Genomic DNA, 53,524 nt, shown 5'->3' on the forward strand with positions numbered 1-53,524 from the left:
ACCCTGTCCTGGCATCGGCCGCCTTCACGCTGATGCTCTCCATCGCCTTGGTGATTGCCGGCGTGTTGCGCATCTGGATCGGGCGGAGGATGAAGCCTGCCAAGGGTTGGGCCTTCATCCTCTTGAGCGGCATCGTCACCATGCTCGCCGGCTTCATCATTGCGCTCGGTTGGCCGATCAACAGCCTGTGGATCCTGGGCTTGTTTCTTGCCATCGATCTCCTGTTTCAGGGCTGGACGCTGATCGCCTTCGGTCTCGCCCTTCGCCGCTGAACTAGAAGAAATCGCCCATTCGTTCCCCGTTTTGACAAGGTCCTGGCGCAGGTCTACCAATGAGCAACGGTCGGCGTAAACCCGGCCTCTTCGACGAACCGCCATGACGGCGGCCGGTCGCATGCGTGATGCGTATGAACTCTCTGGTGCGTTCCGACCAGCCACGAACGGAAAGGCAATGTCATGCCCATGGTCACGGTTTCCATCTCTCCCATGCAGGTCGCCAGCATCCGCGCTGCCATCGACAGCGGCAAATATGCATCGAGCAGCGAGGTCGTGCGCGACGCTCTGCGCATGTGGGATGCCGCTCGCAAGGGATCGCACGGCTACCAGGCGAGGCCACTGACGTCACGGCTGGCCCCTGGCGAAAACCGGGAAGGCCCTCCGGTCGCAGACATGCTCGCGGAACACGAAGCGGAGAAGCGTACACGCAATTGAAGCCTCCGCGTTAACGCCAAAAAGCTAATCTATCCCGCAGGTTGGTAGCGATCCGGCAATCCGCTGCAAGGTCAGTTATTGTCATCAAAACTTCACAACCCGGAAAGCTTTTGTTGAGAGTTGGCGACCATCTTCACGCCAGCGAATGGGGCCACAGTGGAGACGAGCATGTCGGGTAGTCCGATAAAGAAGATGGCGGTAGGACGCCATGCCTTCGATGCTTCTCGCTGGACGCTGATCGAGACCGCCTTCCAGCCTATCATCGATATCAACACCGGAAACGTCTTCGGCTACGAAGCGCTGATGCGGGGCCACGACAAGGTGGGCTTCTCCGATCCGCTGGCAGCCCTCGATGAAGCCGAGAGCACGGGGCAGTTGTTCGGGCTCGAGCAGATGATGGAGCGCCTGGCGCTCGGCGCCTTCGCTGCCCTGCCAAACCGCGCCCAGGCGACTTTGTTCCTCAATCTCGACGCGCGCCTCATTCCGGATGGGCTGTTGCTGGTCGAAGGTCTGCTGGAGTTGCTGAAAGCGCGCGGTGTCCTGCCGTCTTCGGTCTGCTTCGAATTCTCCGAGCGCTTCGACAACAGCGCCTATCCGCAACTTGCGGCGCTGATCTCGTACATGCGCAAATGCGGTTTTAAACTGGCGATCGACGATTTTGGCGTCGGCCACTCCGAGATGCGGCTGCTTTGCGATCACGTCGTCGATTACGTCAAGATCGACCGGCATTTCATCAGCGACGCCGACAGGACGCTCCGCAAGCGGCACTTCGTAAAGAGCGTCGTCACCATGGCACACATGCTTGGTGCCCGTGTGATTGCCGAAGGCATCGAGACTGAGGAGGAGCTTGCGGCCTGCCGCGATCTCGGCGTCGACATGGCGCAGGGTTGGCTGATTGCCCGGCCGATGGCCGATGTCAGCCGCTGGCAGCCACGCCTCGAAAACTTTCCCGACAGTCGCCTGTCGCCCGCCGCGCCGCAATCGCTGGACGACATCCTTATCCGCAAGCAGATCGAAGTCCTGCCGACGGTTTACGAAAACGATCCGATCGACACCGTATTCGAACTCTTCCGGCGCAACCCCCGCCAGGCCTACTTCCCGGTGTTGAACGCCAACAACGAACCGCGCGGCGTCATTCACGAATACAGCCTGAAGTCCTATATCTACCAGCCTTTCGGCCGCGATCTCCTGAAGAACAAGGCCTATGAGCGGACCATTTCCCATTTCATGGAACCGACGCCCGTTGTCAGCATCACCTCGACGGTGGATGACCTCATGGGGATCTTTGCCGATGTCGCCGACGCCAGCTGCCTCGTCGTCGTCGAGGACATGCGCTATGCCGGCGTCGTCTCGGCTGCCTCGCTCGTCAAGGCGATGACCGAAAAGCAGTTGAAGACCGCGCAGGACCAGAACCCGCTGACCGGCCTGCCGGGCAACCATGCGATCCGCGCTTTCATGAACACGGCAGCCGCCAGCAAGGGCGATGACGTCCGCTATTTCTGCTATTGCGATTTCGACGCCTTCAAACCCTTCAACGATGCCTATGGCTTCCACATCGGCGACCACGCCATCTCGCTCTTCGCGGCGCTGATGCGCCGGCATTTCCTACTCGGCAATCACTTCCTCGGCCATGTCGGCGGCGACGACTTCTTCGTCGGCGTCATCGGCGGGACGCGGGACGAGCTGACCGAGACGCTCGATCGCCTGCGTGCCGATTTCAGCGATGATGTCGCCGCCCTCTATCCCTCCGACGACCGCGCGCGCGGCTATATCACCGGCCACGACCGCAGCGGCGTCAAAACCATCTTCCCGCTGATGCGCTGCTCGATCGGTGTGGTCGAGCTGCCCGCCGGCACCGTCGTCGACGAGATGGGCAGCGTCAGCACGCGGATCGCCGGGCTGAAGACGAAGGCCAAGGAAAGTCGCGTCGGACTGGTTTTCGAACAACTTTCCGAGACCATTTGACGCCCCCAGCCGTCATGCCTTTTCTTTGCCGCGTCGCTGACCTATGTGGGTCTCTCCTGATCTGGTGGAGAGCGAAATGACCTTGCCAACCGATATGCGCTGCGTGGATCTGCCCTCCTTCGGCGGCCCCGAAGTGATGACCATCGCCCGCAAGCCGCTCCCGGTCCTCAAGCCCGGCGAAGTTCTGGTGCGGGTCGAGGCCGTGGGCGTCAATCGCCCCGATGTCGCCCAGCGCCAGGGCAATTACCCGGCACCCAAGGACGCGAGCCCGATCCTGGGACTGGAAGTGGCGGGCGAGGTTGTCGACGTCGCTCCTGGCGTCACCGACTTTGCGATCGGCAACAAGATCTGCGGTCTGGCGAATGGCGGTGCCTATGCCGAATACTGCGCCATTCCCGCGTCCCAGGCGCTGCGCTTCCCGAACGGCTATGATGCCGTGCGCGCCGCAGCCCTGCCGGAAAACTATTTCACCGTCTGGGCCAACCTGTTCCAGATGGCCGGCCTGACGGAAGGCGAGAGCGTCCTCATCCACGGCGGCTCGAGCGGCATCGGCACCACGGCGATCCAGCTGGCGCGCGCCTTCGGCGCCGAGGTCTTCACCACGGCCGGCTCGAAGGACAAATGCGACGCTTGCGTCAAGCTCGGGGCCAAGCGGGCGATCAATTATCGCGACGAGGATTTCGTCGAGGTCATCAAGGCGGAGACCGAGGCCGGTGTCGACATCATCCTAGACATGGTCGGTGCGGCCTATTTTGAGAAAAATCTTTCGGCTCTCGCCAAGGATGGCTGCCTGTCGATCATCGCCTTCCTCAGCGGTTCGGTCGCCGAAAAGGTCAATCTGGCGCCGATCATGGTCAAGCGACTGACGGTGACCGGCTCGACGATGCGGCCGCGCACGGCGGAAGAAAAGCGCGCCATCCGCGACGATCTGCTGTCGCAGGTCTGGCCGCTGCTGGACAAGGGCACCATCGCCCCGCTGATCCATCACACCTTCGCCTTCGAGGACGTGGTCGAGGCGCACAGGATGATGGAAAGCAGCAGCCATATCGGCAAGATCATGCTGCGCATGGCCTGAGTTCAGCCGCTGCCTCCCTTAAGACGGGCAGCCGGACCAGCGCGCAATGGCTGTTGGCAAGGGTGATCTGACGCGCTATCACCGCGTCACACCTTCTGAAACTGGATCCCATCATGACCAATCCCGTCACCGTCGAAGTCACCCGTGGTTTGCTCGTCGAGAGCCGGCATCGCGGTTCCATCGTTGTCGTCGATGGCGATGGCGGCCTGGTCTATTCCATGGGCGATATCGACGCCGGCGTGTTTCCGCGCTCGGCCTGCAAGGCGATGCAGGCGCTGCCGCTGGTCGAAAGCGGCGCCGCGGATGCCTATGGTTTTGGCGATAAGGAACTGGCGCTGGCCTGCTCGTCGCACAATGGCGAGGACGAGCACGCGGCCCTGGCTGCCTCCATGCTTGAGCGCGCCGGGCGTAGCGTCGAGACGCTGGAATGCGGCGCCCATTGGTCGTCGCACCAGAAGACGCTGATCCATCAGGCGCGCACGATGGAGAACCCGACGGCGCTGCACAACAATTGCTCCGGCAAGCATGCCGGCTTCGTCTGTGCCTGCTGCCACCAGGATGTCGATCCCAAGGGCTATGTCGGCTACGATCATCCCCTGCAGCAGCAGATCCGCGAGACCATGCAGGATCTCACCGGCGCGCCGCTCGGCCACGATAATTGCGGCACCGATGGCTGCTCGATTCCGACCTATGCCGTGCCGTTGCGCGGCCTTGCCCACGGCTTTGCCAAGATGGCGACCGGCCAGGGGCTTGGTCCCCTGCGTGCCAAGGCGTCGCGCCGGCTGTTCGATGCCTGCATGGCCGAACCCTTCTATGTCGCCGGCACCGGCCGTGCCTGCACCGAACTGATGCGCATCGCGCCAGGCCGGATCTTCTGCAAGACCGGCGCCGAAGGCGTCTTCTGCGCCGCGATCCCCGAGCAGGGCATCGCCATGGCGGTCAAATGCGATGACGGCACCGGCCGCGCTGCCGAAGCGATGATCGCCGCTGTTCTCGCCCGCTTCTTCGAGAAGGACAGCGAGATCCATGCCGCACTCGGCGCCATGGCCGTCAAGTCAATGCACAACTGGAACGGCATCCACGTCGGCGACATCAGGGCCACCTTGGCCTGAGAACCGGATATGTGCCGGAATATGCAAAGAAATATCTAAAGTAACAAATTTATGAACGCGACCCGGACCACGCTCCCTTCAACGTGATTACCGCCAGATTGACTGTGACAATTGTTCGTAAGCTAATTGTCACGGGGGTGTCGCAAACGGAAATGGAGCACTCAATGTACAAGATAGCGGCTATAGTAGCATTCTCCACCTGCCTCGCAACGTCGGCTTTTGCGGCCGGCGGTATCAACGAGCCGATCGGTGGTCAGAGCGAAAACCCGGAAACCCAGCATAATGACGTAACCGCAGTGCCCCGGCATGCAGATGCGCCGACTTATGCCAGGCTACACCATCGTCACAGCCAGACTGTCGACAAGCAGTAAGTCTGCCTATTGATCGTAACACTGCAAGCCAATCACCGGATTGGCTTGCAAATCTTTGAGCGCTTCGCCGTCTCGCTCAGGCCCGGGCGGGATTTGACCGCTACGGCTTCCCACCATCTCCACAACGGCTTCTGTCAGCACGCTAAAGCTGGACGCGTGGTTACGTCGTGCTTGCCCCATTCGAAGCTATGAGCGCATCAAGCTGCATGGATGGCGAGGCCAGCGTCGCGATAGGGCAGAAGGCGCTCTTCGGCGACATCCCCCGGCACCACCATCCCCGAAATCGACGTTAGCGGCAGGATCTGGCAGGGCGACGCCGCATCCAGTTTTTCTGCCGTAGCCAGCACATAGGTTTCGGTCGAGCACTGGCTGATATGGCGCTTGATGGCCGCTTCCTCGAGATCGCCGGTCGAAAGCCCACGCGCCGGATGGACGGCGGTAACGCCTAGGAAGAAGATGTCCGGGCGGATCATCGAGATCGCCGCCATCGCCACGGCACCGGTCGCCACCATCGAATGCTTGTAGAGCCTGCCGCCGATCAGGATGATGTCGGCGGATGGATGGTGCTCGAGTTCGCCGGCGATCGTCGGGCTGTGGGTGACGACGGTAAAGGCGAAATCCCTCGGCAGATGCCGGGCAATCTCCGCATTCGTCGTGCCGCCATCGAGAAACACGGTCTGGCCGCTGCGCACCATACCGGCGGCGTAAGCGCCGAGCCGCCGCTTCACCTCTGAAGACAGGCTCCGGCGCGCCGAGAAATCCGGCAGCTCCGGCGACAGTGGCATCGCCCCGCCATGGACCCGCTTCAGCAGGCCCTCGGCCGCCATCTCCCGCAGGTCGCGCCTGACGGTGTCTTCCGAGACGGCCATCTGCTCGGCCATCCGCTTGGCAATCACCTGTCCCTCGCGGCGCAACACTTCCTGGATCGTCGCTTTGCGTTGGCTGGTCAGCATGATAGCTCCTGCATGAAAATACGTGATAATACGCAATATACGACAAATGACTCGACATGCCAGTCAAAATGAAGATATTCGTGCAAATTGTCGCATCAGGCGACAGGAGAAACACAGATGTTGATATTGATTGCCGGCCCCTATCGCTCGGGCACCAACGACGACCCGGTGAAGATGGCGGAAAACCTGAAGCGGCTGGAGGCGCCGTCCCATCGCCTGTTCGAAGCGGGACATGTCCCGATGATCGGCGAGTGGGTGGCGCTGCCGATCTGGCATGCAGCCGGCGGAAAGACTGTCGGCGACGATCTCTACGAGGCTATCTTCCACCCGGTGGCCGGCCGCCTGCTGCAGCTGTGCGAGGGCGTTCTCCGCCTGCCTGGCGCCTCGAAAGGAGCCGACAACGACGTCCGGATAGCCAGGGAGCGCGGCATACCCGTCTGGACCCAGCTGGAAGATGTCCCCGGTTGCAGCTGAGACGATAAGAGGGCACGACGCCCTCTTATTCCTGTCTTTTCTATCCGATGGGCTTTGTTGGGGTGGAAAACGCGTTTATTCTGACCTTCTAAGGGAGCAGAATCAGAATGACGACTTTCTATTACTCGCCGGGCTCCTGCTCGCTTGCCAGCTTGATCGCCTTGGAGGAGGCCGGCCTCGACTATAAGCCGCGCCGGGTCGATTTCTCCAGGGGCGAGCAGCGCTCGCCGGAATATCTGAAGATCAACCCCAAGGGGCGTGTGCCGGCTCTGGTCACTGAGCGTGGCACGATCACCGAGACGCCGGCGATCCTCGCCTACATCGCCCAGATCACCCGCCGCGTGCGGCTGGCGCCACTGGAGGACTCCTTTGCTTTCGCAGGCATGCAGGCCTTCAATGCCTATCTCGCTTCGACGGTGCACGTGAACCACGCCCATGGGCGCCGGGGCAGCCGCTGGACGGACGATGCTTCCGCCATAGAGGCGATGAAGGCCAAGGTGCCTCAGACCATGGCCGACAGCTTCGTGCTCATCGAGGATCAGCTACAGGTCGGCCCTTGGGTCATGGGCAGCGAATACTCCGTTGCCGATGGCTACCTGTTCACCCTTGCCGGCTGGCTGCCGGGCGACGGCGTCGAGATGGACCGCTTCCCGAAGGTGAAGGCGCATTTCGAGCGGATGCAGGCACGGGCGGCGGTGCAGAGGGCGCTCGCGGTCGAAAAGGCCTAAGGCTCAGCCCGGCTCGCCGCTCCGCGTCGCCATCATCGCAACATGGGCCGGGCGGGCCTGGCAGCGCTCTATCCAGGCTTTGAGCGCCGGCCGCCTGTCGAACAGCTCGGCCTCGCTCTGCGCATAGCGGAGCACCTCGGCGCTATTGAGGTCGGCGACCGTGAAGCGATCGCCGACAAGGTAGTCATGGCTGGCGAGATGCTTTTCCAGCACGTCCAGCGGACGCTTCAGCGAGCGGCAGGCAACAGTGATCGTTGCCTTGCCGCCTTCGCTGTTTTCTTCCCCGCGGTCATAGGTCTGTACCAGGCGGATCGAATGCGGCTCCAGTTCCGTGGCGGCGAAAATCGTCCACATCGACAGGAGGCCGTCCTCCTCGGCAGTCTGGGCGGCGAGCGGCCCGCCATGCTTGCGGGCGAGATAAAGGTTGATTGCGAGCGACTCGTGCATGACAAAGTCGCCGTCGGTGATGCTGGGGATCAGCCCCATCGGATTGATGGCGAGGAAGGCGGGCGACATCGTGTTGATCGGCGCATCGGGCGCCATCGGGTTGTCCAATTGACGGGCCTGGATGACCGGCACCGATCTGAACGGGATGCCCAACTCGTTTGCCATCCAGTAGGTGCGAGAGGCGCGCGAGCGATAGACGCCGTAGATCGTCAGCATGGCCATTTCCTGTTGCTTCCTGTCCCGACAAACTATCCGGCGCAATCCCGCGAGGGAAGCGTCACCTGCTGATATCAGCGATGAAAGCTTTTGATGGATCGGCGTCAGGAAAGCCGGTTGCGGTCGATCGTCAGATGGGGATAGGCGGTGCTGCCGCCGACCAAATCCCCCGAGGCTGCCTTGTCCCAGAGGAAGGCGACCACGGCGCCCTTGCTCGTCCCCTCGAACAGATTGTCCGAAATGACAGCAGAACCGGCGCCGTCGGCAACGGAGACGGCGCAGCCAACGGGTGCCTGGCGGACGATGTTGCCCGACGCGACGAGGTTGCGCATATAGGGGCCCCAGCCGAGCTTGATGCCCCAGAGCGGCGCATTCTCGATCACATTGCCTGATATCAGCGTATCGGCTTCGGCCGAGATGCCGATCCCGAAGCCGCCGTCCTGGGCATAGGGGGCGGTCAGCGACAGGTTGCGCACGACGTTGCCGGTGACGCTCGCCAACCGCCCGCCCTTGTCGAAATTGGCAATCGCGATGCCGTTCGATGCGCCATCGACAAGATTGCCGGACACAACAGCGCCCTCGAATTCGAATTCGCAAAAGATCGCCGTCTCGCCGGAGCGCAGGCACTGGTTGCCGCTGACCTGCACGTTGGAGGCGGAATTGGCGCGAACGGCTGTGAAGGCGCAATCGACGATGTGGTTATTGGTCACCATCACATTGCCGGCGCGAAAAACGTTGATGCCATTGCCGTTCTCGCCGGTGCCGCCGTTGCGTGCGGCGATCCGGGCGATACGGTTGCCTGATATCACGCTGCCGTCCTCGCCCTTCTGCCAGCGGTGGACGAGAACGCCGCCATTGCCGCAATCCTCGACGCGGTTGCCGGTCACCGTCAGCGCATTGGATTGGACGGCATAAAGCCCGGCATCGGCAGCACCGGAGATCCGGTTGCCGTCGATCCGGCCGCCACAGCGCTCCAGATGCAGCCCGTTCTTGGCACTGCCGGCAATCTCGCAATGGCTGAGCTCAACCTCCTCGACGCCGGTAAAATGCAGCAGGCCGCCGGCATCGTCGGCCAGCCAGCGATTGGCGCCGTCGATGACGATATCGGAGATTTCGATACGCTTGGCGTTCTCGGCCTTCATGAACGCGCCGTCGCCGCCATAGACAAGACGCGTAGCCCCGGCGACGCCCATCAGCCGGGTGTTGTCGGGTAGCGTCAGGTTGGAGACGGTATAGTTGCCCGCCGGCAGCATGAGCGGCGACCTGTTGCGCGCCGCCGCATCGATCATTGCCTGCAGCTTGCGGCTCGACCCGTCGGTGGCGGCAGGCGCCCGGTAAGCAACCGCATCGATGGCGCCGCGCATATCAGACGTTGCGATCCTCGCAAGCGGCGACGCCCAGCCGCGCGGCGCCACCACGACACTCGCGAAGCCCGTGCCGGCCCCGGCAATCAACTTACGGCGGGAGATCATGCTCTGCCACGTGGAGATAGGTAATTCAGGTTACGACCTCCCTCGACATGGCAAGCCTGCCCTACGGAATGCAGTCTCGGCCTATTGCTCACGACGGAACCACTCCTTCTCCTGTGTTGCCCGGATCATGTCCAGATCGAAGTCGGCGACAGCGATTTCGGGAAGCTCTCCCGCCATGGAAAGAACGCGCCCGAGCGGACTGACGGCAAACGACCGCCCGTCGTCCTTTGGCGCGGGATAGTTCGCCACGGCTATGCCGACCACCGCTTGGAACGCCATGGCTCGCACGCCAGCGACGCGCACGTCGCCGACCTCGGGATCATCCACCAGCGGGCTGCTGTTCGGGACCAGAATGATTTCGGCCCCCAGCCGGACAAGGTCCGATGCGACGTCGGGAAATTCGCGGTCCATGCAGATCATGATGCCGACGTTGACCGCTCCAGCAGCCGTCAGGAGTGACACGACCTCGGAATGATCGCCCGCAGCACAGACTTCCTCCGGAATGTCGAAATGGCAGATATGCCGCTTTCTCTGGCGAAGCACGATCTCGCCGCTCCGGTCTATCAGGACGGCAGAGTTGAAGGGCCGGGTTTCCCCGGTCTCGAGAAAGGTTGCCACCACCGCAATGCCTTCGCTGCGCGCCGCCTTTTGGAACCGCGTCAGGTATTCGCTGTCGAGAGCGATGGATGCATCGATCCAGGCGGTCCGGGACGCTTCGTCGGCGGGATCGAAACGACTGTAGCCATTGGAGAACATCTCGGGAAACACGATCAGATCGGCATCGCGCTTGGCCGCGGACGCGATGACCGCACCGACATCCGCATCCGGCATGACCTGTGCCATGGCGATCCGTACAGAGTTTTTTTCCAATACCCTCTCCGTCAAAAAGTGAGTTCGTCGATAGGTCTCGCTGGTTCACCACGAATGAACAAGCATGAACTATGCCACGTAACCTGTATCGTTTCGGGACATAGGCAGGCGTCGAACGAGAAAGGCGCCTCGCAGCCCGGTCAGGGGCGGAAACCGGACCTGCCAACAACTCCGTGCTCGGGCCTGTCCCGAGCATCCAACCCCGCCGATTGGATCGGCCCGGCAGATCCTCGGCACAAGGCCGAGGATCACGACCCGCACCCGCTTGCTGGGTGGAAGGAGAATGCCCGGCCCGGTGCCTCCGCCGTGACGATGGTCCCGTGGCCCACGGTAATTTCTCAACAAGACGCCTCCGCCCTCTGGCCGTCCGGCAAACGGTTGCTATCTTGTCGCCTATGAAGCCAGACGCGTTGCTCTACCCCGCCCCGGAAGGGCTTTTCTGCCCGATCGGCGGGTTCTATGTCGACCCGGTGCGTCCGGTCGACAGGGCGTTGATTACCCATGGCCATTCGGATCATGCGCGGCCTGGGCACGGCCATGTGCTCGCCACCCGCCAGACGCTGGACATCATGCGCATCCGCTATGGCGAAGCCTTTGCCGGCAGCGAACAGGCGGCGGAATTCGGCGAGGAGATCGTCGTCAACGGCATCACCGTCAGCTTCCATCCGGCCGGCCATGTGCTGGGGTCTGCCCAGATCGCCATCGAAAAGGACGGTCTCAGGATCGTCGTGTCGGGTGACTACAAGCGCCGTCCGGATCCGACTTGTGCCGCCTATGTCCCGGTGCCCTGCGATGTGTTCATCACCGAGGCGACCTTCGCGCTGCCGGTGTTCCACCATCCCGACCCGATGGCCGAGACGCGGCGCCTGCTCGCCTCGCTGAAACAGTTTCCCGATCGTACCCACATGGTCGGCGCCTATGCGCTGGGCAAGGCGCAGCGCGTCATCCGCCTGCTGCGCGATGCCGGCTATGACGCGCCGATCTACATCCACGGCGCCCTGACGCGGCTCTGCGACTATTACGAAAGCCAAGGGATCGCGCTCGGCGACCTCCGGCCGGCGACCATCGAGAGCCGGGCCGATCAGACCACCTTCCACGGCGCCGTCGTCGTCGGTCCGCCCTCGGCCTTCGCCGATCGCTGGGCGCGCCGCTTCCACGACCCGGTCTCCGCCTTCGCCTCCGGCTGGATGATGGTGCGCCAGCGCGCCAAGCAGCGCGGCGTCGAGCTGCCGCTGGTGATTTCGGACCATTGCGACTGGCCGGAGCTGCTGGAAACCATTTCCGAGCTGCAGCCAAGGGAAGTCTGGGTGACCCATGGCCGCGAGGAGGCGCTGGTGCGCTGGTGCGAGCTGCAGGGCATCAAGGCAAGGCCGCTGCATCTGGTCGGCTATGAGGACGAGGGGGATTGATGGTGGATCGCGATCACCCGTTGGGCACGGGAGGCTACAGCACGCGCCCGATCTCCCCCCTTGTGGGGGAGATGTCAGCGAAGCTGACAGAGGGGGGTAGCTCACCGCAAATCCTGAACCTGCCGCATACCCCCCTCTGCCCTGTCGGGCATCTCCCCCACAAGGGGGGAGATCGTTGGAGCGGCTCTTCCTGCCACACCGGCAATGTCTCGCCTACTTGCGGGAGCCACCCATGAAAGCCTTCGCCGATCTCCTCGACCGCCTGGTGCTGACCCCCAGCCGCAACGGCAAGCTGAAGCTGCTGACCGATTATTTCCGCGATACGCCGGATCCCGACCGCGGCTACGGCCTCGCGGCGATTGCCGGCACGCTGGAGGTGCGCAACGTCAAGCCGGCCATGCTGCGCGAGCTGGTGCTGGAGCGCATGGACGCCGTGCTGTTTCGCTATTCCTACGACTATGTCGGCGATCTCGCCGAAACCATCTCGCTGGTCTGGGACAACGACGCCGACATCGACCGCGCGCCGTCGGTGCAGCCCGGTCTGGGCGAGGTCATCGCCGACATGAATGCGCTCGGTCGCACCGAGGTGCGCGGCTTCGTGCGCGACATGCTCGATCGCCTCGACCCGTCAGGCCGCTTCGCCTTCCTGAAGCTTGCCACCGGCGCCATGCGCATCGGCGTTTCGGCCCGGCTGGCCAAGCAGGCGCTGGCGGAACTCTCTGGCAAGGACGTCACCGAAATCGAGACCCTGTGGCACGGGCTGGAGCCGCCCTACGTCACGCTGTTCCAGTGGCTCGAGGGCAGGGGCGAGCGGCCGCTGCTGGCAACGCCCGCCATCTTCCACTCCGTCATGCTGGCAAACCCGGTCGAACCCGGCAACCTCGACGGCCTCGACCCCCGGGATTTTGCTGCCGAATGGAAATGGGACGGCATCCGCGTACAGCTGTCGCGATCAGGCTCCACCTCGAAACTCTATTCCCGCTCCGGCGACGACATTTCAGGCGCTTTCCCCGATATCGTCGAGGCCATCTCCTTCGAGGGCGTGGTCGACGGCGAATTGCTGATCGGCGGCACCGCCCGCTCGAACAATCCGACGCGGACCTTTTCCGACCTGCAGCAGCGGCTGAACCGCAAGACGGTCAACGCCCAGATGCTGGCCGATTATCCGGCCTTCATCCGGACCTATGACCTCTTGTTCGACGGCGAGGAGGATGTCCGCGCCCGGGGCTTCATCGAGCGCCGCAATCGCCTCGCCGAGATCATCGACACCGCCCCGCACGACCGCTTCGACCTGTCGGCGCTGGTCGATTTCACCGATTGGGACGAACTCGACCGGCTACGCATCGAGCCGCCCGATCCGGTCATCGAGGGTGTGATGATCAAGCGCCGCGACAGCCCCTATACGGCCGGCCGCGCCAAGGGCCCCTGGTTCAAGTGGAAGCGCAATCCGTTCAATATCGATGCGGTGCTGATGTATGCCCAACGCGGCCATGGCAAGCGCTCCAGCTACTATTCCGATTTCACCTTCGGCGTCTGGTCGACGACTTCCGAGGGCGAGCAACTGGTGCCGGTCGGCAAGGCCTATTTCGGTTTCACCGATGCCGAGCTGGAGGTGCTCGACAAGTTCGTGCGCAACAACACGGTCGAGCGCTTCGGGCCTGTGCGCTCTGTACGGGCGGAGAGGGATTTCGGCTTTGTGGTCGAGGTTGCCTTCGAGGGCATCAACCGGTCCAGCCGCCACAAATCGGGCGTCGCCATGCGCTTTCCGCGGATCGCCCGCCTGCGCCAGGAAAAGCCGCCTTTCGAGGCCGATCGGTTGGAAACCCTGGTGGCGATGATTGACGCCAAAGCCCCACCGGCCGAGTATTAGCGTCAATGCCAATCCTCACCGCAACGTGAGTTGGCTGCGACTACCAACCTGTGCAGACTTAAGCTGGCGGGGGAACCAAGACGGAGCATGACGTGACTGACGTATCTGAGTTTTCCCCCGGTCGCCGCAGCATTTTGACCGGTTTTGCCGCCAGCCTGCTGATGCCGATGACCGCCCACGCCGCTTCGATAGCGTCCCGTGCCACGACGATGACGACGGCAGCGTCGGTGCCTGTGACGACGGAAGCCAGTGCTCCTGCACCTGCCACCTCCGACGTGCCAGCCAACGAGCCGCCGTTGCTCGCCGGTGACTACCAGCGCGAGCGCAAGAAGTTCCGTACCAAGCTGCTCAACAAGGGGCCGGCACCGGACAAATACGAGCCGCTGGTGGCGCCACCGACCGCCGACCAGATCTTCTATCGCAGCGGCTATGGCGGCGAACTCGAGCTGGTGGCCTGGGTGTCGCGTTACGAGCGCACGCGCAAGCCGCGTCCGGCCGTGCTGTTCCTGCATGGCGGCAACGCCATCGGCCAGGGCCACTGGCAGCTGATGCAGCCCTACATCGACGCGGGCTATGTGGTGATGATCCCGACGATGCGCGGCGAGAACGGCCAGAAGGGCAATTTCTCCGGCTTCTACGACGAGGTCGATGACGTGCTTGCCGCCTCCGACCGACTGCGCCACATGCCGGGCGTCGATCCGCACCGGATGTACCTCGCCGGCCACAGCATCGGTGGCACGCTGGCCATGCTGGCGGCGATGTCGACCCACCGGTTTCGCGCCGCAGCGCCGATCTCGGGCAACCCGGATTCCTTCGCCTTCTTCAACCGCTATCCGCAGGACATCCGCTTCGACGACAAGAACCCGCGCGAGTTCCAGATGCGCTCGCCGGTCTGCTATGCCCATAGCTTCAAGTGCCCGATGAAGCTCATGCACGGCTCGGAAGAGGTGCACTTCGTCACCCGCCTCGGATTGCTGGCCAAGCGGGCCCGCGCCGGCCATGTCAATATCGATGTCGACATGTTCCCCGGCGGCCATTTCTCCGCCCTGCCGGCCGAGATCGACCGCAGCATCCAGTTCTTCAAGGGCATCGCCGCCTAGGCGCGGCGCCTCGGCCAGCCGAGGTGCCTGTGCTGTCGTGACGGAGCGCCGTCGCGCCTTCATCGGAAATCCGGGACACCAGCTTCGCGCCAGCCGTGGCTGACAGGGTGCGGCCTAACTCTCCTTGCGCGGTACCCTGTCATGGCTGATCCCTTTTTTCTCTCCCGTCTGATGCTGGTTTCGACGGTGTCATGCCTCGCCCTGTCGAGCTGCAGCATCATTCCCGACACCGGCGCTACCGATCCGGATCGTTTCGCGCAGGAAACCGCGCCGGTTTTCTATCGACCCGAAGGCATCGATCCGGAAAAGGTCAAGCGACTGCCGGTGCAGCCGGTGCCGCAGGTCCGCGATCTCTACCAGACTCAGTTCCATCAGACCTATGGCCTGCCGGTCTCCAGCCCTGTGCACCAGGCCATGTACGCGCAGCAGCACGAGGACGACTTCACCCTGCCGGCGGTGCCCTATACGCGCATCGACCCGCGCTTCCTGCGTCAGGAGGTCAGCTATCAGTCTCCCGAGCGGCCGGGCACCATCGTCGTCGATACCAGGAACTACTTCCTCTATCTGATCGAGCCCAACGGCAAGGCGATGCGCTATGGCGTCGGCCTCGGCCGCGAAGGCTATGCCTGGTCCGGACGAGGTTCCGTTCAGTGGAAGCAGAAATGGCCGCGCTGGACGCCGCCGGCCGAGATGGTGGCGCGCGAGCCCGACATGCGGCCGATCTCGGCCGAGCGTGGCGGCATGAATCCGGGGCCGACCAACCCGCTGGGTGCACGGGCGCTCTACATCTACAACAACGGCAAGGATACGCTCTACCGCGTACACGGGACGCCGGACTGGCAGTCGATCGGCAAGGCTACGTCCTCCGGCTGCGTTCGCATGCTCAACCAGGATGTCATCGACCTCTACAACCGCGTCCCCGCTCACTCGCAAATTGTCGTGATGTAGTCGCCTCAGGGCGTAATTTTAGCCTCTGTTGCATAAGCGTTATAGCGGCGAGAAGAAGGCATGTTTAAGGACCTGTTAAGCCTGAATGGTCTTCAATCGGCGAACTGATTCGGCATCTTGTCGTTTTCGCCGCCCGACGCCCCGCACCATGGAATGACGCTTTCAAATGAACCTGCCTTCTTCCCTATCACGCCGCAAATTTTTGACCTTCGCGGGTATCGGCGCCGCATCCACACTGGCCGGCTGCGCCTCTTCGGCCGGTCCCGGTGGCCAGATGATCGAATACCGCAATCCGATGCCGATGATCAACGGCTGGCTCGGCGGTGGCGGCTATCGCGGCGAACAGCCCGATCCGGCGATCATCTATGCCGCCATGGAAGACAATGGCTATCTGCTGCCGGCCATTCCCTACCAGCAGATCGACTCCAAATTCTGGCGCCAGCGCGTCGTCAATGACACCGGCCAGCCGGCCGGCATGGTCGTCGTCGATACCCGCACGCGCTTCCTCTACATCACCGAAAATGGCGGCACCGCCATGCGCTACGGCATCGGCGTCGGCCGCGAGGGCTTTGCCTGGCAGGGCACCGGCGTCATCCAGTGGCGCCAGAAGTGGCCGCGTTGGAACCCACCGGACGAAATGGTTGCCCGTCAGCCGGAGCTGGTCAAGTATTCGATCAAGAACGGCGGCATGGGTCCGGGCCTGAAAAACCCGCTCGGCGCCCGCGCGCTCTACATCTTCCAGGGCAAGCAGGACACCTTCTACCGCCTGCACGGCAATCCGGACTGGCATTCGATCGGCAAGGCCGTGTCATCAGGCTGCATCCGCATGCTGAACCAGGACGTCATCGACGTCTACGACCGCGTGCCGGAAAAGGCACCGATCATGGTCATCCAGTAATAGGTTTTGACAAGGCGGGTCAGTCTGACTTGGTCAGATTGGCCCGCAATTTCTGCAGGCGGTCGCGCAGATCGCCCATTTCGTCGATGCCGCAGCCGAGCGCCTGACCGATGGCCTGCATGATGCCGTCGACCTCGCTTTTCATGGCCTCGCCCTTTTCGCTCAGCGACACGATCACCTGGCGTTCGTCCTTCGGATCGCGGGTCCGCACAATTAGCCCATTGTGCTCCAGCCGCTTCAATAGCGGCGACAACGTGCCGGAATCCAGATCCAGTTGCTCGCCGATGGTTTTCACCGGCAACCGGGTCTTTTCCCACAAAACCAGCATCACCAGATATTGCGGATAGGTCAGCCCGACGCGATCGAGAATGGGCTTGTAGGCCCGCGTGAAGGCATGGGCTGTCGCATAGACGGCAAAGCAGAGCTGTCGTTCCAGCCGCTTTTCCTCTTCCGGTATTGCCGCTTCCTTCGCCTGCTTCGTCATCGTGTCCTGCCGTTCCGTTCTCGCACAATCGCCGTAGCACATTCTTTTTCAAATTCGTCCGCAAATATATATTGCGCACAATTAGATTTTGCGATATCTAAAATCATCCAACCGAAAAGGAAACGCAAAATGCCTATTCTTTACACCACCAAAGCCTCTGCAACCGGCGGCCGCGCAGGCCATGCCGTCTCCGAAAACGGCGTTCTCGACGTCACGCTGACCGTTCCGAAGGAACTGGGCGGCGACGGCGCAACCGGCACCAATCCTGAGCAGCTGTTTGCAGCCGGTTATTCGGCCTGCTTCCTCGGCGCCCTGAAGTTTGTGGGCGGCCAGCACAAGGTCAAGATCCCGGAAGACACCAAGGTCACCGCGACTGTCGGCATCGGCCCGCGCGAAGACGGCGGCGGCTTCGGCATCGAGGTGTCGCTCTCGGTCAGCATTCCGGGCGTTGAAAAGGCCGAGGCTGAAAAGCTGGTGGCTGCCGCCCACATCGTCTGCCCCTACAGCCACGCCATGCGCACCACGACGGAAGTGCCTGTCACCGTCGCCTAAGGTCGGCATTCATTCCAGAAGAAGCCCTTTCCCATCGGGAGAGGGCTTTTTTCGTTTTGGATCCAGGGCGATAGCGGTTTCTGCGCCCGCTATAATGGTGCCGGTTGAGTTTGATCCACTTTCGGTTATGATCGAGACGGTTCTGAGATTGATGACACGCCGGGGAGGGCGCCGTACATGAATCAGATCGTATCCCGCGACATCTGGCTTGAGGCCAGCCGCGCATTGCTTGCCAGGGAAAAAGAAGCCACCCGCCTGCGCGACAGGCTCAACGCCGAACGACGGGCGCTGCCCTGGGTGAAGGTCGATGCCGCCTACGACTTCGACACGCCCACCGGACGCAAGAGCCTCGGCGACCTGTTCGATGGACGCAGTCAGCTGATCGTCTACCATTTCATGCTCGGGCCAGATTGGGATGCCGGCTGTCCGGGCTGCTCGTTCCTCGCCGACCATCTCGACGGTACGCTCACCCATCTCAATCATCACGATGTGACGCTGGTGGCGGTATCGCGGGCGCCGCTCGAAAAGATCGAAGCCTATCGCCAGCGCATGGGCTGGTATTTCCCCTGGGTCTCGTCGTCGGGCAGCGACTTCAAATTCGATTTCCACGTCTCGTTCCGCGACAGCGACCTTTCGGGGGACAAGATCGACTACAATTTCACCGCCATCGACGCCGCAAACGGAAACGACGAACTGCCAGGGCTGAGCGCCTTCTTCCGCGACGAGGGCGGCACCGTCTACCACACCTATTCCAGCTACGCCCGGGGCCCTGAAGATCTCATCGGCACGCTGATGATCCTCGATCGCGCGCCCAAAGGGCGAAACGAAACATCGACCATGGATTTTGTCCGACGGCACGACGAGTACGAGCAGACGCCGGCGGCGGGTAGCTGCTGCCACGGCTAGACGCTTGAAGCGGACAGCGCTGCATCGATCGCGGGTGCATGCCTGCGGGCTGAATGCCGGTCCTGCAGCAAGACTTTGTACCGACGACCTGGATCAAGGATTGTAATGCCGGCTGCAGCTCGTCTGGGCCGAACGCCCGGTGGGACCCGACAAGCGGGCCGCCTTTCATCCGGGTCACGTGCTTCACACATTTTCATGTTGTACAGATGGAGGATACGACATTGTCTTCAATCGAAATGGATCAGACCACGCTCCGGCCGGAAACGCGCCATGGCGAAAAGAAGCAGTTCCCGCCCATGCAGGGCAGGTTCATCTGGTACGAACTGATGACGACCGACACCGATGCCGCCACGGACTTCTACCGTGGCGGCATCGGCTGGGAGACCCAGGATTCCGGCGTCGTCGGCATGAACTACACCATGTTCACGGTCGCCGGTCGCCCGGTGAGCGGCACCATGGAACTGCCGCAGACGGCCCGCAGCATGGGCATGCCGCCGCAATGGCTCGGCTATATCGCCGTCGACGACGTCGACACCCTGGCGGCTGACATCGTCATCGCCGGCGGTGTCGTCCACCGCGCAGCTGCGGATATTCCGGGCATCGGCCGCTTTGCCATCGTCGGCGATCCCGACGGCGCCACCTTTGCCCTGTTCCAGGCGGACGGCGGCGATCCACCACCGGAAGCGCCGATGGGAACACCCGGCCATATCGGCTGGCGCGAGCTCTACGCCGAGAATGCGGAGGGGGCGTTTGCCTTCTACCGACAAGCGTTCGGCTGGCAGCTTCATCGCGAGATGGACATGAAGGATGGGGGCGTCTACCGGATTTTCGGGCTGGACGGTCAAGACCTCGGCGGCATCATGACCCGGCCCCCGTCGATGCGGTATCCGCTGTGGACCTTCTATTTCAACGTCGATGCCATCGATGCCGCAAGTGAGCGGGTGAGGGCGGCCGGCGGTCAGGTGGTGTTCGGGCCGATGGAAGTGCCCGGCAATATCTGGATCGTCCAGTGCGTCGATCCGCAGGGGGCACTGTTCGCGCTGACGGCGGCAAGGCGATGATTGCCGCCGTCGCGCAGGGACATTCCTTAGACTAGACCAGCTGGCCGAGGTCGGCGGCGTTGAAGTTCTTCAGGGCGGCCGTGTCGCCGGCATGGACCTTGGCGGCCCAGGCGGGGTCGCTGATCAGTGCCCGGCCGACGGCGATGAGGTCGAACTCCTCGCGCTCCATCCGCAGCACGAGATTGGCAAGGCTGGTCGGCGCTGAGCTTTCGCCGCCGAACGCCGCGATGAAGTCGCCTGATAGCCCGACGGAGCCGACGCTGATGGTAGCGGCGCCGGTGAGCTTCTTTGCCCAGCCGGCGAAGTTCAGCCCATTGTCGCCATCGATCTCGGCAAATTCCGGCTCCCAGAAGCGGCGCTGCGAGCAATGCAGCACATCGACGCCGGCCTCGACCAGCGGCACCAGCCAGGCGGCCATTTCATCAGGCGTTTCGGCCAGGCGCGCCTTGTAGTCCTGCTGCTTCCACTGGCTGAGACGCAGGATGATCGGATAGTCCGGCCCGACGGCAGCGCGGATCGCCTTGACCACCTCGACCGGGAAGCGCGAGCGCTCCTGGATCGTCTGGCCGCCGAAGCGGTCGTCTCGGGCATTGGTTAGGCCCCAGAAGAACTGGTCGAGAAGATATCCGTGGGCGCCATGGATCTCCAGCGTGTCGAAGCCCAGGCGCTGGCTGTCGGCCGCGGCCTTTGCGTAGGCGGCGATGGTGTCGGCAATAGTCTCGTCGCTCATCGCCTCGCCGCGCGGGGCGTTCGGCGCCTCCAGGCCCGAGGGGCTCTCGATCGGCGATGGCGGCACCCAGTCGGTCTGGAAACTCTTGACGGCGCCCACGTGCCAGATCTGCGGCCCCATCTTGCCGCCGGCCTTGTGGACGGCCTCGATCACATTGCTCCAGCCGGACAGCGGCGCGTCGCCGTGAAAGAACGGGACGTTCGGATCGTTCTTGGCGGCCGGGCGGTCGATTGCCGTGCCTTCCGAGAGGATCAGCCCGACCTCGTTTTCGGCGCGGCGGCGGTAATAGGCGGTGACGTTGTCGCCCGGCACCCCTTCAGGCGAAAACGAGCGCGTCATCGGCGCCATCACGATGCGGTTTTTCAGATCCAGCGACTTGATGCGGAAGGGTTGGAAGAGGGAGGATACGTCTGTCGAACTCATGGGAGGCTCCGGGTTGATGATATCGCGGATTAGTATATTCTGGATACCTAGTGTCAATAAGGCACTTTCCGGTCACTAGGTTGCCAAGGGGAAACCACCATGTCCGAGCTGCAAGCGCTTCTGCAACGGGTTGCAGAGCCAGGAGAGGCGACGCGCAAGCAGAAGGTCCTGAGCGTGGCCGATTGTCCGCATCGGCTGCTGCTGGAGCAGGTTGCCGACAAATGGTCGGTGCTGCTGATGGCGGCCCTTTGCGATGGGCCGATGCGCTTCAACGAGATCAGGCGCAGCCTCGAGGGCATCACCCAGAAATCCCTGACCCAGAGTCTGCGACGACTGGAACGCAACGGCATCGTCGCCCGGCGCGTCATCGATACGTCGCCGGTCGCCGTCGAATACAGCATCACGCCGCTTGGCCAGTCGCTGAAACAGCCGTTCCAGGCGCTCTACGGCTGGACGGTCGATTACCTGCCCGAGGTCGAGGAGGCCCGCGCCCGGTTCGATGCGAAGAAGGACGGGTGAGGGAGCCCCGCGTCCCGCTATGCGGGGGGCTCTGTTGCGATTGATCGCGCGACTGCTATAAGCGGCAATCTTTTCATCAGGAGTAGATTTCGATGGCAGCCGACGACGACGAATACGTGTATGACGAAGCAACCGGCGATTGGCGCCCGGCCTCGGAGATCAAGGCTGCCGGTGCCGCCGGTGCCGTCGAGGTACGCGACGCCTCCGGTACGGTGCTGAAGGACGGCGATTCCGTGACGCTGATCAAGGACCTCAAGGTCAAGGGCGCCGGCCAGACCCTGAAGCAGGGCACAGTCATCAAGTCGATCCGCCTGACCGACGATCCCGAAGAAATCGATTGCCGCCACGATGCGATCAAGGGCCTCGTGCTGCGCACCGAGTTCGTCCGCAAGCGCTAAACCGCCCGGCTGTCCGCCGCGCTTTCCATGCCGCTGCCGCTGCGGTAGCATGGACTGACGGCGGATGAGCATGATGGCCTGATGTTTATAAACAGTGACGCCCTGGGTGTCTTCTTTGCAATTATCCTGACTGCGACCTTTTTGCTTTTGGTCTTGATGATTACGCATCTGGCGTGGTTGTTCCAAGTACATCAGTCGCCTTACCTGTTCGGGCGCAGTGCATTCGAGCGTTGGCTGCTGCTGATTGTCGCTGCCTGTCTGCCGCTGGTCAGCTTTTACACCGTCAAGGCAATCGGCTGGTGGAAGCGCCGGGACCTATTCGGTCTCAAGTCGCTTCTCATCGTTACGATCGCCATGCTTGTCCTTGTCGTGGCCTCTGGGGTTCGGACGCAATTGCTGCGGCTTCCGCAAGATCGCGACTGGAGCGGGGCGGCCTCTTCGCTCGCGTCGGGCTTCCTGATATTGATGATACCGCAACTCGTGCTGTTCATGTTCGTCGACGTGTTCGGCTTCGGACGGCGCAGCGTCTTCGCCGCTCTGTCGATACTCCCCATTTTGATCCTGTTGCTGGTCCTTATAGCCTGAGCCCGTGCAAGCGCGAACGCCGCAGAGCGGCCGCGCTTTGATCGCGCTCAGAAGTCAGGACCCATTCCGGCTGCGCGGGCCCTGCGATGTCTATCGCTTCAGGCTCCCCAAAATTCCGCGCACCAGCGCCCGGCCGACCTGGGTCGCGACTGTCCGCGCCACGCTTTTGAGCGCCGCCTCCATCACCGTTTCGCGCTGATACCCGGTCCGTCCCGTCGGCTTTTCCTTGGGCGCATCCTTGTCGCCGCCAAAGCCCGGCAGGGTCCAGCGGCCGGAGGCATTGTCGTTGTCGGCGGGCTGGGCCTGCGGATGCTGCTTGGCGGCGTCGCTATCGGCGGCCTTGCTCGCCCGGGCGATCAGGATCTCGTAGGCCGATTCCCGATCGATATCCTGGTCGTACTGGCCGGCAACGGGGCTGTTGGCCATGATCTTCTGGCGCTCAGTATCGGTGATCGGCCCGACGCGACCGGAGGGTGGGCGGATCAGTGTGCGCTCGACGATCGACGGTGCGCCCTTGGCCTCCAGCGTCGAGACCAGCGCCTCGCCGGTGCCAAGCGTGGTGATGACGGTGGCGCAATCGAAATCCGGGTTCGGCCTGAATGTCTCGGCAGCGCTCTGCACCGCCTTCTGCTCGCGTGGTGTATAGGCGCGCAGCGCGTGCTGGACGCGGTTGCCGAGCTGGGCGAGCACGGTATCCGGCACATCGAGCGGGTTCTGGGTGACGAAATAGACGCCGACGCCCTTGGAGCGGATCAGCCGCACCACCTGCTCGACGCGCTGGGTCAGCACTTTCGGCGCATCGTCGAAGAGCAGGTGGGCTTCGTCGAAAAAGAACACCAGCTTCGGCTTCTCCGGGTCACCGATTTCAGGCAGTTCCTCGAACAGCTCCGACAGCAGCCACAGCAGGAAGGTCGCGTAGAGCCGCGGGTTCATCATCAGCTTGTCGGCTGCAAGCACCGAAATCTGGCCATAGCCATTCTGGCTGGTGCGCATGATATCGCTGATCTTCAGCGCCGGCTCGCCGAAGAACTGCTCGGCCCCCTGCTGCTCCAGCACCAGCAAGCCACGCTGGATCGACCCGACCGATGACTTCGAGATCAGACCATACTTGTTCGACAGTTCCGACGCATTCTCCCCCATGTAGTTGAGCAGCGCCTGGAAATCCTTGAGGTCGAGCAGCGGCAATCCGCCCTGGTCGGCGATCTTGAAGGCGATGTTGATCACGCCTTCCTGCGCCTCCGAGGCATCCATCAGCCGCGACAGCAGCAGCGGTCCCATTTCGGCGATTGTGGTGCGGACCCGGTGGCCCTTTTCGCCGTAGAGGTCCCAGAAGATGACGGGGAATTGCTCGAATTCGTAAGGGGAAAGGCCGATCTCCTCGGCCCGCTTCAGGAGAAAGTCCTTCGGCTCGCCGCGCGCCGCGATCCCCGACAGGTCGCCCTTGATGTCGGCGCAGAAGACAGGCACGCCGGCCCGCGAAAAACCTTCTGCCATGACCTGCAGCGACACGGTCTTGCCTGTGCCCGTGGCGCCTGTCACCAGACCGTGCCGGTTGCCGAATTTCAGCTCCAGATATTCCTTGGCGTTGATGCTGTCGTCCGGCTTGCGGCTGGCTCCGAGAAAGATCCGTCCAATGTCCTCAGGCATGCGTCATCTCCCTACGCGGAACGGCGGCCTTGGCGGCCCGCAATTATCGACATTCTGTCCACTTATATGGACGCGTTTCAACCGGAACAACCGTTTGCAGCAACGCCCACGCATTATCCGGGAAAACGACCCTTGCCGTTCCGATCGCCTTGAGTTGCCGATACAAGTCCAATAGCCTGTGAAGATCGAAAATGAGACGGCCAGGAGAGCCCCATGAACGAAGTCGTAGACCAGATCGCTGCCAAGGTCGGCATAGCGCCCGACGTCGCCGAACGTGCCGTTGGCATGATGCTGGGGTTCCTTCAGCGCGAAGCGCCTGACGGTCCAGTGTCGAAGATGATTACCTCCATTCCCGGCGCCTCGGACCTGGTGGCCCAGTTCAATGGCGCCGAAACCGGCGGCGGCGGGCTGCTCGGCGGCCTGATGAGCGCTGTCGGTGCCGGCGGCGGCATCATGGCGCTCGGGCAACAATTGATGAGCGAGGGCCTCGGCATGAGCGAGATCTCGTCGCTCGCCAAGGAAACCATCGCGGTGGCGCGCCAGCATGCCGGTGACGAGGTTGTCGACGAAGTGGTCGGCTCGATCCCCGGGCTCGGCCAGTTCATCTAGTCGACCGGCATCCCGGCATTTGAAATGGAGACGGCCCGGGCATTGCACCGGGCCCAGACTACTGACCAAGGTATTATCTAACAACTCCGCAGGTGACTCTGGAAATTGAGCGGTTGCCAAACTCCCCTCATCCTCGCCCTTGTGGCGGGGATCCAGTCAGCTCAAGTCCTTGAGCTGAAAGAGTCTTTTGGCCCGACAGACGTCGTGCCGCTGGATCCCCGCCACAAGGGCGAGGATGAGGGAGAGTGGGGTGTCGCTCTCGTCAAACAAGCTTCTTCAGGGTTTGCGGCAGTCTGAGCCGGGGCATTGCCCCGGGCTGTCGCCTACCGTCGGTCAAGCCATTCGCGCAGGGCCGCGTTGATCCGCGACTGCCAGCCGGGACCATCGCTGCGGAAACGCTCGATGATGTCGGCGTCCAGCCGGATCGTCGTCGATGTCTTCGGCGCGTCGATCAGCGGCCGACCGCGCCTGACGGGCACGCTCCTGAACTTCTCTATCCACTCAGGCGTGGACAGGTCAGGGGCATCGTCAGGGTCCTGCCATTCTTGCTCTATAGATTTTTCGCTCTCGGTCATTGGCCTTCCTCATGCTGATGATCCGCTCATGACCGTCGCGTGGCGTCCACACGACGATCACCATTCTCCCGTCGAGCCAGCCAACCGTGATGAACCGTTGTTCGCCGTAGTCGGCACGATCATCCTCCCTTGTCAGCGTTTCGCCGTCAAAAACTTCGCCGCATCGGGCGAAATCGACGCCGCGATCCGCAAGCGCCCTGTCTCTCTTCGCCGGGTCGAAGATGATCGCCATTTATTGTTACTACAAAAAATAAAAGTTACAATATCCAATTATGGCAACCTTAGCGAGTATCTCAAGGGAAGTCCACGCCCGGAATCTCGGAGAGTTCCGCTGGATTGGACTCGCGGAGACCCGTCCGGCTAGAGCGGCTTGACGGCGATCATGAACAGCCGGGGGAAGCGCAGCAGAACCTTTCCGTCGGCAAGCGGCGGATAGGCATTGGCGATGCGGGCGAGGTAATCGGCAAGGAAGGCGTCGCGGTTGGTGTCACCGGCCGCGTCCAGATAGGGGCGCAGGCCCGTGCCCTTCACCCATTCGACGATGGCCTCGGCATTGGCCATCGGGTGATTGTAGATGCTGTGCCAGATATCGATCCGCGCCGCCTTGGCGATCAGGCGGTCGTAGTAGATGGAGGGATCGGCGAGCGGCTTGCGGCGGACGCTCTTTGCCTCGAATGCCGCGCGCCAAGGGCCGGCCATGGCCGTCTCTTCCATCAACAGGTGGGTCGGTTCGTTGAGATTGTCCGGCATCTGCACGGCCAGCACGCCGCCGGGAGACAGCCGGTCCATCAGCCGCTCGAGGATGTCGAGATGGTTCGGAAGCCACTGGAAGACGGCATTGGCAAAGAGCAGGTCGGCCAGCTCGCTCGGCTGCCAGCTGGCAATATCCGCCTGGACGAATGAGGTCCCCGGCATGCGCCGCCGCGCGCTTTCCAGCATGTCGGGATCGCTGTCGAGGCCGGAAACCCCTGCCGCCCCATAGCGCTCGGCGATGAGTTCGGTAGAATTGCCAGGACCGCAGCCAAGATCGACGGCGCGCGAGATCGCTTGCAACGGCACCTGGGCGAGCAGGTCGCGCGCCGGGCGCGTCCGCTCATCCTCGAATTTCACATACTGTGTAGCCGACCATGCCATGCGACGTCTCCCTGTGATGCCGCATCCATCGGCGCCTTCCGGGACACCGGCATGACGTCACGCCGGCACGCGGCTTCGTCTGATCCTGATCTTGGCGATATTGCGACCCTCGAGCTTCACGATTTCGAAATCGAGGTCGTCCGCCAGCAGGGTTTCCCCCTCCTGCGGCAGATGGCCGAGGCGCCAGAGAATGAAGCCGGCCAGTGTCGAATAGCGGTCGTTCTCGTCGACCAGGTCGGCATCGACAAGCTTCGACGCCTGGCGGATATCGATCCAGCCGTCGACGGTCAGCGATCCGTCGTCACCCCGCTCGATTGTCAGCTTTTCGTCGTCCTCGTCGGGAAATTCACCGGCGATGGCCTCGAGCAGGTCGGTGGTCGTCACCATGCCTTCGATCTCGCCGTACTCGTCGAGAATGACGGCGATCGCCTGGTTCGACTGGCGCAGCTGCTCCATCAGCTTCAGCGCGGTAATGCTCTCGTGCACGACAAGCGGCTGGCGGATGGACCGCGCGAGATCGATGACGCCGTCCTTCAGGATATCGCGCAACAGATCGCGGGCACTGGCGATGCCGATGAAGTTGTCGAGGCTGCCACGCGCGACCGGGAAGCGCGAATGGCCGACGTCGAGGATCAGTTGCTGCAGTTCAGCTGGCGGCTTGTCGAGGTCGAGCCAGTCGATGTCGATGCGCGGCGTCATGATCGAGCGGGCGGAGCGGTCGGCGAGCGTCAGCACGCCCTGGATCATGTCCTTCTCCTCGCTCGAGAATACCTCTGCCTCGGCCGACTGCTCGGCGATCAGGTCGGTGGTTTGGCCGAGCGTGCCCTGCGAGCGCTTGCCGCCGAGGAGACCAAGCACCGCGTCGGCGGTGCGTTCGCGGATGTTGCTCGGCGTGATCAACCGCTCCTTGCTGTGGCGCGCCAGCTGGTTCAGGGCCTCGATGACGACGGAGAAGCCGATCGCCGCATAGAGATAGCCCTTCGGGATATGGATGCCGAAGCCCTCGATGATCAGCGAGAAGCCGATCATCATCAGGAAGCCGAGGCAGAGGATGACGACGGTCGGATGCTTGGCGACGAACTGCGTCAGCGGCTTCGACAAGACGAGCATGAAGCCGACGGCGATGATCACGGCGATCATCATGACCGCCAGATCCTGCACCATGCCGACGGCGGTAATGACGCTGTCGAGCGAGAAGATCGCATCGAGCACGACGATCTGCACGATCACCTGCCAGAAGACGGCGTGTACGAGCTTCTTTTCCTTCTCGTCCTCGTGCCCCTCCAGCCGCTCGTGCAGTTCCATCGTTCCCTTGAACAGCAGGAACACGCCGCCGATGATGAGGATGATATCGCGCCCGGAAAAGCCGAAGTTGAGGATCGAAAACAGCGGCGTCGTCAGCGTCACGATCCAGGCGATCGAGGCGAGCAGCCCGAGGCGGATGGCAAGCGCCAGTCCAAGGCCGATGCGGCGGGCCGCATCACGCTGATGCGGCGGCAGCTTGTCGGCAAGGATGGCGATGAAAACGAGGTTGTCGATGCCAAGGACGATCTCGAGAACGATCAGGGTGGCAAGACCGACCCAGACGGAAGGGTCGGAAATCCAGTCGAAAATCATAGCTCGGTGCTGGCGGCCGCGGTCATTGCAGACCGGCCACTCCCCTGTTGATGGTTTGGATGGGATGGAGTTGCCGAGAAGGCCGGCGCGCGCCGGGTTTTCCGCATCGGACGTCTGTCGGATGCTGTGGTCTCGGCTAAGGCGTGATGGTTCCCAGGGTAACTGGGTCTACAATGGTCGCCGCCATCGTCTGCCGGCATATCGCGCTCGGCATGGGGCAGGCTGGTACTGGACGGGTCGCTCTCGGGCATGGCTGCAATTTGGCGGTCGAGCGGCCTTTTGGCAAGGGGCCGCAGCGCAAAAGCTTGGGACAGAGCCATTGCACCAGGCCGAAAAGCGCCCGGCGTAGGTATTTCGCAGACGGGAAAAGCAATGCGGAGGGAAGGGCAGGCTCTTCGATCATAAAGCCGGTCGATGCAATGAGGGCAGCACATCCCACGGACGGCTGCCCTCATGTTCAAAACAATCCAGCTGGCCGGTTAGGCAGCGAGGATGTGGATTCCATGGGCTTCGGCCGCGTCGACGAAATGTTCGGCTTCCGCCTTGGTCTCGCTCTCGGAACCGATATCGGCGACTTCGAAGTAGGTGGCCATGTCCTTGTCGATGACGGCGGCAAATACGACAGCCTCGGGACTGCTATTGCGGTAGCCATGCGGAACGTTGCCGGGAATCGAGATGATGTCACCGGCCTGGGCTTCGGTTTCGACGATGCCGGCGTCGGTCATCCGCTGGACGGTCAGGGTGCCCTCCAGGATGCGGAAGACTTCCGGGCTGGCATGGCTGTGCAACGGCGTGCCGCCGCCGGCCGCAACCGTGACGTCGAAGATGTTGAGCCAGGTACCTTCGAGGCGGGCCTGGCGCTGGACGTGGTCGCCAAGCACGAAGAGCGGCTTGGCCGTGGCTGCCGCATCGGCAGGGGATGAGTTGGACATGATGTCGCTTTCTTGTTTTTCTTCTTGAGGACGCGTCCGTTAAACCCTTCGCTCCGCCTTGGCAACCGCGCGGCCATGGTCATACGGACGGTCTGCCCTGCGTCGCTTTCACGGGTCGGAACCCGCAACTGAAGTCATTGGCTCTCGCCCCGGCGCTCTGCCATCTTTGGCAAGCACGCCGCTCGAAAACGCTTAGGCCCTTGTTGCCTATCGCTATCATGGCCCCCAAGACCGGCGTGTGACAGTAAACCATCAGGCGCGAACCAGAGCCGCCCTGCCACCACCCATCGACATCAGACAGTGGCGAAAACGCCTTTTCTTGACAGGGCAGCGATCCTCAAAACCGCGTGATCACGCTGATGCCGAGCCCTTCGGCTCGATCCAGCGTCGTTAACAGCGGGATGGCTTCCTCAAGGCTGACATGGCGCTGGATCAGCTTTTGCGGCGCGATCTTGCCGGCCGACAGCATGGCGAGCATGGCGTCGTATCGCCAGGCCTGCATGCCGTGGCTGCCGTAGATCTCGAGTTCCTGGCTGATCACCTGGGCCATCGGTATCTGCGGCGTCGCATGCTGGCCGAGCATCAGCCCGACCTGCACATGCCGGCCGCGACGACGCAGGTTCCGGATGGAGTTGAAGCAGGTGGTGGGGTGGCCGAGCGCGTCGATGGAGACATGCGCGCCACCGCCGGTGATCTCGCGGACCGCCTCGGCGACATCCGCGACCGTGCTGGCGTTGATCGTTGCCACGGCACCGCATTCCCGCGCAAAGGCCAGTTTCTCGTCCGAGAGGTCGATGGCGATGGCATTGGCGCCCAAAGCCGTTGCGATCATGATCGCCGACAGGCCGACGCCGCCGCAGCCATGCACGGCGATCCATTCGCCCGGCTTGGTCTTTGCCTGGTCCGTGACGGCGCGGAAGGAGGTCGCAAAGCGGCAGCCGAGGCTCGCCGCCGTCGTGTCCTCGATCGTCTCGGGCAGGTGTACCAGATTGGTATCGGCGTAATCGATGGCCACATATTCGGCGAAGGAGCCCCAATGGGTAAAGCCGGGTTGGAACTGGTTGGCGCAAACCTGCTGGTTGCCGGAGTGGCACTCGCCGCAATGGCCGCAGCCGGACACGAAGGGCACGGTAACGCGGTCGCCGATCTTGAAACGGACGACCCCACGTCCTGTCGCCACCACCTTGCCGGCCAGCTCGTGGCCCGGAACATGGGGGAGGGCAATGTCCGGATCGTGCCCCATCCAGCCATGCCAGTCGCTACGGCACAGCCCGCTGGCACCGACGGCGATGACGACACCATCTTCCGTCGGCGTCGGGTCGGGCAGGGTGCGGATTTCTGGCGTCGTTTCGAAGGCTTCGTAGTACATGGCGCGCATGGGTGTACCGGTCCTGTGGTCTGTCGTGCTGGAATCATGATGGCATGCCGACGCCAAGGCTGCCACCGTCCGGCCGATCATATTTGCTGATGCTTCAATTCACGCGGCATATGATCCGCGCAGGATAATTGCGCAGCGGGCGCCCGCATGCGTGCTTTGTTGCGAACGGCGCGCCTCTGCAAATTCCTCTTGATTCCCGACCGCCACCGGGTCTTGTCTTTTCACCGCACTAAAGGAGACAATCATGGCCGTCGATACATCGCCACGCTCTTACACCTGGACCTATGTGGACGGTGAATGGCTGCCGGGCAATCCGCCGCTGATCGGGCCGACCTCGCATGCCATGTGGCTGGCCTCGACCGTGTTCGACGGCGCCCGCTGGTTCGACGGGATAGCCCCCGATCTCGACCTGCATTGCCAGCGGGTCAACAGATCGGCCGTGGCCATGGGTCTGAAGGCGACAAAGACGGCTGACGAGATCGAGGCTTTGGCGCTCGAGGGCGTCAGGAAATTCGACGGCACGTCGGCGCTCTACATCAAGCCGATGTATTGGGGCGAACACGGCATGCCGACCAGCGTCGTTACCGTCGATCCCGAATCGACCCGCTTCGCGCTCTGCCTGTTCGAGGCGCCGATGAACAATGCGAGGCCATCGTCGCTGACGGTCTCTCCCTACCGCCGCCCGACGCCGGAAACGGCGATGACCGATGCCAAGACCGGCTCTCTCTATCCGAACAGCGGCCGCATGATCGCCGAGGCGCGCAGCCGCGGTTTCGACAATGCGCTTGCCCGTGACATGAACGGCAATGTCGCCGAGACGGCATCCTCGAATGTCTTCATGGTCAAGGACGGCGCGGTGTTCACACCGATTGCCAACCGCACCTTCCTCGCCGGCATCACCCGCGCCCGCATCATCGGCCTCCTGCGGCAGGCGGGCTTCGACGTCCACGAGGCGACGCTATCGGTGGAGGACTTCATGGCCGCCGACGAGATCTTCACCAGCGGCAACTATTCCAAGATAGTCGGCGTAAACCGTCTGGACGATCGGGACTTCGGCGACGCTCCTGTCACCCGCAAGGCGCTGGAGATCTACCTGGACTGGGCCCACTCGCGCAAAGCCAGCGACGAGTAGAGGGGGCGGCAGGTCGGAGGTGAGGCGGATTGAGCGGCAGGGCGCTCGCCGACCGGCGAACGCGTGCAGATGTGGATGACGCTGATCTTACCGTGTCGGCTGAGACCGGGCCGTAAGCTTGTTTCCGTCGGGATCGCGAAGATAGGCGACGAAGGATCCGTTGGGGCGCTCTGATGGCGGGCTCTCGATCGCCGTGCCACCATACGTGGTGCCGGCCTCGTGCCACGCCTGAACATGCTCGCGGCTTGCTGCGGCGATACCGATTGTACCGCCGTTGGCCGACGTTGCCGGCTTGCCGTCGATCGGCCTTGTGATCATCAGGCGACCGCCGTCATGGGCGTAGATCATCCTGCCCCTTTCATCCATCTCGCCGGGCTTGCCGCCCAGCGCTGCGAAGGTGGCGTCGTAAAAGGCTCTCGCCCGCTCAAGGTCGTTGCTGCCGATCATCACGTGGGTGAACATGGCTCATCTCCTTCAGGGTATCCAACAGCCCCGGTCAGGGGCGCTCGGTCAGGCCTGGGTCAAAGAAAATTAATGGCTTCGTGCTCGACACGCAATCCGGTCGACCCTTGCGTTACGGTCTTGCTGATCGCCCGACCCGCTCAAGCCGCAAACGTCACCGTCACGCCGCGCTGGCGGAAATAGGCCTGCATCAGCTTCCTGCCGGAGCGATTGCTGTGCACGAGCTTGGTCGGGTCGAACACAGCCTCTTTCACGCCGGCCTGCGCCAAGGCAGCCTTGAGATTGGCGATATGCGTGTCGATGTCGGCATTGTCCGCGTGGAGCGATTCATAAATGCGGTTTGTTGCTTCGGCTACGGTCAGTTCGCTCACGATCACGCTCCTGTTGTGGTTTGGCTGGCGGATACCGCATTTTGCGGCCCCGTCCTATCGTGGGAAAGACTGTTCAAGTCAACGGGTGATGATGGGAGCAGGCTGCCTCCGCCCCTTGGGTGGTGTCATCGTCCAACGAGCCCAACTGCCCTCTCTATATAGGAATGTTCAAGATGCCGGGCAGCTGCAGCGCGTCCTCTTGACCGGCACCGCCACCCTGAAGGGGCGTCAGCAGACGGGTCACAGCAACCGGATCGGCCATCACAAAACTGACGTTAGCTTAGTAAATCCTTTATTAAGCATATGCAAATTACCTTAAGTTGAGTCGGCGGTGCTCGATGGAGGGAATGATGCTGTCTTGGCTTCGGGGTCCGCTGGCGACGGTCGTGGCAATCATGTGCGCGGTGGCTGTCAGCGCCGCGATTGCTTATGCTGTGTCCGTCAAGGTCGGGGAAGACAGGGACGCGGCATTGCGAGCTTATCTCACGGACGCCCGTGACGAAACCGAACTCGCGGCCAAGGCGGTCGCTGCCTCATTCGACCAGATCTATCAGAACCTGCGGACGATCAGCCTGCTGGCCAGTGTCCGGCGAATTGATCGGCATGCAGAGAACCTGCCGGTCGAGGGGCGCCAGGCGGTGCAGCAGATTTTCAATAATCTTGCCGACAATGTCGCGGTATCCGAAATCTACGTCGTGCCGGCCGATCTTGACCCGGAAAAGATCGATCCGAAGACCGGTGAGAAAGAAGCGCCGATCCTGATGATCGACAAGATCCGCATGGGCCTCCAGACGGAGGTCGAGGAGGAGCCGGTCGATCCGGCGGCGCCGGAGGCCGTCGAGATCTACGAATACCGGGCGCTGCAGGCGCAGATGGCCAAGCTCCGGACGATCGCGCCGAAGCTGGTTGCCAGCACGGAATCCGAAATCCCCTTCTTTTCCATCGGCTCGCTGATCACCTGCGACAACCACGTCTACGAAAAGACCCATGAGGACGCCGATCGCCGCGGCCCGATCTACTCCGTGCCCTTCTACGGCGAGGACGGCTTGCTGAAGGGCACGATCAGCGCGATCATGCTCGACAGCGCGATCCGGGGCCTCCTGCCGGAAACGGATGCGGCCCTCATCGATACCGCCAGCCACGGGCTGTTCCTCGCGACCAAGAAAGGCCAGCAATCGCAGTCGATGGAGAGCGTTGCAAATGCCGTGCCGGATGCCACGCTCATCTATTCCGAAGTCTTGACGGTGCCGACCAAGGACCCGGCCCGGCAGTTTCGGCTGTGGGCCGGCCGGCCGAGGGCGGAGTTTCTCGGCAGCGACGCAGTCAGGCAGATCGATACCTTCCAGCGGTTGGGCTATCTCTTTGCCGTCGCCACCGGCATGCTGATATTGGGCGCCTGGGCCCTGCTGCGCCGTTCCCTCAACAAGGCCAAGGCGGATGCCACCCTCGCTTTCAGCCTGGCGGAGAGGAACAAGGAAATCCTAGCCCTGGAGGCCAGCCAGACGACGGTGCGCGAGGCCGCCGAACACGATCGAAGGCTCGCCGATCAGCAACTGGCGGCCGATGCCGCCCGTATCGCGGCCGAGCAGAAGCAGATCGTCGCCGGCATTGCCGCCGGGCTCAACCTTCTGGCCGAAGGCGATCTCACCGTGCGCCTGAACGAGCCCTATCCACCCGCCTACGAGCAACTGAGAGAGGACTTCAACCGCGCTGTCGAGAAGCTGCAGCACAGCATGGCCAAGGTGACGCGGTCGGTGCATGTCATTCGCGGCGGTGGCGCGGCGATGAGCAATGCGGCTGACAATCTCGCCCAGCGCAACGAACACCAGGCCGCCAGCCTCGAGCAGACCGCAGCAGCCCTCAGCGAAATCACCAGCACCGTGCGCAACACCGCAGACGGGGCCCACCACGCGCACAAGGTCGTGGAAATGGCCAAGATGGATGCGGAACGCTCCGGCGTCATCGTTCGCCAGACCATCGAAGCGATGGAAGACATCGAACAGGCTTCGGCCAAGATCAACCAGATCATCGGCGTGATCGACGCCATCGCCTTCCAGACCAACCTCCTGGCGCTGAATGCCGGCGTCGAGGCCGCGCGCGCCGGTGATGCCGGCAAGGGCTTTGCAGTGGTGGCCGCCGAAGTGCGCGGTCTTGCCCAGCGCACGGCCGATGCCGCGCGGCAAATCAAGGATCTGGTGACGAATTCTCACGCGCAGGTCGAAAAAGGCGTGGCGCTGGTCGGCAACAGCGGCCAGGTGCTGGATGAGATCGCGGGAAGGGTCTCGGAGATCAACGACATCGTCGCAACCATCACCGCCTCGGCCCAGTCGCAGGCGGATTCGCTCAACCAGGTCAACATCGCCATCGGCGACATGGACCAGCTGACCCAGAAGAACGCCGCCATGGCAGAGGAAACGACGGCGGAAAGCCATGGGCTCTCCAACGAGGCGGAGCAGCTGGCAACACTGATTTCGATGTTCAGGATCGAGCCCGTTGAGCAGGGGTCCCGGAGAGCCCAGACCCGCGCTCAATTCGCCGCCTGACAGGCGAGGATGGGGAGGCGGCCCGAGAGGTCAGGCGGTGCGACCCTCCGGCGGGCCGACCGTTCTGCCTTTCGTGCGCCAGAGCTCGTGCACCTCAGACCAATCCGGCACGCGTTCCGCGTAGTAGCCGAGTGTCTTGCCTGTTGCGATCGAGCCGAAGGCCTTCATCGCCTGCAAATGGGCGCCGGCGACGAGGTAGCGGCGCATGGCTGCTTCATCGGTCCAGACTGTCAGGGTGTGGTGGACGCGGTTGATCTGGCGCGCATCGGTCGAGATGTTGCCCTTGGCCTGTCGCGCCTGCATCATCGACCGGATGGCGAGCCACCAGAACCGGACCGTATGGCGCCGGGCCTTCAGCTGGAGGCCTGTGATCGACACATAAACAGTCGGCTCGCTCATTTTCGCTTCCTCCAGCGGTCACGACCCGCAATCTTTACACCGTAAAGATATCTGGCATTCGATCATGCCTCTCGTCAAGCGCAATCTTGTCAGTGTAAGGATTGGTTCATGACGCAGACATATCACCATGGCGCGCTGCGGCCGGCTTTGCTCGCTGCCGCCGAAGCCATTCTCGATCGCGATGGCATCGGCGGCCTGACGCTCCGGGCGGCGGCGCGGGAGGCGGGGGTTTCGCACGCCGCGCCTTCCCATCACTTCGGCGATATCACCGGCTTGCTGACCGAGCTGGCGGCATCCGGCTTCGTCCGCCTGCGCACGGCGCTGGAAGGGGAACTGGCCGAGCCGCACCCGCGCAAGCGCGTGCAGGCCTTGGCCCGTGGCTATGTGCGCTTTGCGCGGGACCATCCGGGCGTGTTCCTGCTGATGTTCCGGTCCGAGCGCTTGGACTGGTCGTCGCCGGTGCTGTCCTCGGCCGGTGCCGCCGCTTATGCTCTTTTGAACGAAGGGATGCCCGAACCTGTCGCATCAGTCGATCCGACTGGGTTCCAGACCCTGGTCATGGCCAGCACCCGTTGGTCGCTGATGCACGGCCTGGCGACCCTCCTGGTCGACGGCAGGCTGTGCGCGATGGTGGAGATTTCGGATGCCGATCTCGAACGCCTGATCGAGGAGGTCATCGCCCGGGGCATCGTCGGCTGACAAGCGCCCTGAAGGATGAACAGCCGGAGCAAGCATCGTCGCCGTTGTGCGAACGCCTCTTGAAAGGCATGATGGGCTGGTGGCGACGTCGATGCCCGTGCATGCGGTCTGCGGACGGCAGGGCAAGAACTCAAATCGGCGGCGTGTCGACCGACTTGGCATGGAGGAGCGCATGAAAAGCAATCGTGCCAGCCTGGAAGAAATCCGCGGCTTTTTTGCCAAGCGCATGGCGGCCGTCAGCAAGTCGCGGGATCCCCGCCTGGAGCGCATTTTCGAACTCGTGCCGCGCGAAGCCTTTCTCGGTCCCGGCCCGTGGCAGGTCTGGGTTCGCGATCGGAACTACCTGGAAACACCGAGCGCCGATCCTGTCTATCTCTACGAAAACAGTCTCGTCGCGCTCGACGGCGCCAAGGGCATCAACAATGGCGAGCCCTTTCTGCATGCGGCCTGGATCGGCGCCGTGTCGCCACAACGCGGAGAGATGATTACCCACATCGGGGCCGGCACCGGCTACTATACCGCGATCCTCTCGCTGCTGGCGTTGCCGGGCGGCAGGGTGACAGCCTTCGAGCTCGACGCGCAACTGGCGGAGAGGGCGCGCCACAATCTGAGGCCCTTCGAGAGCGTCGAGGTGGTCAACGCCGATGCTACTCGCGCTTCCTTGACCGCCTCCGACATCGTCTATGTCAGCGCCGGTGTCTCGGCACCGCCGGTCGGATGGCTGAAGGCACTGAAGCCGGGCGGACGGCTGATCTTTCCCTGGCGGCCGAGCGAGGAGATCGGCTTGACGCTTCTGGTGCGTGCCGAGGCCACGGGTTTCAGCGTCGAGCCGCTTGCCCCCTCCTGGTTCATTCCCTGCATCGGCGCATCCCGTGAGATTGTAGCCTCATGGGTGCCAAAGACCCCGGCGGAGGCGCGCTCCATCCGCTCGCTCCGAACGACCGCGACGACACCGCCCGACGAGACCGCCATAGCCGTCTATCCTGAGGTCTGGTTTTCAAGTCAGCCGCTGGAAAGGTGAGGCGGCGCGTCGAATAAACCACCGGTAGAGACCCGAACATGCTAGGGTGACGCGAATTCCACGTTCCGCTTGCTGCAAGCGGCTTTCCGGATGGCATGGAGAACAGGCGACAATGCCTGGTCCCGGCTTCTTCAAGGCGACCGGGCCGGTTCTCAGAGGTATATTGATGTCGCTCACCTTTCCCAACGCCAGCCGCAGCTACGACGAAACCGGCCGCCGCGTTCGTTTCCTGGGCCATGACGGCATGTTCCAGGTTCAGCTCTTCGTCGATGTCGACGTGTTCGCGGGCGCCAACACCGAGGCCGGCTACCTTGCCGCCTTCGATGCCAAGCGCAGTGGTATCCAGTCCGTCGCCAGCAAGGCCTATGCCGCAACGCGCCGGAGTTCCTATCTCCTGACGCCCAAGGATTTCAAATAGCGGTTGGCCGGAAGGACGCCTTCGCAAGAAGGCACATCTTGTCTGTCCAAAGATTCAAGGTTATATTGTGCTGGAGTGAGGGATAAGCTTTCGCCTACCCCTCTCTTCATTACGCGATCAGATGAAACCGGACAGTCACTTGCCAGCCTGTCCGGTTTTTCCTGACTGTTAACGTGATGCTAAATGGTATCCACCACATAGATCATCTCCAGTTCACAGCGAGGCCTTCGCCTGGTCGGAGAGGCCCATCGTCTCCGATGCGCCAGCTGGTTTGGCACGTCTGCTTCCGCTGCAATGCTGTCTGTGACGGCAATCCAGACGCCGTCACGTGCACCAGCGGATTAGAAATTAAACGCGCTTAGATTGCAATGCCCATTGGGGCTGAGCCTACTGCGGGCATGTCGCATATTCGCCAGCCCGGCCTTGCTCAATCTGCCATCGGTCCCTTGCCGCGCGGCCTGACCATCCAGCTGTAGACCGCGCCTGCGGCGAGCAGCACGCAGGTGCCGAGGAACACCGCCCGCATGCCGATATGGCCGCCGACAAAGCCGCCGAGCACCGGGCCGACCACCTGGCCGACGAACTGCGACGAGGTGGAGAGCCCGAGGATGCCGCCGGCGGCGGCATCCGGCACGCTGTGGCGGATGACGGCGGCGATGCAGGGCAGCAGCCCGCCGAGCGCCACCCCCATCAGGAAACGCAGGGCAATCAGCTGCCAGGCATCAGTCACGAAGGCCTGCGGGATCAGCAGCAGCGCGGCGATGCCGAGCGCGCCTGAGATGACCGGCCAGTGGCCGATGCGGTCGGCAAGCCTGCCGAGCCGCGAGGCCGACAGCACGCTGCCGAGTGCTGCCACGGACATGACCACACCCGAGATCAGCGTCAAATTGGCCTGGTTGTCGATGAGGTCGGCGACATAGACGGTGATGATCGGCTCGATCGACATGTTGGCGAGCATCAAGAGCATGCCTGTTGCCAGCATGGCGATGACCGGCCGCTTATCCTCGATCGAACTCCAGCCGCCGCTGGCCTTGGCGGCCTTTTTGCGGGCGGCGGATTTTTGTTCCTTGATCAGGAAGGAGGTGGCGAGAAACGTCAGAAAAATCACCCCGCCTGCCGCCAGGAACGTGTTGCGGATGCCGATGATGGCGGGAAGCGCGCCGCCGATCAGCGGACCCACAAGATTGCCGGCCATGATGCCGGACGACACCATGCCCAGCGCCCAGGCGACCCGATGTTTTGGCGTCTGGGTTGCCACCAGCACCATCGAGCCCGACGCATAGCCGCCGGCAAGCCCGGTGAACAGCCGCAACGCCACCAGCTGCCAGACGCTGTCGACCATGCCCATCAGCCCGATGGCAACCGTCATGCCGAGGCTGGCGCGCACCAGCATCAGCTTGCGGCCATAGATGTCGCCCAACCGGCCCCAGATCGGCGCGACGAAGGCGGCGGCAAAGAAGGTGGCGCCATAGGCGATGCCCGACCATTGGACGATGCCTGCCTTGTCGGTCACGCCCAGTTCCTCGACATAGAGCGGCAGGAAGGGCAGCAGCAGCGTCATCGCGACAATGGTCGTGAAGGAGCCGACGAGGCAGACGATCATGTTGCGCATCCAGTGCGCCGTCACTTCGCCCGTGTTCGCGGCTGTGTCGGCTGTCTCGTTCATTCCCTCGCCCTTGCATTCATTGTGTAGCGCAGTTCGGCAGTGCCGCTCGACAGGATATGGCCATCGGCCGCCTTCATGAGGTCGGCGGCGGTAAAGGCTTCCGGCAGCGCCAGATTTTCGACGTCGAGCGCATAGAGGGTGACGCGATAGTGGTGGATCCGCTGGTCGTTCCAGGGCGGGCAGGCGCCGTGATAGCCGCCCTGCGGGCCGTTCTTGAGCGAGCCTTCGCCGAAGCCGTTCTGGCCGCGCCGTCCATGGTCGGTGCGCTTCAGCGGCAGGCCTGACTTGACCAGGCCGTTACCGTCGATCGCCTGCGGCAGGTGATTGAAATCGGCGGGGATGTCGGCAAGCACCCAGTGCACGAACGTCTCGCGCGGCGCCGTTTCGGCGATCACCACGCTCTCTTTGTTGAAGCCGCTGCGATCGACCGGCACGTCCGGATCGATCATCGTCAAGGCATAGGACTTCGTGCCCGCGGGCCCCTTCGACCAGGAGATCGACGGGCTTTCGTTGGCGCCTGCACGGAATTTGCCCTGGCGCATGAGGCAGGCGGCATTCTGCGGCGGCAGCATGCGGCCCGGCTCGCTCTTGCCGAAGCTGACGGCGAGGTCGGCGGCAAGCGCCGGGGCGGGAGCAATGGTCACGCCGGCAATGATCATCATTGCGGCAGACCTCAGAAACTGGCCGATGGGCGGTTGGGTGGTTTGCATGCTTAGCCCCTTCAAGGATGACGAAACAGTGCCTATCAAACCGGCGGCAATCCTGTCCGTACCGAAACGCTCAAATCGCGGATGCAAACGCTTAAACCACGCCGTCGGCGCTGCCGTGTACAGCGCGCCGGCGCTCCGCGAAGCGGCGTGGCGACCGGTAGCCGGTGGCAAGCGCTACTTCCCGCAGGCTGAGACCGTCTTCCGTCAGCATGGTCTCCGCCCGGGCGATGCGTTCCGCCGCGATCACCGCGCGCAGTGACGTTCCCTCCAGCCCTAGCCTGCGGCGGAGCGTGGCGTTGCTGGTCCCGAGTTCTGCGGCGATCCGGTCGGCCGTCCAGGCGCGGTCGGGCTGCCAGCGTACCAGCGCGCTCACAGCTTCCGCCGTGGTTTCAGCCCGCGCCGGCAGGGCGCCCCGCATGCCGAGCACCATCAGGATTTCCAGCACCCGGTGTTCGACCAGCGGCGCCGGCAGGCACGCATCCATGAGACCGTCGCCGGCATGGTGGATGGCATCGATCGACGCGGCGTCCAGCGCCAAGTCGAGACGGAATGGTCCGCGCGGAGGCGGAAAGGCAGCCTCGGCGCGGCGCACCAGCGCGTCGGGAAAATCGATGAAGATGGCGCGGTAGGCACCCGTTGCCGGATCGGGATCGTTGACGACATCGCCGGACCAGCCGGGCGGCAGCACGAGCATCGTGCCGGCTGCGAAGCGCTGTTGCCGGCCCATGCTGAGGAGTTCCTTCGATCCCTCGACGATGACGACGATGGAGAGGCGCGAGAAGGCCGCCCCGGCGATCCGCTCGCGGCTGTGGGTGACGAAGGAGAAGAGCGAAGACGCACCCCGGCGCGCCGACAGGGGTGCCTGCGGCCGCCGGTCTTCCGCCACCAGCCGGTGCAGGCGATCGAGGATGAGATGGGATTCGGACATGACAGGCTCCAGACGCGAGCCGCTATCTACGCCGAGGCTGCGCGGCCTGCCAAGGTCGGATCGGCCGGCAAACGTCGCGTCAGTCTGTCATCGGAGACCGGGCTCCGTCGGCAGCCCGCATGGCCGTCAGCAGCCAAATACCCAAGCCCTCACACGCCGTCCGGCAAAGCGTCTGCCATCGACCCGTCATAGGCCGCGCGCGACGCGTCGTCGCCCACCTGCCGGTCGACCGCCTTGTGAAGCAGCGTCGAACTGTAGCCCACGGCGCCGTTGCCCTCGATCAGCGTGACGTCGGCATTGCCCGGATTGTCCGAGGCCTCGAACCAGGCGACCGGGTGCTGCAGGAAGTTCATCTCGAAGGCACGGTTGGTCACGCCATGGCCGACAATGACGACGTTGTCATGCCCGAGCGCCACCTCATGCATGATGGTCTGCAGAAACAGCCGCGTACGCTGCGCCACGTCGGCGCGGCTCTCGCCATCCGGCGGACGCACGTAGAATTTGGCGCCGTTGCTGCGCAGCCTCGCCCAGCGTTCGAATTCCTGCGGAAACTGCTGCTTCTGCTCGGCATGCTGATAGATCTCGGTAAACAGGCCGAAATCCTGCTCGCGCAGCAGATAGTCTTCGCGCACGGTCCCGATGCTGTCGGCGGGCAGGGTGGAGAGCAACACGTCCTTGCTCTGGCGGGTCCTGAGAAAGGGCGAATACCATACCTGTAATTTGGAAGCCGAGCTGTCAGGCAGCTTGTCGAGATAGCTGGCAATGGCGCGACCGGCAATTTTGACCTGCCGCGCGCCCCAGAGGGTCAGCGGCACGTTGTGGTCGCCGAATTCACGATAGGCGTGGCCGTCGAGATTGCCGAGTGATTCGCCGTGGCGGACTAGGAAGATGCGCATGAGCCGTTCCGTCGAAAGGGGAGGGTGCCGTCAGTCGGAGCGACCACGGGGGCGGAGGCGCTGCAACGGCCGACCCCCGGCGCTGCGGCTCAGCGCCGCCGCGACCAGGCGATGGCAAGAGCCCCGCAAAGCGCCGTCATCGCGCCCCGGAATATCCAGGGGCGCTGGTCGATCATGAAGCTGCTGGCGGGATAGGGAAAATAGCCGCTGCCCTGGGCGGCCCATGTCAGGCCGGCAATGACGAGCAACAGACCAAACCAGAATAATGCTTTGCGTGCCATCGATCCATCCTTTGGTTCGAAGGCGATATAGCAACTCCGCGAAGCGGTGGCTACCGACGTCGTGTCCCTCGACCACTGCTGACACAATCTGGCAGCAGCCACGGCTATTGGTCTTTCCACCGGCAGAACCCCGGGACACTGGCAAGGAGCCCCCATGATCACCTGGATACGCAGCGCCGCGATCGCGCCTGGAAAAGTCGCCGATGCATTCACCTTCGTCGCAAGGGCGGCGAAACATATCGAAGACAAGCATGCCATCAACATCGTTGTGAGCCGGCCGCTCGCAGGCAATCCGACCCGCATCTTCTGGTACGCGCAACACGAAGACCTGCAGGCTTTCGAGCGGGATCATCGGACGATCAACAGCGACGGGGCGTTTCTGCAGATGCTCGGCGAGGCCGCTCACTGCTTTATCGCCGGCTCGACCCACGACGAGGTGCTGCAAACGCTCTGACGCCCGGCATACGCGTCTGTTGCAAGCGCTCCGCCGGGGAAGGCGGAGACGGGCTCGTCACGCGCGCCGATGCCGCACTGGCATCGGATGCCGAAGCAACGCGGGTTTCAGGGCGCGGCAAAACTCGGGTCGTGTCGGCCAGGCCTATTCGGCGGCCGTTTCGGCAGGCAGGTCAAAGGCTTCGATATCGCGCTCGAGGCTGACGCGTTCCTGCGCCACCTCGTCGTTGCGCATGCGGTACTGGGGCGAGTTATCCCGAGCCGGCAGAAGCGCGATGACGCGGTAGGTGTCGGCGGCCATCGGCGACAGGCCCTGGCGGCTCTTCAGACGAACGGACTGGCCGACGGGGAAACGATGCGCTGGCATGGGGATTTATGCTTTCCGCCACAGCGCGATCCGCCTGGCAGCGAAATCCTGTGGTCTGTTGATATTGGGTGGGATGCCCTTCGATTGGTCGCCGGCGGTGATGCAGCAGGTTGGCCAGGCTGCCACGAAAGGCGATCTGTCGCCGCCGCCACAGAGCAGCGACAACAACAGTAGAAACCCCTAAACGACGAATACGGTGGAATTGCGGTCCTGCCACAAAATCGCCTTATCCTTGGAAGGCGGCGAACTTGGGCGTGGCGCCGACGCTTGCCATCCCGCTGCTGCCATCTCGCTGAAACAAGAAGCATTTTGCGCAGGCTGCCCGATTTTCGGCAATTCTGCGGTTGCCTGATGCCGGTTCCGATCCTATGTTCCGCCTCACCTGCCAACAGGAGAACAAGACCATGGCTTTCGAATTGCCTGAACTTCCCTATGACTACGATGCGCTTTCCCCCTTCATGTCGAAGGAAACCCTCGAGTTTCACCACGACAAGCATCACAAGGCCTATGTCGACAACGGCAACAAGCTCGCCGCCGAAGCCGGCATGAGCGACCTGTCGGTCGAAGAGGTCGTCAAGAAGTCGTTCGGCACGAATGCCGGTCTCTTCAACAACGCCGCCCAGCACTACAACCACATCCATTTCTGGAAGTGGATGAAGAAGGGCGGCGGCGGCAACAAGCTGCCCGGCAAGCTGGAAACGGCTTTCGCCTCCGATCTCGGCGGCTATGACAAGTTCAAGGCCGATTTCGCCGCTGCCGGCACGACCCAGTTCGGCTCCGGCTGGGCCTGGCTCTCCGTCAAGAACGGCAAGCTCGAAATCTCCAAGACCCCGAACGGCGAGAACCCGCTGGTGCACGGCGCAAGCCCGATCCTCGGCGTCGACGTCTGGGAGCACTCCTATTACATCGACTACCGCAACGCCCGCCCGAAATACCTCGAGGCCTTCATCGACAGCCTGATCAACTGGGATCACGTGCTGGAAATGTACGAAACGGCGACGAAGTAATTTTCCGACACGGCTCGACCTGCCACACCCGGTGCTGTCCCCAGCGCCGGGTGTTTTCGTTTTGAAACCGTGCTTTGTGCTTGTGCGGCTAGACTAAATCTACCCATTCACCAATCCAAGCCGACCAGTTGGACCGCCCTCCAGTGGACATCCCGGGTCATTCGCTAGGGAATGGTCAGTATATATTCTGCGTATTTTTTTGCTGGTGGAAAATATTTCAAGCGCATGATGTGGGCAATTTAAAGTTGTTATTCAGAGGTTAAGTAATTTCTATTATTCTTATATGTAGGAAATAAAAATTACTCCTGATTGCATCGGAATCCACATGTCGCGACCCAAGGTGAAAACCGCTTTATTCGCAATTTTCGCCGCCATCGGCCTTGTCACTATTGCATTCTCGACATTCGCACTGAGCCGGCTCGATGTGATCAACAGCAACGTCGCCGTCCTTGCAACCGACTGGATGCCTAGCCTTCAACACGCCAAAGAGATGGACACGGCAATGTCCGATATGATTGGCGCCTACAACAGACACATCCTTGCGGTGAGCGACGCAGATCAGAAAGAGGCCGAAGAAAGCGTCATCAGAGAGGGCAAGCGCTTCCAGACCGAGCTCGATTCCTATGGGGCGCTGATGAATCCGGGTGACGAGGAAACGCAGGCAATCGGGGAAATCCACAACTTCTACAAAAGCTATGGGCAGGCGGGCGAGGCAATGCTCGTCTTTTCGCGGGCCAGCAAGGACGATGAAGCAAAAGCCGCGACGATCAACTCCATGACGCCGCTCAGCAAGAAGATTCAAAGTGACATCGACGCGGTCGTCGCAGTCAACATGGCAGGGACGAAAGCGGCGTATGAGGCGAGCCAGATGGTCTTCAGCTCGACCCTTGCCGTCACCATCACAGCGGTGTTCGGAATCGTCGTTCTGATTGCTGCGGCCACCTATTTCGCCTTCGCCCAGATTGCCCGGCCGATCGAAAAGATTACAACGACGATGCGCAACCTTGCCACCGGCGATATTGACTCTGTCGTTCCCTTTGCGGGCCGATCTGACGAAATTGGCGACATGGCGGCAGCGGTGGAAATCTTCCGCACCAATGCGATCCGTGCCCAGACGCTCGAAAGCGACTCGAACGACTTGCGCAACCAGAGCGAAGCCGAGCGAAATCGAAACGGCGCGTTGGAGGCTGTGAAGACACAGGCGATGCAGCATGCGACGTCGGATCTTGCCAAGGGTCTAAGGCAACTGGCCGCTGGCGATCTAACGGTCCGGCTTGATACGCCCTTCGCTGCAGATTTCGAGAGCCTGCGGGGTGACTTCAACGGCGCGGTGACACAGCTGACGGAGATACTCGCAATCGTCGCGCAATCGGCGCACTCGATCGACAGCGGTTCGCGCGAGATCAGCCAGAGTTCTGACGACCTGTCCAAGCGGACAGAGAACCAGGCCGCGTCGCTCGAGCAGACCGCAGCCGCTTTGGACGAGATCACGGTCAATGTCTCGAATTCCTCGAAAAGGGCGGAGGAAGCGCGCAAGGTCGTCGCCGAAGCCAATGCAAGTGCTTCGCATTCGGGTGCCGTGGTTGCCACCACCGTCAGCGCCATGCAGAAGATCGAGCATTCCTCCAAGCAGATTGCCACGATTATCGGCGTCATCGACGAAATCGCCTTCCAGACCAACCTTCTGGCGCTGAACGCCGGTGTCGAAGCCGCGCGCGCTGGCGAGGCTGGAAGAGGCTTTGCCGTCGTCGCCCAAGAGGTTCGCGAATTGGCTCAGCGCTCAGCCAAGGCGGCAAAGGAAATCAAGGATCTGATCCGCAATTCCAGCGTCGAAGTTCAAAGTGGCGTCCAGCTGGTCAATGAGACCGGAAAGGCCCTGAAGACCATCGAAGGCTTTATCGTAACCATCAACGAGCATATGCAGTCGATCGCAACCTCTGCAAAGGAGCAGGCGCTTGGGCTCGAAGAGGTCAATACTGCGGTTAATCAGATGGACCAGGTGACGCAGCAGAATGCTGCCATGGTGGAGGAGACGAGTGCCGCCAGCGCAACCCTTTCGAGCGAATCCACCCGTCTGCGCGAGGTCGTCCAACGGTTTCATCTTGCGGATGGCGCTGGCAAGGTGAGCGCGTCGCCACGCCGAGCCGAAGCGACGGTGCGGCGTTTTCCTCAGCGGGAAGTGCGTCTTGCGACCCAGGGCAATCTCGCTATCAAGCAGGAATGGTCCGAATTCTGATGGATGGCTTTGCCGCACGGCGCGGTCGCCTGCAACGGTAGCAAGCGGCAAGGACGCCGTTCATCACATACCTCGCACGGAAGGCCATCATTCTCAGGCATAAGAGCTGTCATGGTGCGGAGCAAGGCATCGTGATTCGCGAGTGCACGACGTCGGTGCCCGAATAAGGGCGAGGGGGCTTGGCCCCTTTGCCTTTTGCTGGATGCGCCCAGGGAAATCGCCCATTTGCCGGCACCCTGCGGAGCGGCGACCGCGCCTGGCCCTTGGGCGCGCCGGGCCGCTGGACGAAGCCAAAATCCATGGTTGCATTGGCCGCCACAAATCGGGCGCAGTTCAATTCAACCTTGCCAGCCGATCAAACCGTTGTGGGAACGGTTTGCGGCGGCGCTGCGGCACGGCCGGCATAGGGGAGATTTGAGCAGACCATGGATAGCAAGACGCGAATTGCCGTTCTTTTCGGGGGGCGGTCCTCCGAGCACGAGGTCTCCCTTCTCTCAGCCGCCAATGTCGTCGGCGCCATGGACCGCGCAAAGTACGAGATCGTCCCGATCGCCGTCACCCGCAGCGGCGAATGGTTGTTGCTGGAGTGGGACGGTCAGGCGATGCCTGCAGCCGTGCCGGAAACCGGCGTGAGGGTCTGCCTGCTGCCGGGTGGCGGCGGACGGATGATGGCGATGCCGCTGACAGGCGCAGCCTATGAACTGCCACCGGTCTCGGTGGTGTTTCTGGTGCTGCACGGGTTGTTCGGGGAAGACGGTTCGGTGCAGGGCCACGCGGAGGTCGCCGATGTCGCCTATGTAGGCTGCGGTATCCTCGGCTCGGCCGCAGCGCTGGACAAGGACATCGCCAAGCGTCTGCTGGGCGCGGCGGGACTGAACGTCGCTGCGTCGGTGACGCTACGTCGCGCCGACACGGCATCCTTCGAGACGATCGCCGACACGCTCGGGCTGCCGGTCTTCGTCAAGCCGGCGCGGCAGGGATCGTCAGTCGGTGTCGGCAAGGCTAGCAGCAGCGAAGCCTTCGAGACGGTGCTGCGCGAGGCCTTCCGCCACGACGACAAGGTGCTGGTGGAAACCTTCGTCGCCGGCCGCGAGATCGAATGCGCGGTGCTCGAGGATGCCGACGGGTCGATCTCGGTCTCGCTGCCCGGCGAGATCGTGCCGGCCGAGAAGCACGGTTTTTACAGCTACGACGCCAAGTACATCGATGCCGACGGCGCCGACGTGAAAGTGCCCGCCGATCTGCCCGACGCCGTGGCCGAGACCATCCGCGACATCGCCCGGCGGGCCTTCCTCGCGCTCGGCTGCGAGGGCATGGCGCGGGTCGACGTCTTCCTGCAGGCCGATGGCGAAATCACCATCAACGAGGTCAACACCATCCCCGGCTTCACCAATATCAGCATGTACCCGAAGGCCTTCGCCGCCAGCGGCATCGGCAACACCGAACTCATCGACCGGCTGATCGCCCACGCGCTGCGCCGGGACCGGGATCGGCGCGCTGCAAGGTGAGGGCGGGGGGCGGCGGCGGTTGCTGCTGCGTCTAGGTCAGCGCTCTGCCGGAACAGAGGCGATGCTTGCGGTTTATGCTAGCATTTGCTATGCTTGCTCATGAACGGCAGGCATCGCAAAACCCTGGCTGCAGTCTTCAAGGATCCGGTCCAAGGCACGATTGCCTGGGCCGACCTTGAGGCGCTGTTGCTGGCGTCCGGATGCAAGGTCATCGAAGGCAACGGATCGCGGGTCCGATTCGAAAAGGATGGAAAACTGGCGTTTTTTCATCGGCCGCACCCCGCCAAGGAAGCCAAGCGATATCAGGTGAGGGATGCACGGCTCTATTTGCAGGAACTGGGAATAACACCATGAATATCCTTACCTACAAGGGCTATTCCGCACGCATCGACTTCGACGCGGAGGACGAGATCTTCTTCGGCTCCATCGCCGGCGTGCCTGACGTCATCGGTTTCCATGCCGACAGCGTGGTTGGACTGAAGCATGCTTTTCACGAGGCGGTCGACGATTATGTCGAGACCTGCAGGAAACTCGGGCGAGCGCCCCACAAGCCCTATTCGGGCAAGATGATGTTCCGCGTCGATCCGGAGATCCACGCGCGTGCCGCAAAGGCCGCAGAACTCGCGGGGAAAAGTCTCAATCAATGGGCTGAAGAGGTTCTGGACAAGGCTTCAGTTGCCTGATTTCCGTCTTTCCGACGGCCTGCGCCATCAGGAACACGCCGGGACAATCGCCGATGATGCCGTCACGATCGACCGCGAGTTCGGCGACGAACCAGGTTGACAATCCCTTGTCGGGGTAACGGTTATCGCCCAACCGCGTATAGCGCTGCTCGATCGCATCCACGGCCGATAGGTTGCCGTTGCCCGCTGCAGCGACCGCCTGCCATGCCGTGCGCCGATGTCCTCAGCATTGCCATCATACAAACTCTGGCGACAGGGGATACCGGGCATTGCGTATTTCATGATCGGTCAGCGGATATTGCCCCAGAACGGTTCGATATTCCTGGAGGGTCCAGTCGCCAAACTCGGGTGAGATCCGGCTCATGATTTCAATAGTGGGTGCCATCCAGTTCCATCGGGAGTAGCCGTTGTCCTTGGCGACGCCGGGCGGCGAAGGGGCATCGTTCGGCGCGCGTCTGTCGCGCAACTCGGCGGCACAAGCCTGTGCCACGGCCGACTCATGCAAAAATCGTCTCGCGGCGTCGGAGATGGAAAGCCCTGCTGTCCGCTCAACCTCGCTTCCCTTTTCCGTCACCACGATATCGTAGCGGTTATCAACGATCTCCACATGCTCGGAGCCATCGTCACGACGCATCGTGCCAATCTGCACGCAGTCGCCCAGCCCTGTTCGCGCCCAGAGCGTTTCCACCAAGGCCTGCAGTTCTTTCACCGGATCCGTTTTCATCCTTCCTCTCGCCCTCCATCGGAACTTTGCAAAAACCAGAGACAGGCAGGACGATCGTGAATGACTGCCGCTGCCTGCATGATTTGCGCGCGCCTCCAGGATTGGATCGTGAGGATCGTTCACCAGCCCCACTTCGCCCTCAACCCAGCGCCTGCAGATACCGCATGCCGGTCACCGGGCGGGGGATGAAGTCCAGCTGTTCGTAGAAGCGGTGGGCCAGCACATTGCCGGTGGCGGCGCTGACGGACAGGTAGCCGCAGCCGGCCTTGCGGGCGGTGTCGCGGGCGCGGTCGACCAGATGCTGGCCGATGCCGTGGCCGCGATGGCCGTCGCGTACGAAGAGATGGTGCAGGTCCATGCCGCGCTGCCCTTCCTGCGCCCTGTAGAGCGGCACGAGGATGGCGTAGCCGAGCAGGCCTTCCGAGGAATCGGCCACCAGTGCGGTGATCCAGGGCAGGGCGCCGAACAGGTCGCGCTCCAGCTGTTCGGGCGTGATCGCTGCGGCATCGCCATGGTGGGCGGCCAGCAGGCGGATCATAGCGTTGAGTTCCGGCAGGTCCTGCGGCTTGGCAGCGCGGATGGTCAGCACCGACGGTCTGAGGAGAGAAAGTTCGCTGTCTTCGAGCATGGTCTGCGTCCTGTTATGGGTGCCGTCAGAACGCTGTCGCATACAACAAAGCCGCCTGACGGCGGCTTGTTGACAAAATGATCTGTCGGCCGCCTGCTAGAGGTACAGCCAAAAGTACGAGCGGATGATGGGCGCGTGCGTGATCATGGGCAAGAGATGATCCGAAATTGGAAAATTGTCAAGCGGCAGTGAAACAGGCGGGCAGGATTCGGCGACAGGTCGTGCGCGCACGCGCACCCTGCATTCCCAGGCCTTCCGTCACCCGAACGCCGCGTCCTGCCCGTGCACCGCGTGATCGGTCTCGCAGAGCCCGTGGTCGGAGAGTGCCCGGATGACGTAGCAATCCTCGATGCTGTGGCCGTCGCAGTGCGAGACGATGCGTTCGAGCTCGTGTTCCAGCTTCTTCAGCCGGGCGATCTTTTCGCGCACGTCCGCCAAGTGCTCGCGGGCGATTTGGTCGGCGTCCTGGCACGGCCGCTCCGGATGCTGGCTGAGGGTGATCAGCCCGCGGATCGCCTCGACCGTCAGGCCGAGATCGCGCCCGTGACGGATGAAGGCCAGCCGCTCCAGGTCGGCCTCGCTGTAGCGGCGCTGGTTGCTGTCGCTGCGTTCGGGCGCGTTCAACAGCCCGACCTGCTCGTAGTAGCGGATGGTCGGCACCTTGACGCCGGCCCGCTTCGACAATGCCCCGATCGACAGCATGGCAAAATTTCCTCTTGATGCTCTAGTCGCTAGAGGGATTACATAGGATGTCACGAGACCGAATCCAACACAAAGGTGACACGATGAGCGCTTCCTGCGGCCACACCCACGGCCCCTTCGACGGCATGTCGGACACATACAAGACCCGCCTGTGGATCGTCATCGCGCTCAACGGCATCATGTTCTTCGTCGAGATGATTGCCGGCCAGCTCGCCCGGTCCCAGGCGTTGCAGGCCGACGCGCTGGATTTCTTCGCCGATTCAGTCACCTACGGCATTTCGCTGGCGGTCATCGGCGCATCGCCGCGCATCCGCACCATGGCGGCAGCCGGCAAGGGCATCAGCCTGTTCCTGATGGGCCTGTTTGTCTGCGCGGCTACCATCTACCGCGTCTTCGTCGTCGGCGTGCCCGAGGCACCGGTCATGGGCATCATCGGCTTCATGGCGCTGCTGGCAAACCTTGCCACGGTCGTGCTGCTGGTCAACTACAAGGACGGCGACGCCAATGTTCGCTCGGTCTGGCTCTGCTCGCGCAATGACGCGATCGGCAATGTCGTGGTCATGGCGGCCGCCCTCGGCGTCTGGGGAACCAACACAGCCTGGCCGGACCTTGCCGTCGCCGCCGTCATGGCCGGCCTGTTCCTGACCTCGTCGGTGCAGATCCTCAGCCATTCCTGGCGCGAGTGGAAGGTGACCGGCACTGCCGTCGATCCGCATGCCCACGCAGCGCACGATCAAGGCAACCACAGTTGCAGCCACGATCATGGCGACCATGACCATGGCGCCCACGACCATGGCGCCCACGATCATGCCGGTCACGACCACAAGAACCACGACCACGCTGATCACGACCATGGCGACCACGAAGACCACAAGCCTGCGCATGCCACTATCAACTGATCCTCCAGTCGGCGGCCGGGCTTGAAACGAAATCAGCCCATTGTCCTTGCGGGCAATGGGCTGATCCATGTCTGGCTGCAACGGGCCGGTGAGGCCGTTGCGACTATTCCTGGCGAAGCTTGGCGTCGGCGCTGATCGGGCCCGGGCCGGAGAACACGAAATACAGGAAGACGAAGCACAGGATGACGGCGGCATAGCCACCGTTCTCGGTCGGGAAGAAGCTGGTCGGGAAATGGGCCATGAAGTAGGCAACGGCCATTTCGCCGCTGAGGACGAAGGCAACGACGCGCGTCTGGAAGCCGACGAGGAACAGGAAGCCGAGGATCAGCTCGATCAGGCCGGCGATCCAGGGCAGCGAGCCGGTCGGCGGCAGGAAGGGGCCGGCGTGGAAATGGAAGATCTTGGCAGTGCCGAAGGAAAAGAGCACAAGTCCGACGACGATGCGCATCAGGCTGAGGACTTGGGGCTGGTAGGCGGAAAGTTGCTGTTTCATAATCGTCTCCGGTTGTTGGATGGTGGCGGTCATTGAGCAGCTTTCGCCTTCGCTCGCCATGCGTCCATAGCGCGGGGCTGTTACGCCGCCAAGACGGCGCGCGGCGACAGACTGTTCACAGTCGCGGTCTCAAGGGTAAAAGAAAGAGCATCCGCAGGCATAGGGCCGATTCGGTCTTGATCCATGGCGGTGTAATTTCTTGATCCTGAGCGGCCATTGCCTCATTCTGGCTGCAGACGATTGCTGCAAGGCCGGGGCGCACGGATGAGAGCTTTCCTGAGAACGGCGACGGTGTTGCTTGCCGACCTGGCATCGAGCCTGGTTTTCCTCATCCTGTTTTCACTGACGCACAATGCCCTCCTTGCCGCCGGCGTCGGCATGGCGTTCGGCCTTGTCCAGATCGGCCTGCAACGGGTGCGGCGAAAGCCGATCGAGACGATGGAATGGCTGAGCCTGTTTCTGGTGCTGGCCTCCGGTACCGCCACGGCACTGACGGATGACCCCCGTTTCGTGCTGTTCAAGCCAAGCGCGCTCTACGCCATCGTTGGCCTGGTCATGTTGCGGCCGGGCTGGATGATCCGCTACCTGCCGAAGATTGCAGCCTCCACCGTGCCCGACATCGCCACCTATGTCGGCTATGCCTGGTCGGCCCTGATGTTTACCTCGGCGGCGCTGAACGCCTATCTGGCGATCAGCACCGATGTCGCGACCTGGGCAGCGACGATGGCGGTCTTCGGGCTTTGCAGCAAGGCCGCTCTGTTCGTCGCCGGTTTCGCGGCCATTCGGATTGCGACGCGATCCCGTCTGCGTGCCCTGCCGGCGCATGAACGCGAAGCCGTGCTGATTGCCACCGGCTGGCATTCCGCACCGGCAGAATCGCGTTAGCTTCGTCCATATTCGCTTTTGCCGCAGAAGGGCTGATGCATCACACCTTTCCGGCCGTCACCTCGGCGACGATGGCGTCGATGTCGGCCAGCACTTCGCGGAGATAGGCGATCTCCGCTCGCAGCCGGTGCTGACCGTGCTTCAGCGCCGAGCGTTTGGTAATGCCGATATAGGGCTCGGCCCAGGCGTTGATGCGGTCGGCCTCGGCAAGTTGCGCTTCCAGGGCGTTCAGCCGCCCCTGCAGGAGGCCGGGCAGTTCGGCTGCACTGGCGGGGTCGAGGCGTACGAGCGCCAGATCGAAGGGATCGTGCTTGTACCAGATGTCGCTGAGGCCTGCCCGACGCAGATCAGCCAGCACCCGCCGGCCTTCGTCGGTGATCTCGTAGATTTGTCGCACCGGTCGCTTGCCGTCGCGCTCCTCGCCGGTCTGGCGTAGCAGGCCTTCCTCCGCCAGCCGCGCCATGGCGCCATAGACTGCACCGACACTGATGTCGGTCCACAGCGTGACATGGCGGTTTTCAGCCTCGAGCCGCAGCCGGTGGCCGTGCATTGGACCCAGCAGATCGAAGGACGACAAGATGAACAGGCGGATGGATGACATAAGGCTCTCGACAGATTACTCTCGCGAGAGTAATACTCGCGACGAGCCATTGGTGGCTCACTGCATAGAGGAATAGATCGAGATGAAGGCAAGCGGCAACACAATCCTCATCACCGGCGGCGGTTCGGGCATCGGTCGGGCCCTTGCCCATCGCTGGCACGATGCCGGCAACCGCGTCATCGTCACCGGCCGTCGACGCGACATGCTGGAGGAAACAGCCGCCGGCCGCGAGGGCATCTTCGTCCACGAATTCGATATCGCCGATGCCGAGGCCATCGTGGCCGCAGCCGCCGCAATCCTCGCCACCCATCCGGGCCTCAACGTGCTGGTCAACAATGCCGGTACCTACAACGGTGAAAATCCCCGGCACAAACGCGATCTCGGTGATGCCGAGCGGATGATCGTCACCAACGTGCTCGGTCCGATCCGCCTGACGAACGCGCTGATCGATCATCTGTCGACGCAGGCCGATGCGGCCATCGTCAACGTTTCGTCCGGCACGGCCTTTGTTCCCTATCCGGCGTCGCCCACCTACAGCGCCTCCAAGGCGGCCCTCCATTCCTATACCGCCGCCATCCGGCCGCTGCTCGAAGGGCGTGTCGAGGTCATCGAGATCGTGCCGCCCCAGGTGCAGACCGAACTGA

General features: G+C 62.8%; 59 protein-coding genes and 2 pseudogenes (2 of these 61 only partly in view). 34 read left to right on the plus strand and 27 right to left on the minus strand.

Going from position 1 to position 53,524, the window contains the following annotated elements; all coding sequences use genetic code 11:
- From VH564_RS02220 to VH564_RS02245, 6 genes are all read left to right on the plus strand, one after another.
- Nucleotides 1–272, plus strand: partial view of an HdeD family acid-resistance protein gene (locus VH564_RS02220; protein WP_423338191.1) — the 3' portion only. Its footprint begins 277 nt before the window's first position; only the last 272 of its 549 coding nucleotides appear in the window; its start codon lies beyond the left edge, outside the window; the stop codon is at nucleotides 270–272.
- Nucleotides 273–455: 183 nt separating this feature from the next.
- Nucleotides 456–710, plus strand: a complete 255-nt coding sequence (locus VH564_RS02225) for a ribbon-helix-helix domain-containing protein (protein WP_423338192.1) — start codon at nucleotides 456–458, stop codon at nucleotides 708–710.
- 192 nt (nucleotides 711–902) lie between these two features.
- Nucleotides 903–2,675, plus strand: a complete 1,773-nt coding sequence (locus tag VH564_RS02230; protein ID WP_423338715.1) for an EAL domain-containing protein — start codon at nucleotides 903–905, stop codon at nucleotides 2,673–2,675.
- 76 nt (nucleotides 2,676–2,751) lie between these two features.
- Entirely contained in the window at nucleotides 2,752–3,750 is a 999-nt protein-coding gene (locus VH564_RS02235; RefSeq protein ID WP_423338193.1) for an NAD(P)H-quinone oxidoreductase, read from the plus strand.
- 113 nt (nucleotides 3,751–3,863) lie between these two features.
- Nucleotides 3,864–4,862, plus strand: a complete 999-nt coding sequence (locus VH564_RS02240; RefSeq protein ID WP_423338194.1) for an asparaginase — start codon at nucleotides 3,864–3,866, stop codon at nucleotides 4,860–4,862.
- 164 nt (nucleotides 4,863–5,026) lie between these two features.
- A complete protein-coding gene (locus tag VH564_RS02245) occupies nucleotides 5,027–5,233 on the plus strand; it encodes a hypothetical protein (protein ID WP_423338195.1) in 207 nt (68 codons plus the stop codon).
- Between the two features lie 197 nt (nucleotides 5,234–5,430).
- Here VH564_RS02245 and VH564_RS02250 read toward each other — a convergent pair whose 3' ends face one another.
- Nucleotides 5,431–6,186: a DeoR/GlpR family DNA-binding transcription regulator gene (locus tag VH564_RS02250; RefSeq protein WP_423338196.1), complete on the minus strand. Its 756-nt coding sequence runs from the start codon at nucleotides 6,184–6,186 to the stop codon at nucleotides 5,431–5,433.
- 117 nt (nucleotides 6,187–6,303) lie between these two features.
- Between VH564_RS02250 and VH564_RS02255 the strand changes: the two genes are divergently transcribed.
- Nucleotides 6,304–6,660 carry a DUF4406 domain-containing protein gene (locus VH564_RS02255; protein WP_423338197.1) on the plus strand — a complete coding sequence of 119 codons (357 nt, stop codon included), beginning with the start codon at nucleotides 6,304–6,306 and terminating at the stop codon, nucleotides 6,658–6,660.
- 107 nt (nucleotides 6,661–6,767) lie between these two features.
- Nucleotides 6,768–7,388, plus strand: a complete 621-nt coding sequence (locus VH564_RS02260; protein ID WP_423338198.1) for a glutathione S-transferase family protein — start codon at nucleotides 6,768–6,770, stop codon at nucleotides 7,386–7,388.
- A 3-nt stretch (nucleotides 7,389–7,391) separates the two neighbouring features.
- Here the strand turns inward: VH564_RS02260 and VH564_RS02265 are convergent, their stop codons facing one another.
- From VH564_RS02265 to VH564_RS02275, 3 genes are all read right to left on the minus strand, one after another.
- Nucleotides 7,392–8,051, minus strand: coding sequence for a glutathione S-transferase family protein (locus VH564_RS02265; protein WP_423338199.1), 660 nt, complete (start codon nucleotides 8,049–8,051; stop codon nucleotides 7,392–7,394).
- 104 nt (nucleotides 8,052–8,155) lie between these two features.
- Nucleotides 8,156–9,523 carry a TIGR03808 family TAT-translocated repetitive protein gene (locus tag VH564_RS02270; protein WP_423338200.1) on the minus strand — a complete coding sequence of 456 codons (1,368 nt, stop codon included), beginning with the start codon at nucleotides 9,521–9,523 and terminating at the stop codon, nucleotides 8,156–8,158.
- Between the two features lie 81 nt (nucleotides 9,524–9,604).
- A complete protein-coding gene (locus VH564_RS02275; protein WP_423338201.1) occupies nucleotides 9,605–10,393 on the minus strand; it encodes a carbon-nitrogen hydrolase family protein in 789 nt (262 codons plus the stop codon).
- A gap of 395 nt (nucleotides 10,394–10,788) precedes the next feature.
- On the opposite strand from VH564_RS02275, the gene VH564_RS02280 reads away from it, so the two are divergent.
- From VH564_RS02280 to VH564_RS02300, 5 genes are all read left to right on the plus strand, one after another.
- Nucleotides 10,789–11,802 (plus strand): ligase-associated DNA damage response exonuclease, encoded by a 1,014-nt coding sequence (locus VH564_RS02280; RefSeq protein ID WP_423338716.1) that lies wholly within the window; start codon nucleotides 10,789–10,791, stop codon nucleotides 11,800–11,802.
- Between the two features lie 232 nt (nucleotides 11,803–12,034).
- Nucleotides 12,035–13,672 carry a cisplatin damage response ATP-dependent DNA ligase gene (locus VH564_RS02285; protein ID WP_423338202.1) on the plus strand — a complete coding sequence of 546 codons (1,638 nt, stop codon included), beginning with the start codon at nucleotides 12,035–12,037 and terminating at the stop codon, nucleotides 13,670–13,672.
- A 161-nt stretch (nucleotides 13,673–13,833) separates the two neighbouring features.
- Nucleotides 13,834–14,772 carry an alpha/beta hydrolase family protein gene (locus tag VH564_RS02290; RefSeq protein WP_423338717.1) on the plus strand — a complete coding sequence of 313 codons (939 nt, stop codon included), beginning with the start codon at nucleotides 13,834–13,836 and terminating at the stop codon, nucleotides 14,770–14,772.
- 141 nt (nucleotides 14,773–14,913) lie between these two features.
- Nucleotides 14,914–15,720: a L,D-transpeptidase gene (locus VH564_RS02295; protein ID WP_423338203.1), complete on the plus strand. Its 807-nt coding sequence runs from the start codon at nucleotides 14,914–14,916 to the stop codon at nucleotides 15,718–15,720.
- Nucleotides 15,721–15,886: 166 nt separating this feature from the next.
- A complete protein-coding gene (locus VH564_RS02300; protein ID WP_423338204.1) occupies nucleotides 15,887–16,618 on the plus strand; it encodes a L,D-transpeptidase in 732 nt (243 codons plus the stop codon).
- Nucleotides 16,619–16,637: 19 nt separating this feature from the next.
- Here VH564_RS02300 and VH564_RS02305 read toward each other — a convergent pair whose 3' ends face one another.
- A complete protein-coding gene (locus VH564_RS02305) occupies nucleotides 16,638–17,102 on the minus strand; it encodes a MarR family winged helix-turn-helix transcriptional regulator (protein WP_423338205.1) in 465 nt (154 codons plus the stop codon).
- Nucleotides 17,103–17,231: 129 nt separating this feature from the next.
- Between VH564_RS02305 and VH564_RS02310 the strand changes: the two genes are divergently transcribed.
- From VH564_RS02310 to VH564_RS02320, 3 genes are all read left to right on the plus strand, one after another.
- Nucleotides 17,232–17,654, plus strand: a complete 423-nt coding sequence (locus VH564_RS02310) for an organic hydroperoxide resistance protein (RefSeq protein WP_423338206.1) — start codon at nucleotides 17,232–17,234, stop codon at nucleotides 17,652–17,654.
- A gap of 177 nt (nucleotides 17,655–17,831) precedes the next feature.
- Nucleotides 17,832–18,560, plus strand: coding sequence for a DUF899 domain-containing protein (locus VH564_RS02315; RefSeq protein ID WP_423338207.1), 729 nt, complete (start codon nucleotides 17,832–17,834; stop codon nucleotides 18,558–18,560).
- A gap of 296 nt (nucleotides 18,561–18,856) precedes the next feature.
- The gene (locus VH564_RS02320; RefSeq protein WP_423338718.1) at nucleotides 18,857–19,621 is read left to right on the plus strand and encodes a VOC family protein; all 765 of its coding nucleotides are present in this window, start codon (nucleotides 18,857–18,859) and stop codon (nucleotides 19,619–19,621) included.
- 31 nt (nucleotides 19,622–19,652) lie between these two features.
- Here the strand turns inward: VH564_RS02320 and VH564_RS02325 are convergent, their stop codons facing one another.
- On the minus strand, nucleotides 19,653–20,774 hold the full coding sequence (locus VH564_RS02325; protein ID WP_423338208.1) for an NADH:flavin oxidoreductase: 1,122 nt from the start codon (nucleotides 20,772–20,774) through the stop codon (nucleotides 19,653–19,655).
- Nucleotides 20,775–20,873: 99 nt separating this feature from the next.
- Here VH564_RS02325 and VH564_RS02330 point away from each other — a divergent pair, with 99 nt between their 5' ends.
- The 3 genes from VH564_RS02330 (at nucleotide 20,874) to VH564_RS02340 (ending at nucleotide 22,276) form a co-directional block, all read left to right on the plus strand.
- The gene (locus VH564_RS02330; RefSeq protein WP_423338209.1) at nucleotides 20,874–21,293 is read left to right on the plus strand and encodes a winged helix-turn-helix transcriptional regulator; all 420 of its coding nucleotides are present in this window, start codon (nucleotides 20,874–20,876) and stop codon (nucleotides 21,291–21,293) included.
- A gap of 92 nt (nucleotides 21,294–21,385) precedes the next feature.
- Nucleotides 21,386–21,691, plus strand: coding sequence for an alkylphosphonate utilization protein (locus VH564_RS02335; RefSeq protein WP_423338210.1), 306 nt, complete (start codon nucleotides 21,386–21,388; stop codon nucleotides 21,689–21,691).
- A gap of 81 nt (nucleotides 21,692–21,772) precedes the next feature.
- Complete coding sequence (locus VH564_RS02340) at nucleotides 21,773–22,276, plus strand: hypothetical protein (protein WP_423338211.1); 504 nt, start codon at nucleotides 21,773–21,775, stop codon at nucleotides 22,274–22,276.
- Nucleotides 22,277–22,366: 90 nt separating this feature from the next.
- Here VH564_RS02340 and VH564_RS02345 read toward each other — a convergent pair whose 3' ends face one another.
- Complete coding sequence (locus VH564_RS02345) at nucleotides 22,367–23,923, minus strand: helicase HerA-like C-terminal domain-containing protein (RefSeq protein ID WP_423338212.1); 1,557 nt, start codon at nucleotides 23,921–23,923, stop codon at nucleotides 22,367–22,369.
- Nucleotides 23,924–24,136: 213 nt separating this feature from the next.
- Here VH564_RS02345 and VH564_RS02350 point away from each other — a divergent pair, with 213 nt between their 5' ends.
- Entirely contained in the window at nucleotides 24,137–24,532 is a 396-nt protein-coding gene (locus VH564_RS02350; RefSeq protein ID WP_423338213.1) for a hypothetical protein, read from the plus strand.
- Nucleotides 24,533–24,855: 323 nt separating this feature from the next.
- Here VH564_RS02350 and VH564_RS02355 read toward each other — a convergent pair.
- From VH564_RS02355 to VH564_RS02380, 6 genes and pseudogenes are all read right to left on the minus strand, one after another.
- Nucleotides 24,856–25,047, minus strand: a pseudogene (locus tag VH564_RS02355) (BrnA antitoxin family protein); the annotation flags it as partial.
- 13 nt (nucleotides 25,048–25,060) lie between these two features.
- Nucleotides 25,061–25,339, minus strand: a complete 279-nt coding sequence (locus tag VH564_RS02360; RefSeq protein ID WP_423338214.1) for a BrnT family toxin — start codon at nucleotides 25,337–25,339, stop codon at nucleotides 25,061–25,063.
- Between the two features lie 128 nt (nucleotides 25,340–25,467).
- Nucleotides 25,468–26,241, minus strand: a complete 774-nt coding sequence (gene tam, locus VH564_RS02365) for a trans-aconitate 2-methyltransferase (protein WP_423338215.1) — start codon at nucleotides 26,239–26,241, stop codon at nucleotides 25,468–25,470.
- Nucleotides 26,242–26,298: 57 nt separating this feature from the next.
- The gene (locus VH564_RS02370; RefSeq protein WP_423338216.1) at nucleotides 26,299–27,858 is read right to left on the minus strand and encodes a TerC family protein; all 1,560 of its coding nucleotides are present in this window, start codon (nucleotides 27,856–27,858) and stop codon (nucleotides 26,299–26,301) included.
- Nucleotides 27,859–28,337: 479 nt separating this feature from the next.
- Entirely contained in the window at nucleotides 28,338–28,790 is a 453-nt protein-coding gene (locus tag VH564_RS02375) for a cupin domain-containing protein (protein WP_423338217.1), read from the minus strand.
- A gap of 337 nt (nucleotides 28,791–29,127) precedes the next feature.
- Entirely contained in the window at nucleotides 29,128–30,168 is a 1,041-nt protein-coding gene (locus tag VH564_RS02380) for a zinc-dependent alcohol dehydrogenase family protein (protein WP_423338218.1), read from the minus strand.
- Between the two features lie 244 nt (nucleotides 30,169–30,412).
- Between VH564_RS02380 and VH564_RS02385 the strand changes: the two genes are divergently transcribed.
- On the plus strand, nucleotides 30,413–31,300 hold the full coding sequence (locus tag VH564_RS02385) for a branched-chain amino acid aminotransferase (protein ID WP_423338219.1): 888 nt from the start codon (nucleotides 30,413–30,415) through the stop codon (nucleotides 31,298–31,300).
- Between the two features lie 87 nt (nucleotides 31,301–31,387).
- Here the strand turns inward: VH564_RS02385 and VH564_RS02390 are convergent, their stop codons facing one another.
- Nucleotides 31,388–31,762 carry a VOC family protein gene (locus VH564_RS02390; protein WP_423338220.1) on the minus strand — a complete coding sequence of 125 codons (375 nt, stop codon included), beginning with the start codon at nucleotides 31,760–31,762 and terminating at the stop codon, nucleotides 31,388–31,390.
- 140 nt (nucleotides 31,763–31,902) lie between these two features.
- Entirely contained in the window at nucleotides 31,903–32,136 is a 234-nt protein-coding gene (locus VH564_RS02395; RefSeq protein WP_423338719.1) for a hypothetical protein, read from the minus strand.
- A gap of 347 nt (nucleotides 32,137–32,483) precedes the next feature.
- Between VH564_RS02395 and VH564_RS02400 the strand changes: the two genes are divergently transcribed.
- On the plus strand, nucleotides 32,484–34,676 hold the full coding sequence (locus VH564_RS02400; protein ID WP_423338221.1) for a methyl-accepting chemotaxis protein: 2,193 nt from the start codon (nucleotides 32,484–32,486) through the stop codon (nucleotides 34,674–34,676).
- Between the two features lie 30 nt (nucleotides 34,677–34,706).
- On the opposite strand, the gene VH564_RS02405 is transcribed toward VH564_RS02400, so the two are convergent.
- The gene (locus VH564_RS02405) at nucleotides 34,707–35,075 is read right to left on the minus strand and encodes a hypothetical protein (RefSeq protein WP_423338222.1); all 369 of its coding nucleotides are present in this window, start codon (nucleotides 35,073–35,075) and stop codon (nucleotides 34,707–34,709) included.
- A gap of 108 nt (nucleotides 35,076–35,183) precedes the next feature.
- Between VH564_RS02405 and VH564_RS02410 the strand changes: the two genes are divergently transcribed.
- The 3 genes from VH564_RS02410 (at nucleotide 35,184) to VH564_RS02420 (ending at nucleotide 37,213) form a co-directional block, all read left to right on the plus strand.
- On the plus strand, nucleotides 35,184–35,774 hold the full coding sequence (locus tag VH564_RS02410; protein WP_423338223.1) for a TetR/AcrR family transcriptional regulator: 591 nt from the start codon (nucleotides 35,184–35,186) through the stop codon (nucleotides 35,772–35,774).
- 172 nt (nucleotides 35,775–35,946) lie between these two features.
- Nucleotides 35,947–36,795 carry a protein-L-isoaspartate O-methyltransferase family protein gene (locus VH564_RS02415; protein WP_423338224.1) on the plus strand — a complete coding sequence of 283 codons (849 nt, stop codon included), beginning with the start codon at nucleotides 35,947–35,949 and terminating at the stop codon, nucleotides 36,793–36,795.
- 166 nt (nucleotides 36,796–36,961) lie between these two features.
- Entirely contained in the window at nucleotides 36,962–37,213 is a 252-nt protein-coding gene (locus tag VH564_RS02420; RefSeq protein WP_423338720.1) for a DUF1488 domain-containing protein, read from the plus strand.
- A 427-nt stretch (nucleotides 37,214–37,640) separates the two neighbouring features.
- Here the strand turns inward: VH564_RS02420 and VH564_RS02425 are convergent, their stop codons facing one another.
- The 5 genes from VH564_RS02425 to VH564_RS02445 form a co-directional block, all read right to left on the minus strand.
- Nucleotides 37,641–38,879, minus strand: coding sequence for an MFS transporter (locus tag VH564_RS02425; RefSeq protein WP_423338225.1), 1,239 nt, complete (start codon nucleotides 38,877–38,879; stop codon nucleotides 37,641–37,643).
- Complete coding sequence (locus VH564_RS02430; protein WP_423338226.1) at nucleotides 38,876–39,589, minus strand: YbhB/YbcL family Raf kinase inhibitor-like protein; 714 nt, start codon at nucleotides 39,587–39,589, stop codon at nucleotides 38,876–38,878. The genes VH564_RS02425 and VH564_RS02430 overlap by 4 nt, the downstream gene beginning before the upstream one ends.
- Before the next feature lie 91 nt (nucleotides 39,590–39,680).
- Nucleotides 39,681–40,517, minus strand: a complete 837-nt coding sequence (locus tag VH564_RS02435; RefSeq protein ID WP_423338227.1) for a helix-turn-helix domain-containing protein — start codon at nucleotides 40,515–40,517, stop codon at nucleotides 39,681–39,683.
- Nucleotides 40,518–40,666: 149 nt separating this feature from the next.
- Complete coding sequence (locus tag VH564_RS02440; protein ID WP_423338228.1) at nucleotides 40,667–41,413, minus strand: phosphoglycerate mutase family protein; 747 nt, start codon at nucleotides 41,411–41,413, stop codon at nucleotides 40,667–40,669.
- Nucleotides 41,414–41,502: 89 nt separating this feature from the next.
- Complete coding sequence (locus VH564_RS02445; RefSeq protein ID WP_423338229.1) at nucleotides 41,503–41,694, minus strand: hypothetical protein; 192 nt, start codon at nucleotides 41,692–41,694, stop codon at nucleotides 41,503–41,505.
- Nucleotides 41,695–41,848: 154 nt separating this feature from the next.
- Here VH564_RS02445 and VH564_RS02450 point away from each other — a divergent pair, with 154 nt between their 5' ends.
- Complete coding sequence (locus tag VH564_RS02450; protein ID WP_423338230.1) at nucleotides 41,849–42,148, plus strand: hypothetical protein; 300 nt, start codon at nucleotides 41,849–41,851, stop codon at nucleotides 42,146–42,148.
- A gap of 144 nt (nucleotides 42,149–42,292) precedes the next feature.
- On the opposite strand, the gene VH564_RS02455 is transcribed toward VH564_RS02450, so the two are convergent.
- The gene (locus VH564_RS02455; RefSeq protein ID WP_423338231.1) at nucleotides 42,293–42,514 is read right to left on the minus strand and encodes a hypothetical protein; all 222 of its coding nucleotides are present in this window, start codon (nucleotides 42,512–42,514) and stop codon (nucleotides 42,293–42,295) included.
- Nucleotides 42,515–42,918: 404 nt separating this feature from the next.
- On the opposite strand from VH564_RS02455, the gene VH564_RS02460 reads away from it, so the two are divergent.
- The 5 genes from VH564_RS02460 to VH564_RS02480 all read left to right on the plus strand — a co-directional run bounded on the left by VH564_RS02460 (nucleotide 42,919) and on the right by VH564_RS02480 (nucleotide 47,948).
- Nucleotides 42,919–43,521 carry a superoxide dismutase gene (locus VH564_RS02460; RefSeq protein WP_142824328.1) on the plus strand — a complete coding sequence of 201 codons (603 nt, stop codon included), beginning with the start codon at nucleotides 42,919–42,921 and terminating at the stop codon, nucleotides 43,519–43,521.
- A 325-nt stretch (nucleotides 43,522–43,846) separates the two neighbouring features.
- Nucleotides 43,847–45,757 (plus strand): HAMP domain-containing methyl-accepting chemotaxis protein, encoded by a 1,911-nt coding sequence (locus tag VH564_RS02465; protein ID WP_423338232.1) that lies wholly within the window; start codon nucleotides 43,847–43,849, stop codon nucleotides 45,755–45,757.
- Between the two features lie 425 nt (nucleotides 45,758–46,182).
- Entirely contained in the window at nucleotides 46,183–47,265 is a 1,083-nt protein-coding gene (locus VH564_RS02470; RefSeq protein ID WP_423338233.1) for a D-alanine--D-alanine ligase family protein, read from the plus strand.
- A 99-nt stretch (nucleotides 47,266–47,364) separates the two neighbouring features.
- Nucleotides 47,365–47,619, plus strand: a complete 255-nt coding sequence (locus tag VH564_RS02475; RefSeq protein ID WP_423338721.1) for a type II toxin-antitoxin system HicA family toxin — start codon at nucleotides 47,365–47,367, stop codon at nucleotides 47,617–47,619.
- Entirely contained in the window at nucleotides 47,616–47,948 is a 333-nt protein-coding gene (locus tag VH564_RS02480; RefSeq protein WP_423338234.1) for a type II toxin-antitoxin system HicB family antitoxin, read from the plus strand. The genes VH564_RS02475 and VH564_RS02480 overlap by 4 nt, the downstream gene beginning before the upstream one ends.
- 235 nt (nucleotides 47,949–48,183) lie before the next feature.
- On the opposite strand, the gene VH564_RS02485 is transcribed toward VH564_RS02480, so the two are convergent.
- The 3 genes from VH564_RS02485 to VH564_RS02495 all read right to left on the minus strand — a co-directional run bounded on the left by VH564_RS02485 (nucleotide 48,184) and on the right by VH564_RS02495 (nucleotide 50,002).
- Nucleotides 48,184–48,672 carry a hypothetical protein gene (locus tag VH564_RS02485; RefSeq protein ID WP_423338235.1) on the minus strand — a complete coding sequence of 163 codons (489 nt, stop codon included), beginning with the start codon at nucleotides 48,670–48,672 and terminating at the stop codon, nucleotides 48,184–48,186.
- Between the two features lie 139 nt (nucleotides 48,673–48,811).
- Nucleotides 48,812–49,300, minus strand: coding sequence for a GNAT family N-acetyltransferase (locus VH564_RS02490; RefSeq protein ID WP_423338722.1), 489 nt, complete (start codon nucleotides 49,298–49,300; stop codon nucleotides 48,812–48,814).
- A 258-nt stretch (nucleotides 49,301–49,558) separates the two neighbouring features.
- Nucleotides 49,559–50,002, minus strand: a complete 444-nt coding sequence (locus VH564_RS02495) for a MerR family transcriptional regulator (RefSeq protein WP_423338236.1) — start codon at nucleotides 50,000–50,002, stop codon at nucleotides 49,559–49,561.
- An 83-nt stretch (nucleotides 50,003–50,085) separates the two neighbouring features.
- Here VH564_RS02495 and VH564_RS02500 point away from each other — a divergent pair.
- A pseudogene (locus tag VH564_RS02500) lies at nucleotides 50,086–50,695 on the plus strand (cation transporter); the annotation flags it as partial.
- A gap of 309 nt (nucleotides 50,696–51,004) precedes the next feature.
- Here VH564_RS02500 and VH564_RS02505 read toward each other — a convergent pair.
- Nucleotides 51,005–51,394, minus strand: coding sequence for a DoxX family protein (locus VH564_RS02505; protein ID WP_423338237.1), 390 nt, complete (start codon nucleotides 51,392–51,394; stop codon nucleotides 51,005–51,007).
- Between the two features lie 264 nt (nucleotides 51,395–51,658).
- Here VH564_RS02505 and VH564_RS02510 point away from each other — a divergent pair, with 264 nt between their 5' ends.
- On the plus strand, nucleotides 51,659–52,279 hold the full coding sequence (locus VH564_RS02510) for an inner membrane-spanning protein YciB (protein WP_423338238.1): 621 nt from the start codon (nucleotides 51,659–51,661) through the stop codon (nucleotides 52,277–52,279).
- 40 nt (nucleotides 52,280–52,319) lie between these two features.
- Here the strand turns inward: VH564_RS02510 and VH564_RS02515 are convergent, their stop codons facing one another.
- Nucleotides 52,320–52,880, minus strand: a complete 561-nt coding sequence (locus VH564_RS02515) for a PadR family transcriptional regulator (protein ID WP_423338239.1) — start codon at nucleotides 52,878–52,880, stop codon at nucleotides 52,320–52,322.
- 82 nt (nucleotides 52,881–52,962) lie between these two features.
- On the opposite strand from VH564_RS02515, the gene VH564_RS02520 reads away from it, so the two are divergent.
- Nucleotides 52,963–53,524: the 5' portion of an SDR family oxidoreductase gene (locus VH564_RS02520; protein WP_423338240.1), read on the plus strand. It continues 200 nt past the right edge of the window; only the first 562 of its 762 coding nucleotides appear in the window; the start codon lies at nucleotides 52,963–52,965; its stop codon lies off the right edge, out of view.

It is taken from the genome of Rhizobium sp. HT1-10, assembly GCF_049472505.1.
Taxonomy (GTDB): Bacteria; Pseudomonadota; Alphaproteobacteria; order Rhizobiales; family Rhizobiaceae; genus Rhizobium.

What these genes read in the sequence shown, in the direction of transcription:
- VH564_RS02360 (WP_423338214.1), bottom strand. Translation starts at nt 25,339, where the DNA reads ATGGCGATCATCTTCGACCCGGCGAAGAGAGACAGGGCGCTTGCGGAT.
- VH564_RS02505 (WP_423338237.1), bottom strand. Translation starts at nt 51,394, where the DNA reads ATGAAACAGCAACTTTCCGCCTACCAGCCCCAAGTCCTCAGCCTGATG.
- VH564_RS02485 (WP_423338235.1), bottom strand. Translation starts at nt 48,672, where the DNA reads ATGAAAACGGATCCGGTGAAAGAACTGCAGGCCTTGGTGGAAACGCTC.
- VH564_RS02480 (WP_423338234.1), top strand. Translation starts at nt 47,616, where the DNA reads ATGAATATCCTTACCTACAAGGGCTATTCCGCACGCATCGACTTCGAC.
- VH564_RS02315 (WP_423338207.1), top strand. Translation starts at nt 17,832, where the DNA reads ATGAATCAGATCGTATCCCGCGACATCTGGCTTGAGGCCAGCCGCGCA.
- VH564_RS02320 (WP_423338718.1), top strand. Translation starts at nt 18,857, where the DNA reads ATGCAGGGCAGGTTCATCTGGTACGAACTGATGACGACCGACACCGAT.
- tam (WP_423338215.1), bottom strand. Translation starts at nt 26,241, where the DNA reads ATGGCATGGTCGGCTACACAGTATGTGAAATTCGAGGATGAGCGGACG.
- VH564_RS02385 (WP_423338219.1), top strand. Translation starts at nt 30,413, where the DNA reads ATGGCCGTCGATACATCGCCACGCTCTTACACCTGGACCTATGTGGAC.
- VH564_RS02305 (WP_423338205.1), bottom strand. Translation starts at nt 17,102, where the DNA reads ATGACGAAGCAGGCGAAGGAAGCGGCAATACCGGAAGAGGAAAAGCGG.
- VH564_RS02310 (WP_423338206.1), top strand. Translation starts at nt 17,232, where the DNA reads ATGCCTATTCTTTACACCACCAAAGCCTCTGCAACCGGCGGCCGCGCA.
- VH564_RS02420 (WP_423338720.1), top strand. Translation starts at nt 36,962, where the DNA reads ATGTCGCTCACCTTTCCCAACGCCAGCCGCAGCTACGACGAAACCGGC.
- VH564_RS02225 (WP_423338192.1), top strand. Translation starts at nt 456, where the DNA reads ATGCCCATGGTCACGGTTTCCATCTCTCCCATGCAGGTCGCCAGCATC.
- VH564_RS02475 (WP_423338721.1), top strand. Translation starts at nt 47,365, where the DNA reads ATGAACGGCAGGCATCGCAAAACCCTGGCTGCAGTCTTCAAGGATCCG.
- VH564_RS02260 (WP_423338198.1), top strand. Translation starts at nt 6,768, where the DNA reads ATGACGACTTTCTATTACTCGCCGGGCTCCTGCTCGCTTGCCAGCTTG.
- VH564_RS02230 (WP_423338715.1), top strand. Translation starts at nt 903, where the DNA reads ATGGCGGTAGGACGCCATGCCTTCGATGCTTCTCGCTGGACGCTGATC.
- VH564_RS02340 (WP_423338211.1), top strand. Translation starts at nt 21,773, where the DNA reads ATGTTTATAAACAGTGACGCCCTGGGTGTCTTCTTTGCAATTATCCTG.
- VH564_RS02450 (WP_423338230.1), top strand. Translation starts at nt 41,849, where the DNA reads ATGATCACCTGGATACGCAGCGCCGCGATCGCGCCTGGAAAAGTCGCC.
- VH564_RS02470 (WP_423338233.1), top strand. Translation starts at nt 46,183, where the DNA reads ATGGATAGCAAGACGCGAATTGCCGTTCTTTTCGGGGGGCGGTCCTCC.
- VH564_RS02370 (WP_423338216.1), bottom strand. Translation starts at nt 27,858, where the DNA reads ATGATTTTCGACTGGATTTCCGACCCTTCCGTCTGGGTCGGTCTTGCC.
- VH564_RS02390 (WP_423338220.1), bottom strand. Translation starts at nt 31,762, where the DNA reads ATGTTCACCCACGTGATGATCGGCAGCAACGACCTTGAGCGGGCGAGA.
- VH564_RS02235 (WP_423338193.1), top strand. Translation starts at nt 2,752, where the DNA reads ATGACCTTGCCAACCGATATGCGCTGCGTGGATCTGCCCTCCTTCGGC.
- VH564_RS02445 (WP_423338229.1), bottom strand. Translation starts at nt 41,694, where the DNA reads ATGGCACGCAAAGCATTATTCTGGTTTGGTCTGTTGCTCGTCATTGCC.
- VH564_RS02510 (WP_423338238.1), top strand. Translation starts at nt 51,659, where the DNA reads ATGAGAGCTTTCCTGAGAACGGCGACGGTGTTGCTTGCCGACCTGGCA.
- VH564_RS02440 (WP_423338228.1), bottom strand. Translation starts at nt 41,413, where the DNA reads ATGCGCATCTTCCTAGTCCGCCACGGCGAATCACTCGGCAATCTCGAC.
- VH564_RS02380 (WP_423338218.1), bottom strand. Translation starts at nt 30,168, where the DNA reads ATGCGCGCCATGTACTACGAAGCCTTCGAAACGACGCCAGAAATCCGC.
- VH564_RS02350 (WP_423338213.1), top strand. Translation starts at nt 24,137, where the DNA reads ATGAACGAAGTCGTAGACCAGATCGCTGCCAAGGTCGGCATAGCGCCC.
- VH564_RS02290 (WP_423338717.1), top strand. Translation starts at nt 13,834, where the DNA reads ATGCCGATGACCGCCCACGCCGCTTCGATAGCGTCCCGTGCCACGACG.
- VH564_RS02245 (WP_423338195.1), top strand. Translation starts at nt 5,027, where the DNA reads ATGTACAAGATAGCGGCTATAGTAGCATTCTCCACCTGCCTCGCAACG.
- VH564_RS02490 (WP_423338722.1), bottom strand. Translation starts at nt 49,300, where the DNA reads ATGCTCGAAGACAGCGAACTTTCTCTCCTCAGACCGTCGGTGCTGACC.
- VH564_RS02280 (WP_423338716.1), top strand. Translation starts at nt 10,789, where the DNA reads ATGAAGCCAGACGCGTTGCTCTACCCCGCCCCGGAAGGGCTTTTCTGC.
- VH564_RS02345 (WP_423338212.1), bottom strand. Translation starts at nt 23,923, where the DNA reads ATGCCTGAGGACATTGGACGGATCTTTCTCGGAGCCAGCCGCAAGCCG.
- VH564_RS02375 (WP_423338217.1), bottom strand. Translation starts at nt 28,790, where the DNA reads ATGTCCAACTCATCCCCTGCCGATGCGGCAGCCACGGCCAAGCCGCTC.
- VH564_RS02300 (WP_423338204.1), top strand. Translation starts at nt 15,887, where the DNA reads ATGAACCTGCCTTCTTCCCTATCACGCCGCAAATTTTTGACCTTCGCG.
- VH564_RS02400 (WP_423338221.1), top strand. Translation starts at nt 32,484, where the DNA reads ATGCTGTCTTGGCTTCGGGGTCCGCTGGCGACGGTCGTGGCAATCATG.
- VH564_RS02405 (WP_423338222.1), bottom strand. Translation starts at nt 35,075, where the DNA reads ATGAGCGAGCCGACTGTTTATGTGTCGATCACAGGCCTCCAGCTGAAG.
- VH564_RS02240 (WP_423338194.1), top strand. Translation starts at nt 3,864, where the DNA reads ATGACCAATCCCGTCACCGTCGAAGTCACCCGTGGTTTGCTCGTCGAG.
- VH564_RS02425 (WP_423338225.1), bottom strand. Translation starts at nt 38,879, where the DNA reads ATGAACGAGACAGCCGACACAGCCGCGAACACGGGCGAAGTGACGGCG.
- VH564_RS02515 (WP_423338239.1), bottom strand. Translation starts at nt 52,880, where the DNA reads ATGTCATCCATCCGCCTGTTCATCTTGTCGTCCTTCGATCTGCTGGGT.
- VH564_RS02325 (WP_423338208.1), bottom strand. Translation starts at nt 20,774, where the DNA reads ATGAGTTCGACAGACGTATCCTCCCTCTTCCAACCCTTCCGCATCAAG.
- VH564_RS02265 (WP_423338199.1), bottom strand. Translation starts at nt 8,051, where the DNA reads ATGCTGACGATCTACGGCGTCTATCGCTCGCGCGCCTCTCGCACCTAC.
- VH564_RS02460 (WP_142824328.1), top strand. Translation starts at nt 42,919, where the DNA reads ATGGCTTTCGAATTGCCTGAACTTCCCTATGACTACGATGCGCTTTCC.
- VH564_RS02270 (WP_423338200.1), bottom strand. Translation starts at nt 9,523, where the DNA reads ATGATCTCCCGCCGTAAGTTGATTGCCGGGGCCGGCACGGGCTTCGCG.
- VH564_RS02335 (WP_423338210.1), top strand. Translation starts at nt 21,386, where the DNA reads ATGGCAGCCGACGACGACGAATACGTGTATGACGAAGCAACCGGCGAT.
- VH564_RS02415 (WP_423338224.1), top strand. Translation starts at nt 35,947, where the DNA reads ATGAAAAGCAATCGTGCCAGCCTGGAAGAAATCCGCGGCTTTTTTGCC.
- VH564_RS02330 (WP_423338209.1), top strand. Translation starts at nt 20,874, where the DNA reads ATGTCCGAGCTGCAAGCGCTTCTGCAACGGGTTGCAGAGCCAGGAGAG.
- VH564_RS02285 (WP_423338202.1), top strand. Translation starts at nt 12,035, where the DNA reads ATGAAAGCCTTCGCCGATCTCCTCGACCGCCTGGTGCTGACCCCCAGC.
- VH564_RS02495 (WP_423338236.1), bottom strand. Translation starts at nt 50,002, where the DNA reads ATGCTGTCGATCGGGGCATTGTCGAAGCGGGCCGGCGTCAAGGTGCCG.
- VH564_RS02410 (WP_423338223.1), top strand. Translation starts at nt 35,184, where the DNA reads ATGACGCAGACATATCACCATGGCGCGCTGCGGCCGGCTTTGCTCGCT.
- VH564_RS02295 (WP_423338203.1), top strand. Translation starts at nt 14,914, where the DNA reads ATGGCTGATCCCTTTTTTCTCTCCCGTCTGATGCTGGTTTCGACGGTG.
- VH564_RS02435 (WP_423338227.1), bottom strand. Translation starts at nt 40,517, where the DNA reads ATGTCCGAATCCCATCTCATCCTCGATCGCCTGCACCGGCTGGTGGCG.
- VH564_RS02465 (WP_423338232.1), top strand. Translation starts at nt 43,847, where the DNA reads ATGTCGCGACCCAAGGTGAAAACCGCTTTATTCGCAATTTTCGCCGCC.
- VH564_RS02250 (WP_423338196.1), bottom strand. Translation starts at nt 6,186, where the DNA reads ATGCTGACCAGCCAACGCAAAGCGACGATCCAGGAAGTGTTGCGCCGC.
- VH564_RS02255 (WP_423338197.1), top strand. Translation starts at nt 6,304, where the DNA reads ATGTTGATATTGATTGCCGGCCCCTATCGCTCGGGCACCAACGACGAC.
- VH564_RS02430 (WP_423338226.1), bottom strand. Translation starts at nt 39,589, where the DNA reads ATGCAAACCACCCAACCGCCCATCGGCCAGTTTCTGAGGTCTGCCGCA.
- VH564_RS02455 (WP_423338231.1), bottom strand. Translation starts at nt 42,514, where the DNA reads ATGCCAGCGCATCGTTTCCCCGTCGGCCAGTCCGTTCGTCTGAAGAGC.